At 72.2% G+C, this 55703-nt stretch carries 52 protein-coding genes and 1 riboswitch (1 of these 53 running past the window's edge); of the genes, 16 read left to right on the forward strand and 36 right to left on the reverse strand.

Features of this window, described 5'->3' with window-relative positions:
- Window positions 1-128 precede the first annotated feature (128 nt).
- The gene (locus ACFWRO_RS29345) at window positions 129-1628 is read right to left on the reverse strand and encodes a PLP-dependent aminotransferase family protein (RefSeq protein ID WP_384515204.1); all 1500 of its coding nucleotides are present in this window, start codon (window positions 1626-1628) and stop codon (window positions 129-131) included.
- Window positions 1629-1730: 102 nt separating this feature from the next.
- Between ACFWRO_RS29345 and ACFWRO_RS29350 the strand changes: the two genes are divergently transcribed.
- From ACFWRO_RS29350 to ACFWRO_RS29365, 4 genes are all read left to right on the forward strand, one after another.
- Window positions 1731-2411: a YitT family protein gene (locus ACFWRO_RS29350; protein ID WP_384515207.1), complete on the forward strand. Its 681-nt coding sequence runs from the start codon at window positions 1731-1733 to the stop codon at window positions 2409-2411.
- Window positions 2408-3172: a glycerophosphodiester phosphodiesterase family protein gene (locus ACFWRO_RS29355; protein ID WP_384515210.1), complete on the forward strand. Its 765-nt coding sequence runs from the start codon at window positions 2408-2410 to the stop codon at window positions 3170-3172. Before ACFWRO_RS29350 ends, ACFWRO_RS29355 begins: the two co-directional genes overlap by 4 nt.
- A gap of 41 nt (window positions 3173-3213) precedes the next feature.
- Complete coding sequence (locus ACFWRO_RS29360) at window positions 3214-4578, forward strand: MFS transporter (protein ID WP_384515213.1); 1365 nt, start codon at window positions 3214-3216, stop codon at window positions 4576-4578.
- A gap of 255 nt (window positions 4579-4833) precedes the next feature.
- Window positions 4834-5208 (forward strand): RNA polymerase-binding protein RbpA, encoded by a 375-nt coding sequence (locus ACFWRO_RS29365; RefSeq protein WP_026278069.1) that lies wholly within the window; start codon window positions 4834-4836, stop codon window positions 5206-5208.
- Window positions 5209-5329: 121 nt separating this feature from the next.
- Here the strand turns inward: ACFWRO_RS29365 and fxsA are convergent, their stop codons facing one another.
- The 4 genes from fxsA to ACFWRO_RS29385 all read right to left on the reverse strand — a co-directional run bounded on the left by fxsA (window position 5330) and on the right by ACFWRO_RS29385 (window position 9396).
- The gene (gene fxsA / locus ACFWRO_RS29370; RefSeq protein WP_384515215.1) at window positions 5330-5923 is read right to left on the reverse strand and encodes an FxsA family membrane protein; all 594 of its coding nucleotides are present in this window, start codon (window positions 5921-5923) and stop codon (window positions 5330-5332) included.
- A 79-nt stretch (window positions 5924-6002) separates the two neighbouring features.
- Window positions 6003-6782: a polyprenol monophosphomannose synthase gene (locus ACFWRO_RS29375; protein ID WP_384515217.1), complete on the reverse strand. Its 780-nt coding sequence runs from the start codon at window positions 6780-6782 to the stop codon at window positions 6003-6005.
- A 455-nt stretch (window positions 6783-7237) separates the two neighbouring features.
- On the reverse strand, window positions 7238-8863 hold the full coding sequence (locus ACFWRO_RS29380) for an amidohydrolase (RefSeq protein ID WP_384515219.1): 1626 nt from the start codon (window positions 8861-8863) through the stop codon (window positions 7238-7240).
- A 92-nt stretch (window positions 8864-8955) separates the two neighbouring features.
- On the reverse strand, window positions 8956-9396 hold the full coding sequence (locus ACFWRO_RS29385; RefSeq protein WP_362004979.1) for an Lrp/AsnC family transcriptional regulator: 441 nt from the start codon (window positions 9394-9396) through the stop codon (window positions 8956-8958).
- 247 nt (window positions 9397-9643) lie between these two features.
- Between ACFWRO_RS29385 and ACFWRO_RS29390 the strand changes: the two genes are divergently transcribed.
- Window positions 9644-10012: a hypothetical protein gene (locus tag ACFWRO_RS29390; RefSeq protein WP_384515222.1), complete on the forward strand. Its 369-nt coding sequence runs from the start codon at window positions 9644-9646 to the stop codon at window positions 10010-10012.
- Window positions 10013-10018: 6 nt separating this feature from the next.
- Here the strand turns inward: ACFWRO_RS29390 and ACFWRO_RS29395 are convergent, their stop codons facing one another.
- Both ACFWRO_RS29395 and ACFWRO_RS29400 read right to left on the reverse strand, forming a co-directional pair.
- Window positions 10019-11110, reverse strand: a complete 1092-nt coding sequence (locus ACFWRO_RS29395) for a phosphotransferase family protein (protein ID WP_384515225.1) — start codon at window positions 11108-11110, stop codon at window positions 10019-10021.
- A 38-nt stretch (window positions 11111-11148) separates the two neighbouring features.
- Window positions 11149-12270, reverse strand: a complete 1122-nt coding sequence (locus ACFWRO_RS29400) for a hypothetical protein (protein WP_362004971.1) — start codon at window positions 12268-12270, stop codon at window positions 11149-11151.
- Between the two features lie 179 nt (window positions 12271-12449).
- Between ACFWRO_RS29400 and ACFWRO_RS29405 the strand changes: the two genes are divergently transcribed.
- A complete protein-coding gene (locus tag ACFWRO_RS29405; protein ID WP_384515228.1) occupies window positions 12450-12788 on the forward strand; it encodes a hypothetical protein in 339 nt (112 codons plus the stop codon).
- Here ACFWRO_RS29405 and ACFWRO_RS29410 read toward each other — a convergent pair.
- The 3 genes from ACFWRO_RS29410 to ACFWRO_RS29420 form a co-directional block, all read right to left on the reverse strand.
- Entirely contained in the window at window positions 12751-13923 is a 1173-nt protein-coding gene (locus ACFWRO_RS29410) for an acyl-CoA dehydrogenase family protein (protein ID WP_384515230.1), read from the reverse strand. The genes ACFWRO_RS29405 and ACFWRO_RS29410 overlap by 38 nt on opposite strands.
- Before the next feature lie 188 nt (window positions 13924-14111).
- Complete coding sequence (locus ACFWRO_RS29415; RefSeq protein ID WP_362004964.1) at window positions 14112-14258, reverse strand: SCO1431 family membrane protein; 147 nt, start codon at window positions 14256-14258, stop codon at window positions 14112-14114.
- A 73-nt stretch (window positions 14259-14331) separates the two neighbouring features.
- Window positions 14332-15696 (reverse strand): peptidase C39 family protein, encoded by a 1365-nt coding sequence (locus ACFWRO_RS29420; protein WP_384515233.1) that lies wholly within the window; start codon window positions 15694-15696, stop codon window positions 14332-14334.
- 207 nt (window positions 15697-15903) lie between these two features.
- Here ACFWRO_RS29420 and ACFWRO_RS29425 point away from each other — a divergent pair, with 207 nt between their 5' ends.
- Entirely contained in the window at window positions 15904-16581 is a 678-nt protein-coding gene (locus tag ACFWRO_RS29425; protein WP_384515236.1) for a uridine kinase, read from the forward strand.
- A gap of 365 nt (window positions 16582-16946) precedes the next feature.
- Entirely contained in the window at window positions 16947-18845 is a 1899-nt protein-coding gene (locus ACFWRO_RS29430; protein WP_384515239.1) for an AAA family ATPase, read from the forward strand.
- Window positions 18846-18888: 43 nt separating this feature from the next.
- Here ACFWRO_RS29430 and ACFWRO_RS29435 read toward each other — a convergent pair whose 3' ends face one another.
- From ACFWRO_RS29435 to ribD, 10 genes are all read right to left on the reverse strand, one after another.
- The gene (locus ACFWRO_RS29435) at window positions 18889-19944 is read right to left on the reverse strand and encodes a hemolysin family protein (protein WP_384515241.1); all 1056 of its coding nucleotides are present in this window, start codon (window positions 19942-19944) and stop codon (window positions 18889-18891) included.
- Window positions 19941-21281: a hemolysin family protein gene (locus ACFWRO_RS29440; RefSeq protein WP_384515244.1), complete on the reverse strand. Its 1341-nt coding sequence runs from the start codon at window positions 21279-21281 to the stop codon at window positions 19941-19943. The genes ACFWRO_RS29435 and ACFWRO_RS29440 overlap by 4 nt, the downstream gene beginning before the upstream one ends.
- A gap of 218 nt (window positions 21282-21499) precedes the next feature.
- Window positions 21500-21961: a PH domain-containing protein gene (locus ACFWRO_RS29445; protein ID WP_384515246.1), complete on the reverse strand. Its 462-nt coding sequence runs from the start codon at window positions 21959-21961 to the stop codon at window positions 21500-21502.
- A gap of 35 nt (window positions 21962-21996) precedes the next feature.
- Window positions 21997-22845, reverse strand: a complete 849-nt coding sequence (gene hisG / locus ACFWRO_RS29450) for an ATP phosphoribosyltransferase (protein WP_362004927.1) — start codon at window positions 22843-22845, stop codon at window positions 21997-21999.
- Between the two features lie 82 nt (window positions 22846-22927).
- Window positions 22928-23200 carry a phosphoribosyl-ATP diphosphatase gene (locus tag ACFWRO_RS29455; protein ID WP_053643769.1) on the reverse strand — a complete coding sequence of 91 codons (273 nt, stop codon included), beginning with the start codon at window positions 23198-23200 and terminating at the stop codon, window positions 22928-22930.
- A gap of 35 nt (window positions 23201-23235) precedes the next feature.
- Entirely contained in the window at window positions 23236-23721 is a 486-nt protein-coding gene (gene ribH, locus ACFWRO_RS29460) for a 6,7-dimethyl-8-ribityllumazine synthase (protein ID WP_260231098.1), read from the reverse strand.
- A 47-nt stretch (window positions 23722-23768) separates the two neighbouring features.
- Complete coding sequence (locus ACFWRO_RS29465; protein ID WP_384515249.1) at window positions 23769-25058, reverse strand: bifunctional 3,4-dihydroxy-2-butanone-4-phosphate synthase/GTP cyclohydrolase II; 1290 nt, start codon at window positions 25056-25058, stop codon at window positions 23769-23771.
- A complete protein-coding gene (locus ACFWRO_RS29470; protein ID WP_384515339.1) occupies window positions 25055-25648 on the reverse strand; it encodes a nicotinamide riboside transporter PnuC in 594 nt (197 codons plus the stop codon). The genes ACFWRO_RS29465 and ACFWRO_RS29470 overlap by 4 nt, the downstream gene beginning before the upstream one ends.
- Before the next feature lie 44 nt (window positions 25649-25692).
- Complete coding sequence (locus ACFWRO_RS29475) at window positions 25693-26301, reverse strand: riboflavin synthase (protein WP_384515252.1); 609 nt, start codon at window positions 26299-26301, stop codon at window positions 25693-25695.
- 2 nt (window positions 26302-26303) lie between these two features.
- On the reverse strand, window positions 26304-27392 hold the full coding sequence (gene ribD / locus ACFWRO_RS29480; RefSeq protein ID WP_384515254.1) for a bifunctional diaminohydroxyphosphoribosylaminopyrimidine deaminase/5-amino-6-(5-phosphoribosylamino)uracil reductase RibD: 1089 nt from the start codon (window positions 27390-27392) through the stop codon (window positions 26304-26306).
- A 163-nt stretch (window positions 27393-27555) separates the two neighbouring features.
- Window positions 27556-27685, reverse strand: a riboswitch (FMN riboswitch).
- A 242-nt stretch (window positions 27686-27927) separates the two neighbouring features.
- Here ribD and ACFWRO_RS29485 point away from each other — a divergent pair.
- Together ACFWRO_RS29485 and ACFWRO_RS29490 are read left to right on the forward strand one after the other, a co-directional pair.
- The gene (locus ACFWRO_RS29485; RefSeq protein WP_384515257.1) at window positions 27928-30297 is read left to right on the forward strand and encodes a chitinase C-terminal domain-containing protein; all 2370 of its coding nucleotides are present in this window, start codon (window positions 27928-27930) and stop codon (window positions 30295-30297) included.
- Window positions 30298-30426: 129 nt separating this feature from the next.
- Window positions 30427-31194 carry an SDR family oxidoreductase gene (locus ACFWRO_RS29490; RefSeq protein ID WP_384515260.1) on the forward strand — a complete coding sequence of 256 codons (768 nt, stop codon included), beginning with the start codon at window positions 30427-30429 and terminating at the stop codon, window positions 31192-31194.
- On the opposite strand, the gene ACFWRO_RS29495 is transcribed toward ACFWRO_RS29490, so the two are convergent.
- On the reverse strand, window positions 31191-32330 hold the full coding sequence (locus tag ACFWRO_RS29495; RefSeq protein WP_384515262.1) for an ROK family transcriptional regulator: 1140 nt from the start codon (window positions 32328-32330) through the stop codon (window positions 31191-31193). The genes ACFWRO_RS29490 and ACFWRO_RS29495 overlap by 4 nt on opposite strands.
- 100 nt (window positions 32331-32430) lie before the next feature.
- Here ACFWRO_RS29495 and ACFWRO_RS29500 point away from each other — a divergent pair, with 100 nt between their 5' ends.
- From ACFWRO_RS29500 to ACFWRO_RS29510, 3 genes are all read left to right on the forward strand, one after another.
- The gene (locus ACFWRO_RS29500; RefSeq protein WP_384515265.1) at window positions 32431-33654 is read left to right on the forward strand and encodes an MFS transporter; all 1224 of its coding nucleotides are present in this window, start codon (window positions 32431-32433) and stop codon (window positions 33652-33654) included.
- Window positions 33655-33743: 89 nt separating this feature from the next.
- Window positions 33744-35162 (forward strand): uracil-xanthine permease family protein, encoded by a 1419-nt coding sequence (locus tag ACFWRO_RS29505; protein ID WP_384515268.1) that lies wholly within the window; start codon window positions 33744-33746, stop codon window positions 35160-35162.
- Window positions 35163-35237: 75 nt separating this feature from the next.
- The gene (locus tag ACFWRO_RS29510) at window positions 35238-35936 is read left to right on the forward strand and encodes a DUF5995 family protein (protein ID WP_384515270.1); all 699 of its coding nucleotides are present in this window, start codon (window positions 35238-35240) and stop codon (window positions 35934-35936) included.
- Window positions 35937-35968: 32 nt separating this feature from the next.
- On the opposite strand, the gene ACFWRO_RS29515 is transcribed toward ACFWRO_RS29510, so the two are convergent.
- Window positions 35969-37666, reverse strand: coding sequence for a flavin monoamine oxidase family protein (locus ACFWRO_RS29515; protein ID WP_384515273.1), 1698 nt, complete (start codon window positions 37664-37666; stop codon window positions 35969-35971).
- Between the two features lie 58 nt (window positions 37667-37724).
- Window positions 37725-38531 (reverse strand): carbon-nitrogen hydrolase family protein, encoded by an 807-nt coding sequence (locus ACFWRO_RS29520; protein ID WP_362004900.1) that lies wholly within the window; start codon window positions 38529-38531, stop codon window positions 37725-37727.
- Window positions 38532-38819: 288 nt separating this feature from the next.
- On the opposite strand from ACFWRO_RS29520, the gene ACFWRO_RS29525 reads away from it, so the two are divergent.
- Window positions 38820-39368 carry a Repetin gene (locus ACFWRO_RS29525; protein ID WP_384515276.1) on the forward strand — a complete coding sequence of 183 codons (549 nt, stop codon included), beginning with the start codon at window positions 38820-38822 and terminating at the stop codon, window positions 39366-39368.
- 20 nt (window positions 39369-39388) lie between these two features.
- On the opposite strand, the gene ACFWRO_RS29530 is transcribed toward ACFWRO_RS29525, so the two are convergent.
- Window positions 39389-39844 (reverse strand): Lrp/AsnC family transcriptional regulator, encoded by a 456-nt coding sequence (locus ACFWRO_RS29530; RefSeq protein WP_351787626.1) that lies wholly within the window; start codon window positions 39842-39844, stop codon window positions 39389-39391.
- 10 nt (window positions 39845-39854) lie between these two features.
- Entirely contained in the window at window positions 39855-41336 is a 1482-nt protein-coding gene (locus ACFWRO_RS29535) for an amino acid permease (RefSeq protein WP_384515279.1), read from the reverse strand.
- A 354-nt stretch (window positions 41337-41690) separates the two neighbouring features.
- Between ACFWRO_RS29535 and ACFWRO_RS29540 the strand changes: the two genes are divergently transcribed.
- Entirely contained in the window at window positions 41691-42680 is a 990-nt protein-coding gene (locus tag ACFWRO_RS29540; protein ID WP_384515282.1) for a GDSL-type esterase/lipase family protein, read from the forward strand.
- A gap of 119 nt (window positions 42681-42799) precedes the next feature.
- On the opposite strand, the gene ACFWRO_RS29545 is transcribed toward ACFWRO_RS29540, so the two are convergent.
- The 8 genes from ACFWRO_RS29545 to fmt form a co-directional block, all read right to left on the reverse strand.
- Complete coding sequence (locus ACFWRO_RS29545) at window positions 42800-44242, reverse strand: GuaB1 family IMP dehydrogenase-related protein (protein ID WP_384515285.1); 1443 nt, start codon at window positions 44240-44242, stop codon at window positions 42800-42802.
- A gap of 105 nt (window positions 44243-44347) precedes the next feature.
- The gene (locus ACFWRO_RS29550; RefSeq protein WP_384515288.1) at window positions 44348-44704 is read right to left on the reverse strand and encodes a barstar family protein; all 357 of its coding nucleotides are present in this window, start codon (window positions 44702-44704) and stop codon (window positions 44348-44350) included.
- Window positions 44691-45092 carry a ribonuclease domain-containing protein gene (locus ACFWRO_RS29555; protein ID WP_384515291.1) on the reverse strand — a complete coding sequence of 134 codons (402 nt, stop codon included), beginning with the start codon at window positions 45090-45092 and terminating at the stop codon, window positions 44691-44693. The genes ACFWRO_RS29550 and ACFWRO_RS29555 overlap by 14 nt, the downstream gene beginning before the upstream one ends.
- A gap of 71 nt (window positions 45093-45163) precedes the next feature.
- Window positions 45164-46153, reverse strand: a complete 990-nt coding sequence (locus ACFWRO_RS29560) for a sugar-binding transcriptional regulator (protein WP_384515342.1) — start codon at window positions 46151-46153, stop codon at window positions 45164-45166.
- Window positions 46154-46448: 295 nt separating this feature from the next.
- The gene (gene rpe / locus ACFWRO_RS29565; protein WP_361968619.1) at window positions 46449-47132 is read right to left on the reverse strand and encodes a ribulose-phosphate 3-epimerase; all 684 of its coding nucleotides are present in this window, start codon (window positions 47130-47132) and stop codon (window positions 46449-46451) included.
- Between the two features lie 135 nt (window positions 47133-47267).
- Entirely contained in the window at window positions 47268-48689 is a 1422-nt protein-coding gene (locus ACFWRO_RS29570; RefSeq protein ID WP_384515294.1) for an RsmB/NOP family class I SAM-dependent RNA methyltransferase, read from the reverse strand.
- A gap of 38 nt (window positions 48690-48727) precedes the next feature.
- The gene (locus ACFWRO_RS29575; RefSeq protein ID WP_384515296.1) at window positions 48728-49117 is read right to left on the reverse strand and encodes a hypothetical protein; all 390 of its coding nucleotides are present in this window, start codon (window positions 49115-49117) and stop codon (window positions 48728-48730) included.
- A complete protein-coding gene (gene fmt, locus ACFWRO_RS29580) occupies window positions 49107-50039 on the reverse strand; it encodes a methionyl-tRNA formyltransferase (protein WP_384515299.1) in 933 nt (310 codons plus the stop codon). Before fmt ends, ACFWRO_RS29575 begins: the two co-directional genes overlap by 11 nt.
- Window positions 50040-50247: 208 nt before the next feature.
- Between fmt and ACFWRO_RS29585 the strand changes: the two genes are divergently transcribed.
- Window positions 50248-50766, forward strand: a complete 519-nt coding sequence (locus ACFWRO_RS29585) for a hypothetical protein (RefSeq protein ID WP_384515301.1) — start codon at window positions 50248-50250, stop codon at window positions 50764-50766.
- Window positions 50767-50948: 182 nt separating this feature from the next.
- Here ACFWRO_RS29585 and ACFWRO_RS29590 read toward each other — a convergent pair whose 3' ends face one another.
- The 3 genes from ACFWRO_RS29590 to coaBC form a co-directional block, all read right to left on the reverse strand.
- Window positions 50949-53093, reverse strand: coding sequence for a primosomal protein N' (locus tag ACFWRO_RS29590; RefSeq protein ID WP_384515304.1), 2145 nt, complete (start codon window positions 53091-53093; stop codon window positions 50949-50951).
- Window positions 53094-53201: 108 nt separating this feature from the next.
- Entirely contained in the window at window positions 53202-54410 is a 1209-nt protein-coding gene (gene metK, locus ACFWRO_RS29595; RefSeq protein WP_362004872.1) for a methionine adenosyltransferase, read from the reverse strand.
- 212 nt (window positions 54411-54622) lie between these two features.
- Window positions 54623-55703, reverse strand: partial view of a bifunctional phosphopantothenoylcysteine decarboxylase/phosphopantothenate--cysteine ligase CoaBC gene (gene coaBC / locus ACFWRO_RS29600; RefSeq protein ID WP_384515307.1) — the 3' portion only. 185 nt of this gene lie beyond the right edge of the window; only the last 1081 of its 1266 coding nucleotides appear in the window; its start codon lies off the right edge, out of view — the gene reads right to left on this strand; its stop codon occupies window positions 54623-54625.

Consider the following 55703-nt stretch of genomic DNA (forward strand, 5'->3'; position numbering starts at 1 on the left):
GGCGACCACCTATATAAACACATCAATTCTGGGCGGCTGTTTATGTTTTTTTTAATAGACTGGGGGTTCCCGTCCGACGCGCGACGGGCGCCCCCTACGGGGGGCGCCCTTCGCCATGTCATCGTCGGCTACGCCACGAACGCCCGCGGCTGTTCGTTCCCCGTGCCCGCGCCCGACTCCACCAGGCGGGCCGCCGCCGCGAGCCGGGCGGCGGCTTCCTCCGCGAGCGGGCCGCCGACGGTGAACGGCAGGCGTACGTACCCCTCGAAGGCGCCGTCGACGCCGAAGCGCGGACCCGAGGGCACTCGGACCCCCACCCGCTCGCCGACCTCCGCGATCCGCGAGCCGGAGAGGCCGCCCGTGCGGACCCAGAGCGTCAGGCCGCCCGCCGGGACCTCGAACTCCCACTCCGGCAGCTGCGCCCGCACCGCCGCGACGAGCGCGTCGCGGTTCTCGCGCGCCTGGGCGCGGCGGATGGCGACCGCCTGCTCCCAGCCGCCGGTCCGCATCAGCCAGTTGACACCGAGCTGCTCCAGGACCGGGGTCCCGAGGTCGGCGTAGGCGCGCGCGGCCACCAGCGAGCGGATCACGTCGGGCGAGGCCCGGACCCAGCCGATCCGCAGGCCCGCCCAGAACGCCTTGCTCGCCGAGCCGACCGTGAGGACCGTGGCGCCCGACGGGTCGAAGGCGCAGACCGGCGGAGGCATCTTCAGGCCGTCGTCCAGATGGAGCTCGGACATGGTCTCGTCGACGACGAGCACCGTGCCGGCCGAGCGGGCCGCGTCCACCAGCTGCCGCCGCTGGTCCTCGTCGGCGAGGGCGCCGGTCGGGTTGTGGAAGTCGGCGACGACGTACGCGAGGCGGGGCGCCGCGTCCCGCAGGACCTGGCGCCAGCGGTTCAGGTCCCAGCCGGCGAGCCCCTCGGCCATGGCCACGGACACCAGACGGGCGCCCGCGGCGCGCATGAGCTGGAGGATGTTGGCGTACGAGGGCGACTCGACGGCGATCCGCTCGCCGCGCCCCGCGAAGAGATGGCAGATGGCGTCCATCGCGCCCATGGCGCCGGTGGTGACCATGATCTGCTCGGGCATCGTCGGGATGCCGCGCTCGGTGTACCGGTCGGCGAGCATCTGCCGCAGCGCGGGCAGCCCCGCCGGGTAGTCCCCGTGGGTGTGGGCGTACGGCGGCAGTTCCTCCAGGGCGCCCTGCACGCTCCGGGTCAGCCACGGCTCGGGCGCCGGAAGCGCCGCGCAGCCGAGGTCGATCATCGAGCCGAGGGACTCCGGGGGCAGCGGTTCGAGGCCGCGCGCGGGCAGCGGGTTCCCGGCCGGTACGGCGGTCCAGCTGCCGGCCCCGCGCCGCGACTCCAGGAACCCTTCGGCGCGCAGCGCCTCGTACGCGGCGGCCACGGTCGTCCGGCTCACCGTCAGCGCGACAGCGAGCTCGCGCTCGGCGGGCAGCCGGGCCGCGACCGGCACCCGGCCCTCCAGGACGAGGAGGCGGATCCCGTCGGCGAGCGCGCGGTAGGCGGGCGGCTTGCGCGTGCCGGGCCCGGCGGGGCGGGGCTGCTGCGCCTGGAGCTGCCGGGCGAGCTGAGCCGGCCCGACGGCCGAGGTCCACTGAGCCATAGAATCCAGTCCACCTTCCTCGAATTGGCCATGGTTGGCATCCGATCCCCCGCCACAGAGTGTCATGAGTCAGTCCACTACCACCACACAGGGGGCACCACCTTGTCCATCGCCTCCGGCCTGCGCGGCCGGCTCACCGCTCGCCATCTGCCCCGTCGGCTCGCGCAGCTGTACATCGGCCTCGCGCTGTACGGGATCAGCTCGGCGCTCCTCGTCCGCGGCGGGCTCGGCCTGGAGCCGTGGGGCGTTCTCCACCAGGGTCTCGCCGAGAAGACGGGTCTGACCATCGGAGTCGTCTCGATCATCGTCGGCGCGGCCGTCCTGCTGCTGTGGATCCCCATCCGGCAGAAGCCCGGCCTGGGCACGGTCTCGAACGTCTTCGTCATCGGCGTGGCCATGGACGGGACCCTCGCCCTTGTCCCGGAGGTCCAGGCCCTCGCCGTACGGATCCCCCTCCTCGCCCTCGGCATCGTCCTCAACGGCGTGGCGACCGGCCTCTACATCGCCGCCCGCTTCGGCCCCGGCCCGCGCGACGGCCTGATGACCGGGCTGCACCGGCTCACCGGCCGCTCGATCCGGCTCGTGCGGACGGCGATCGAGGTCGCCGTCGTCGCCACCGGCTTCCTGCTCGGCGGCTCGGTCGGCGTCGGCACGGTCCTGTACGCGCTGGCCATCGGCCCCCTCGCGCAGTTCTTCCTGCGCCGGTTCGCCATCCCCGAGCAGGACACGAGCAGCGCCGTCGTCGCCTCCGGGACACCGGAACAGGCCATACTGCGGCGGTGACTCGCGTACGCCACCCCTATCTCGACCACCCGTCCCCCATCCCGTTCGCCCATCGCGGCGGCGCGGCGGACGGCCTGGAGAACACCGCGGCCGCCTTCCGGCGGGCGACCGAGGCCGGTTACCGGTACTTCGAGACCGATGTGCACACCACCGCGGACGGCGCCCTGGTCGCCTTCCACGACTCCACGCTCGACCGGGTGACCGACACCACCGGCCGGATCCGCGACCTCCCCTGGGACGCGGTCCGTGAGGCGCGAGTGGCGGGCAAGGAGCCGCTGGCGCTCTTCGAGGAGCTGCTCGAAGAGTTCCCCGAGGCCCGCTGGAACGTGGACCTCAAGGCGGAGTCCTCGCTGATCCCGCTGGTCGACCTGGTCCGCAGGACCGGGGCCTGGGACCGGGTCTGCGTCGGCTCGTTCACCGAGAGCCGGGTGGCCCGCGCGCAGCGCCTCGCGGGGCCGCGGCTCGCGACCTCGTACGGCGTGAAGGGCGTCCTCGGGCTGCGGCTGCGCTCGCTCGGCATCCCGGCCGCGATCCGCGCGGGCGCCGTCGCGGCGCAGGTCCCGGAGAGCCAGAGCGGCATCCCGGTCGTGGACCGCCGTTTCGTCCGCGAGGCCCACGCCCGGGGGCTCCAGGTGCACGTGTGGACCGTCAACGATCCGGAGCGGATGAACGCTCTCCTGGATCTCGGGGTGGATGGCATCATGACCGATCATCTGGAGACGCTGCGCACAGTCCTGACCGAGCGGGGCGTGTGGGTCTGAGCGCGCGTCCCGCCACGGGGACGAACGAGGGGGCCGCGGTCTTGACTGCCGACACCACCGAACCGGACCGGCCGGCCGCCGATCCGGCCGATCCCGCCGCTCGCAGACGCGAGCAGCGCGGCTGGTACTTCTACGACTTCGCCTGCTCGGTCTACTCGACGAGCGTGATCACGGTCTTCCTCGGCCCCTATCTGACGTCGGTCGCCGAGGCGGCGGCGGACGCGGAGGGGTTCGTCCACCCCCTGGGCATCCCCGTGCGAGCCGGGTCCCTGTTCGCGTACGCGGTCTCGGCCTCGATCCTGGTGGCGGTGCTCGTGATGCCGCTGGTGGGCGCGGTGGCGGACCGTACGGGCCGCAAGAAGCCGCTCCTCGCCGTCTGCGCCTACATAGGCGCGGCCGCGACCGGAGGCATGTTCTTCCTGAGCGGCGACCGGTATCTGCTGGGCGCGTTCCTGCTCATCGTGGCGAACGCCTCGCTCGCGGTCTCGATGGTGCTCTACAACGCCTATCTGCCGCAGATCGCCGAGCCGAACGAGCGGGACGCGGTCTCCTCGCGCGGCTGGGCGTTCGGCTACACCTCCGGCGCCCTGGTCCTCGTCCTCAACCTGGTCCTGTACTCGGGGCACGACTCCTTCGGGCTCTCCCAGGGCGAGGCGGTGCGGATCTGCCTGGCCTCGGCGGGCCTGTGGTGGGGCGCCTTCACCCTCATACCGCTACGGCGGCTGCGCGACCGGCGGGTCGAGCCGCAGGGCGAGGGCGCGGTCGGCGGTGGCTGGCGGCAACTGGTGGCGACGCTGCGGGACATGCGGCGGTACCCGCTGACGCTCTCGTTCCTGCTCGCGTACCTCGTCTACAACGACGGGGTGCAGACGGTGATCTCGCAGGCGTCGATCTACGGCTCCAAGGAACTGGGGCTCGACCAGACGACGCTGATCACGGCGGTGCTGCTGGTGCAGGTGCTCGCGGTGGCGGGCGCGCTCGGCATGGGGCGGCTCGCGCGTTCGTACGGTGCCAAGCGCACGATCCTGGGGTCGCTGGCGATCTGGACGCTGATCCTGGCCGCCGGGTACTTCCTGCCCGCGGGCGCGCCGGTGGCGTTCTTCTGTCTGGCGGCGGCGATCGGTCTGGTGCTCGGCGGGAGCCAGGCGCTGTCGCGTTCGCTGTTCTCACATCTGGTGCCGCGCGGCAAGGAGGCGGAGTACTTCTCGGCCTACGAGATGAGCGACCGGGGCCTGAGCTGGCTGGGCCCACTGGTGTTCGGTCTCGCGTATCAGCTGACCGGCAGCTATCGGGATGCCATCATCTCCCTGGTGATCTTCTTCGCGGCCGGTTTTCTGCTGCTCGCGCGGGTTCCGGTACGGCGTGCCGTGGCCGCCGCGGGCAACCCGGTTCCGGACCGGATTTAGACGCGGCAGTCAAAGGCCGGTAGTGTACGCCTTTGGCCTGCCAGGCGGACCGTTACTGCGTGCTGCTTTGGTGAAGACGGTGGGTGACATCTGTTGCCAGATGTGACAAACCGGGCACTGGTGGGTAGAACAAGGGGCGGCACGACGGGCGACGCATGACCCGGAACGGGAATCTTTACCGCCGACCGGACGTTGACCGGATGACGACGACAGCGACACCTGTCCTGTGGGCGACAAGCCCGGGAGGCACGATTCATGAGTGAGCGAGCTCTTCGCGGCACGCGCCTCGTGGTGACCAGCTACGAGACCGACCGCGGCATCGATCTGGCCCCGCGCCAGGCCGTGGAGTACGCATGCGAGAAGGGCCATCGTTTTGAGATGCCCTTCTCGGTGGAAGCGGAAATTCCGCCGGAGTGGGAGTGCAAGGTCTGCGGCAGCCAGGCACTCCTGGTGGACGGGGACGGCCCCGAGGAGAAGAAGGGCAAGCCGGCGCGTACGCACTGGGACATGCTGATGGAGCGGCGCACCCGTGAGGAGCTGGAGGAGGTGCTGGCCGAGAGGCTGGCGGTCCTTCGGTCCGGCGCCATGAACATCGCCGTGCATCCGCGCGACAGCCGCAAGTCCGCCTGACGGACGGCACGGCCCGAGCGACGCCGCGGGGCCCGGTACACACATCGTGTACCGGGCCCCGCGGCGTTTCTCGTTTTCTACGTCTCCCGCGTCATGTCTCCCGCGTTCTCCACGTCTCCCGCTACGGCGTCAGCGGCGGGCGGGGGTCCTGGGGCTGCCGCGGGCCCTGAGGGGCGTCCTCGCGGATGACCTCGCCCGGGACGACCTTGCCGTCCGGACGGTGGATGCGGGCCTGCTGGAAGGCGTCCTGGAGGCTGCCGGGCGGTGCCGCGGCCATCCGGCGCTCGGCGGCCTTGTCCGCGTACCGGCCGAGGAGTGAGCGGACGGGCGGTACGAGCAGCAGCAGACCGGCCACGTCGGAGATCAGGCCGGGGATCATGAGGAGCAGACCGCCGAGCATCAGGAAGCCGTTGCGGTCGCGCGCGCCCGCCCGCTCGCCGGCGGTCGGCGGGACTCCGGTCTGCGCGGCCGCCTGGGCCTGCTGGAAGGTCTCGGTGAGGTTCTTGAAGGCGCGGCGCCCGGCGCGCTTGATCACCACGGCGCCGAGGACGGCGCCGCCGACGAGCAGGCCGAAGACCGTCAGGCCGCCAGCCGCGTCCGCCACCGCGATGAGCAGCCAGATCTCCAGGACCATCCAGGCGGCCAGGGCCAGCGGGAGGAACGTACGCGCGCGTGAGCGCTTGGGGGCGAGGGGAGGCGGTGCGCCGGTCGTCATGTCCCCCAGTGTGCCTGGCGCCCCGCCGGAACGTCGTAAAGAACGGATCAGCGCGAACCGTCGGCCGAAACCGACGGCTTCAGCTCCCGGACCTGCGCCCGAGGATCTTGCCGACCTTGTTCGCACGGGCCGTCAGACCCCAGCCGGTGACCCGCCACAGCGCCTCGACGACGATGTTGCGGCTCATCTTGGAGTCGCCGATCTCCCGCTCCACGAAGGTGATCGGGACCTCCACGACGTGGAAGCCGGCGGCGACGGCTCGGCGGGCCAGGTCGACCTGGAAGCAGTAGCCGGCCGAGGCCACGTCCTCCAGGCCCAGGCCCTCCAGGGTCTCCTTGCGGAAGGCCCGGTAGCCGCCGGTGACGTCGCGGATCGGCACGTCGAGCATGACGCGCGAGTAGAGGCTGCCGCCGCGGGAGATCAACTCGCGGGACTTGGGCCAGTTCACGATGCGGCCGCCGGGGACCCAGCGGGAGCCGAGCACGAGGTCGGCGCCCTTGAGGGCGGTCAGCAGCCGGGGCAGCTCCTCGGGCTGGTGCGAGCCGTCGGCGTCCATCTCGACGAGGACGCCGTAGCCGTGCTCGATGCCCCAGCGGAAACCGGCCAGGTAGGCGGCGCCGAGCCCTTCCTTGCCCTTGCGGTGCAGCACGTGGACATGGTCGTCCTCGGCGGCGATCTCGTCGGCGAACTTGCCCGTGCCGTCGGGGCTGTTGTCGTCGGCGACGAGGATGTGCGCCTCCGGTACGGCCTCCCGTACGCGCGAGACGATCGGCTTGATGTTCTCCGCCTCGTTGTAGGTCGGAATGATCACCAAGGCTCTGCCGAGCGGGCCGTAACGCCTCTGGCCACCGTCGTTCACTACTGCCCCTTCGGATACATACGCGAACCCCCACCATAGCGAGCCCGTCTCGCGGCTCGGTCGCGGCGGGGCGCATCGCGTGCCGGGGCGACAGCACGGACGGCCGCACGCGTGGCGTGCGGATCGGGGCCCGGCGCCCTTCGGGCCGACCTGGAACCCGCTGGCTGCGGGTCGACCGAGAGCCGTTGTCTACTGGACGTCCGGGCCCCACCCGGGTCGCACCCTCCGCCGGAAAAAACCTTCCCTCGCCCCCGAGGCACGGGTGCTGGACCTGAGGCTTGAAACCGGTCGGACGTCCCTTGGTGGACGCGGGAGAACCTACCCGCCCCCCGCCGCACACTGTCAACACTCGTTTGACCTGCGGAGATGACCGATACTGCCAGGTCAGTGGGGAGGATCCGCAGGTCGTCGACCGGCCGGTTGATCATCGATCGGCGGTACGAAATGTCCCGACGTCACTCGTTCGGTCGCACGAAGACCGTTTGTCCGAACACCACCGTGCGCAGACAGACCGGCAGCTCGCCGCCGGGGGTCAGATCGGGCAGACCGGGCGTCCCGGAGCGCGGGTCGGTCGACCAGCGGGCCACCCGGTCGTCCGGCGCCTGCACCACGAGCTCCTCGGCGCGCCAGATCGCGTAGTCGGCCGGGGCGCCGGGGACGAGGGTGCCGGCGTCGTCGCGTCCGACGGCCCGCCAGCCGCCCCGCGTGTGGGCGGTGAAGGCGGCGCGGACGGAGATCCGGTGCTCGGGGGTGCGGTGGAAGGCGGCGGCCCTGACGGTGCCCCAGGGGTCGAGCGGGGTGACCGGGCTGTCCGAGCCGAAGGCCAGCGGGACACCGGCGCGGAGCAGGGCGGCGTACGGGTTGAGGGTGCGGGCCCGCTCGCCGCCGAGGCGCTCGGCGTACATGCCGTCCTCGCCGCCCCAGGCCGCGTCGAAGGCGGGCTGGACGGAGGCGGTCAGACCGAGTTCGGCGAAGGCCGCGATCGTCTCGGGGGTGAGCATCTCGGCGTGCTCGACGCGGTGCCGGGCGGCCCGGATCCGGGCGAGGCCGAGCTTCTCGGCGGCGGCCCTGACGCCGTCGACCACGGCGCCCACGGCGGCGTCGCCGATGGCGTGGAAGCCGGCCTGGAGGCCCGCCTCGGTGGCGGCGGCGACATGGGCCGCGACGGTGTCGCCGTCGAGGTGGGCGACCCCGGTGTGGCCCGCGTGGTCGGCGTACGCGTCGTGCAGGCAGGCGGTGTGGGAGCCGAGCGAGCCGTCGGCGAAGAGGTCGCCTGCCGCGCCTACGGCGCCGAGCGCGCGGGCCCGTTCGACGTCGAGGTCGGCCCAGTAGCCGACCACGCGCGGGCCGCGCTCGGTGCGGGCGAGGTCCAGGAGCCCGGTGAAGTCGTCCTCGGAGGAGATCTCGGGGCCGCCGCACTCGTGCAGGGTGCCGATGCCGAGCGAGGCGGCGTGCTGCCGGGCCGCGCGCTGGGCCTCGGTGCGCTGCGCGGGCGAGAGAGCCGCGTAGGCGGCGGCGCGGACGGCGTGGTGGGCGTCGCCGGTCAGCGGCTCGCCGTCGCGGAAGCCGGTGCGGTCGCGGACGCCCGGGACGAGGTCGAGGAGGGCGGTGGTGACGACGGCCGAGTGGACGTCGATCCGGGTGAGGTAGAGCGGGCGGCCGCCGGTGAGTTCGTCCAGTTCCTCGCGGCGCGGGGCGCGCCGCTCGGGCCAGCGCGCCGCGTCCCAGCCGTGGCCGATGAGGATCCGGTCGGCGGGGCGGGACCGGGCGTACGAGCGGATCAGCTCGGCGGCCTCGGCGAGCGAGGCGGCGGCGGACAGGTCGAGCCCGGTGAGCGCGAGACCGGTCGCGGTGGTGTGCACATGGGCGTCGACGAACGCCGGGGTGACGAGCGCGCCTTCGAGGTCGACGACCTCGTCCACGCCCGAGGCGAAGGCGTCGGCGGCCCCCTCCGAGCCCACCCAGGCGACGTGCCCCCGCTCCACCACCATCGCGGTGGCGAAGGGGTCGGCGGGGCTGTGGACTTCTCCACCGCGCAGGAGGACGGTGCGGTGCTCGCTGTCGACAAGGGTCTCGCTCATGGTGACCAGGCTAGAGGCGCGGCAGGGCACGGCCGCACGCCGGGGCCACGACGGGACCGAAGGACGCTAGGGCCTGTCCGGCGGATCAGGGCCTAGACGCGCGGCGGCCTGGCTTCGTACGGGGTCGACAGGACGACCGTCGTACGGCTGGAGACGCCCGCCTGGGTGCGGATCCGGGTGAGCAGGTGCTCCAGTTCCAGCGGGGTCGCGACGCGCACCTTGAGGATGTAGTTCTCCTCGCCCGCGACGCTGTGGCAGGCCTCGATCTCAGGGATGTCGGCGAGCCGGTCGGGGGTGTCGTCCGGGGCGCTGGGGTCGAAGGGTTTGACGGAGATGAAGGCGGTCAGCGGGAGACCCACGGCCTCCGGGTCGACGACGGCGGCGTAGCCGCGGATGACACCGCGCTGCTCCAGTCGGCGGACGCGCTGATGTACGGCCGAGGTGGACAGGCCGGTGGCCTTGCCCAGGTCGGTGTAGCTCATGCGTCCGTCTCTGACGAGCAATTCGACGATCTGACGATCCAGCTCCTCCATGCGGTCAACCTATTGCCCCGGGGTACCTTCAGCACAGCGGGGGTACGGAACCGTTCCGTCACCGCCCCGTCGCTATGGACGGCTATGCGCATCCTCGGGGCACCTGCGAGGGGCATGTGACGAACACCACAGGTTTGCCGGAGGCTCGATCGAGACCTCACGGTTATGCGGCCGACCGTATGGGAATTGCTAGCTGTGGTCGAGGCCATACGTACTTCGGTCGACCCACCCGAGGGGGAGATTCTCCATGCAGGAGCCTGTTGATTCGGTCGAGACGACCGACGAGCTCGACGCGTACGACACGTTCGAGATGTACCGGGTGATCTGCCCGGACTGCGTCCAGCCGATCGCGCTGCTCGCGGACGAGGACACGCTGCCGGAGCACGCACTGTGCCCGTCGCCCTGGAACCCGTTCGTGCTGACGGTCTGCTCCGGCACCGGTCTGGCCGCCGCGGAGGCGCACCCCGCCGACGAGACGCTCGAGGTCCAGGAGCAGGACACCGCGCTGCTGCTGACGCTCCCCCAGGGACTCGACTGGCGGACGCAGCCCTTCTCGCACGTCGGCGGTCCGGGCTCGCGTCCGCTCAAGGTGCCGCAGATGCGGCGCGCGGCGTAACGACGCCTACCAGTAGCTTCCCCGCACCATCGCCGCGAGCGTGGCGTGGTGCAGGATCAGGCCGTCCGGGTTCTCCGGCACCTGGACCTCTCCGAAGTGCGCCTGGCGGTACGCGACTCTGAGCATCACGATCGCGTGCCGCAGCGCCGCGTAGAGGGTGTGGAACTCCATGTCGCGCGGCGTGTGCCCGGTGAGGGCCGCGTACCGCCGCTCGATCGCGTCCCGGCGCAGGAAGCCCGGCAGCCCGGGCTGGCCGAAGCTCACCGTCAGGTCCTGGAAGAAGCGGTGGAGATAGACGGTCCAGCCGAGGTCGACCTCGCGCGGGGCGAAGCCCGCCATCTCCCAGTCGAGGACGGCGGCCGGCCGGAAGCCGTCGTAGACGATGTTCCCGATGCGCGCGTCGCCCCAGTTGAGGACGGCGGGCCCCTCGTCGGCGGGCCAGTGCGACTCCAGCCGGTCGAAGGCCGACTCGATCAGCGGGGACGGCGCGAGGTCCTTCACGACCCAGGCGTAGTAGGCGCGTTGCGCGTCGACATGGCGCCGCAGCGGGCTGCCGGCCCCCTCGGGCAGCAGGAACTCCGCCTCCTTGGTGGGGAACTGGTCGTGCAGCCGGGCCAGCACGGAGACGGACTCGGCCTCCAGAACGGCGCGTTCGGCGTCGGTGGCGGCGTGCAGCCAGTTCCCCTCGTACGTGTAGGGCATGACGTCCGGCGGTACGCGGCCCTCGGCGCGGGCCATCACGAAGAACGGGGCGCCGAGCGGCTCCGGGTCGCTCTCCAGCCAGAGGACGCGCGGGACGGGTATGTCGGTGTGCTCTCCGACCAGGCGCATGACCCGGTGCTGCCGCTCCATGTCGTAGACCGGGAAGATCGTGTACGCGGCGGGGTCGGCGGCGAGGCGAAGTGCGCAGCCGCGCACGGGGGCGTCGGGGTGCTCGATGTCGAAGAGCAGGGTCTCGCTGGACATGCCGTTGGACCCGGGTACGGCGAGCCCGGTGATCCGGGCGCCCGGGAGCCGGGGTTCGAGCCAGTCGCTGAGCCGGCGGCCCAGCTCCTCGGGGTCGCGGGTGCTGGTGCGCGGGCGGGGGGCGGTGGCCATGAGCACTCCTTTGCGTGGGCGGCTCGGTTCGCCTGCGGTCAGTCGGCCGTGGAGGTGTAGTCGGCGAAGCCGCTGGGGTCGTGGCGGCCGAAGGAGCCGTGCTCGAAGATCCCGTAGCCGGTGCGGCCTTCGAGGGTGAAGCGGGCCGCGTGGTCGGTGACGCCGAAGGCGGCCATGGGGTGGGCGGCCGGGTCGGAGAGGTCGTAGACCCTGCGGTCGGTCCACTCGCGGCCCTGCCAGGTGCCGTGCTGCCAGTCCGTGGCGGGCGGGTAGCCCGCGCCGACGGCGAGCGGGGAGGAGGCGAGGATCTCGACCTCGACCTCCAGGGGCTTTCCGGCCGGGTCGGCGAGGTGGACGACGGCCCGTTCGGGGGTGCGGGTGCCCGGGCGGTACGTGATGTCGGTGCGGGGCCAGCCGAGCTGGGCGTCGCGCTGCCCGTTCCGTACCAGCAGGGCCTCGTTGAGGGTGCGGTAGCCGTCGGCGTCCTCCTGGGCGATCACCATCAGGAAGCGGTCGTCGAAACGCATGGGTATCCAGAGCCAGTGGAAGCCCTCGGGCCGGAACTCGTCGGCGCGGCCGGGTTCCTCGCCGGGGATGGGCCGGACGCCCCAACTGCGGTCGCGGGTGCCGGTCCACTCCCCCGCCGTGACGGCGAACTCCTCGCCGCCCGCCCGGACGGTGCCCGTGCAGTGGCCGGCCTGGACGAAGCGGCGGCCCTCCAGGGTGAGCCGGTCGCCACGGCGCTGGGTGTGGTGCGGCTCCCAGACGGGCGGGAAGTCGCCGGTCCAGGTGAGGTCGAAGGAGAGCGCCTCGGGGTCGGCCGGGTCGGGGTCGCAGTGCAGGCTCAGCGTCTTCAGGGGTTCGTCCACCGTGATGCGCAGCGGGCCGACGGCGAGGTTCATCCGGTCGTCACCGAGGGCGTCGGAGGCGCGGACCGCGTGCAGCCGGTCGCCGGTGCGCAGGGTCGCGTAGGCGTCCACGACCCCGGCGTTGGGGTAGACGCCGAGTCCGGCGATGAGCAGGGCGCGGCCCTCGTGGTCGAAGACGTGGAAGATGCACCGGTCGTAGGCGTTGCGGTCGCCGCTGACGTGGTGCTTCATCGAGAGCGGCGCCTGGTGCACGGGGTACTCGTCGAGCGGGACGGGCCGGTCGTCTGACACGTGTGACCTCCTGGTCGACAGCGGGATCTGACGGTAAGTCAGAAACCTGGTCGGAGGCCAGAGCCGTGCGGGACCCGATCACCCGCGCGCTCCGGAGCCTGGGCGTCCGGGTAGCCGTCGAACGCCTCCTCGAATCCGCCCGGCGGTGACCCCGCGGGGCAGGGCGCGTTGGGTACGGCATGACGACGCTGTACACGGCTCCCATCGGCAGCGGGCGGCGGCGCCTCGCCGAGCCCCGCTTTGAAGAATCGGTTCCCCGCCCGCCGGCACCGGCACCGGCACAGGCGCCGCCACCGGCACCGCCGCAGCTCGCGGACCCGCCCATCTACCGGGCGATGCTCAGCCAGTGGGCGAGCCACGGCAGGACCCTGCCGGGCCGGGTCGACCAGGAGTGGAACCGGCTCGCCGCCGCCCCCGTGTGGGCGGACCGGACCGTCCGCGTGAGCGGGGTCAGCGGGACCCTGGTCAGCGGGACCCTGGTCAGCGGGACTCTGGTCCGACCAGGTGGCGCGCGATGACCATCCGCTGGATCTGATTGGTCCCCTCGACGATCTGCAGCACCTTCGCCTCGCGCATGTACCGCTCCACCGGGAAGTCCGCCGTGTAGCCGGAGCCGCCCAGCACCTGCACCGCGTCCGTCGTGACCTGCATCGCCGCGTCCGAGCAGAAGAGCTTCGCCATCGCCGCCGCGCGCCCGAAGGGCCGCCCCTCGTCGCGCAGGCGCGCCGCCTCCAGGTACAGCGCACGGCCCGCCTCGATCCGGGTCGCCATGTCCGCGAGCAGGAACCGGAGCCCCTGGAAGTCGGCGATCGGCCGGCCGAACTGCCGCCGCTCCAGGGCGTACGCCACGGCCACGTCGAGCGCCGCCTGGGCGACGCCCACCGCACACGCCGCGATCCCCAGCCGCCCCGAGTCCAGGGCGGAGAGCGCGATCGCGAACCCCTGCCCCTCGTCGCCGATCCGCCGCGCGTCGGGGACCCGCACCCCGTCGAGGTGGAGCTGGGCCGTGGGCGAACCCTTCATCCCCATCTTCCGCTCGGGCGGGGCCGCGCTCAGCCCCTCCGCGTCCCCCGGGACCAGGAAGGCCGTGATCCCCTTGGGCCCCTCGCCTCCCGTGCGGGCCATGACGGTAAGGAAGTCGGCGACCCCGCCGTGGGTGATCCACGCCTTGGTCCCGGTGAGCACCCACCCGTCGCCGTCCCGTTCCGCCTTCGTCCGCAGCGAGGCCGCGTCCGATCCGGAGGCCGGTTCGGAGAGGCAGTACGCGCCGAGGAGGCCGCCGCCGAGCATCGCCGGGAGATGGGCGGCGCGCTGCTCGTCCGTACCGAAGTTCGCCAGCGCGTGGCAGGAGAGCGAGTGCACGCTGACGCCGAGCCCGACGGTGAGGCGGGCGGCGGCCAGCTCTTCGAGGACCTGGAGGTGGACGGTGTAGGGCTGGTCGCCTCCGCCGTAGGTGGAGTCGTACGGAAGGCCGAGCAGGCCTGAGGAGGAGAGCAGCGCGAACAGCTCGCGCGGGAAGTGGCCCGCGGCCTCCTCCTCGGCGGCGCGGGGCGCGATCTCCCGCTCGGCGATCTCCCGGACCAGGGCGAGCAGCTCCCGGGCCTCCTCGGTCGGCAGCCGGCGTTCCACTCCCTGCGGGGCACGGTCGGGCATGGCGGCGCACTCCTCCCTGTCGGGCGCCGGGGCGTGCGCGCGGATCACGCGAGCCGGCCGGCGCCACCGGTGGTCACTGCTGCGCCGATGCTGCCCCCGGCGGTTCGCGGCGGGGGTCGCCCGGCGCCCGTGGCGCGGGGAGTATGCCCGTTCGGCGGCGCCCGGTCACCCGGCGCGCCGCAGCGGGATCACATCAGGCCGGCCTGCGTGACGAACATGGCGAGGACGACGACGAGGGTCCAGCCGAGGACGTGCTCGAGGATCTTCGGCCCGTCCTCCTTGGGCCCCCCGGTACGGGCACGGGAGCGGGCGGCGGAGTGGGTGGTGGCGGTCATGCCGACCACAGTGCCAGCCGGTGGCGGCCCCGGGGTAGAGACGTCGGTCACGCCCCCGGGGCCCGTACGTCCCTCACCGGCGGATGCCGACGGCCGCCAAGGCCTTGCGCTGCGCGGGTGTCGGACGCTCGGGGAAGTAGAGGTAACAGACCCCTCCTGTGCCGGAGACCACTGCGCCGCTCGCGTTGTACCGCTTCGTACGCAGCCAGATGTTCTCCCACTCGCGCCGCGCGTAGACCCGGCGGACCGCCTCGTTGCTGGGTGAGGCGGGGTCGTTGGCGATCACGTCGCCGGTCTCCGTGAAGCCGATGACGGTCATGAGGTGGCCGGAGGTGCCGTAGCCCGCGCCGGTCAGTTCCTCCTTGCGGAAGGACTGGGACGTTATGGCCGGAATGCCCGCCCGGATCAGGGTCTCCAGGTCCGTGAGCGAGCGCAGCCGGGTCACCACGGCGTTCATGTCGGGGTAGGTGGCGGCGTACGCGGCGTTGAAGGGCCAGTTGCCGCAGCCCTCGTACTGGTGGTCGTAGGTGAAGCGGGCCGCGTGGCAGACCTGGGGGTCGGCGAAGTCCGGGTTCACCCAGGCGAGGTCCTCGGGGCGGGGGCGACGGCCCCAGAACTCGACGATCATCTGCGAGGAGGTCGGGCTGCACCAGGCCTCGCCGCCGTTGTCGTACTCCGGGTACTGGCCGACGTGGGTGTTCTGCGAGTAGCGCGGTACCGCCAGTTCGCGGGCGGGGCCGGGCGTCGAGGCGGGCACGGTGAAGCGGTCCGGGATGTCGGAGGCCATCGCGCCGAGCCGCCGGACGGTGGGCGTGAGCCGGGTGCCGGGGGTCCGGTGGAGGGTCAGCCGCAGCTGGTAGGAGGCCAGCCGGAGCCCGCTCGCGGGGTCGTCCACGGCGAAGGTGTCGGTCCAGACCGAGCTGCGGCCGTCGCTCTGGTCGTCGACCGAGGTGCGCCGGATGTCGCCGTCGCCGGACGCCCAGCGGCCCATCACGTACCAGGGGGTGGTGGTGGCGTCGGTGTAGGTGCCGCGCAGCTCGATCTGGATCCAGGTGCCGGGCGGGGTCGCCGCGTTCCAGGAGGCGATGACCTCGGTGGCCGGAACGGAGGAGGTGTGGACCGGGGAGGTCCAGGTCGCGTACTCCCAGGTGGACGTCGTACCGGTGTGCGGGTCGGGGTAGTCGGTGACCCCGGCGGGCGCGCCGATCACCAGGCCGGGGCGGGTGTCGACGACGAGGCGGGTGCCCTCGCGGGCGCCGGACCACCAGTCGATCCAGGAGACCCAGAAGCGGTTGTCGACGAGCGCGGGTTCCGGGGCGTGGCGGTGGCCGGTGCGGTCGCCCGCGACGGCGGCCGGCGCGGTGGAGGCCACGGCCGTGCCCGCGACGGCGGCGAGGGCTGCGGCGAGGACGGTTCTGCGCGGAGCGGAGTCGGCCATGAGCGGTGACGACCTCCAGTCGGGAGCGACGGACGACGGCGACGGACGGGCTGCGCGAACAGGGGAAGCGTGGACCACTATCGCGGCTCCCGGAGCGCTTCGGCCAGCGATTCGGCACGCGCCGCCGGACCAATATTGGTCTCCACCAGTGGCAGCCCTACGCCCCTGACCTGCGGCGCCTCCGCGCGGAATCGTTACGCTTGCCCCATGACCGACGGGACAGAGCTCGACCCCGACTCCGGCCGCGACCTCGCCCCCGGCCGCGACCTCGACCGGGCCTCCGCCGCGCTGCGCGCACTGTCGCCGTCCTGCGGGCCGGTCCGGCTGATCGCGGTCGACGGCCACGCGGGCTCGGGCAAGTCGACCTTCGCCGCCCGCCTCGCCGCCCGCCTGGACGCGCCCGTCCTCCACCTCGACGACCTCGCGAGCCACGAGGAGCTCTTCGCCTGGACCGGGCGGATACGGGAGCAGGTGCTCCTGCCCCTCTCCCGGGGCGAGGTCGCGCGCTATCACCCGTACGACTGGAATCTGCGGGCCTTCGGGGTGCCCCGGGAGCTGCCCCCGGCTCCGGTCGTCCTGGTCGAGGGTGTCGGCGCGGGGCGGCGGGCGCTGCGCCCCTTCCTCGCGGCGCTGCTCTGGATGGAGCGGGACCCCGAGGAGTCCTGGACGCGCGGCCGGCACAGGGACGGACCTGCGCAGTCGGAGTTCTGGGACGGGTGGACGGTGGCGGAGACTCGCCATTTCTCCGAGGACCCTTCTCGGCCCTTCGCCGACACCCTGGTACGGGAGTGTCCAGGGGGCTACGAACTGCTCGCTGGGTCCCCAGTGACAGCAGGCCCGAACCAGTTCATCACAGAACGTGACAGCGCCCGCACGCGGAAATGAGTAGCCGAAAGTCGACTTCCGCAAGTGCCTCAACTCCGCTTGACCCAAGGGGCGTACAGGTCTTACGTTCTCAATGTGCGGCTTTTCGGAGCCGCCGCGGACACGAAGCCCCCGGTTGTTCCCCCGTGATCGGGGGCTTCGTTCTGCCCCGATCACCCCTTTCTCCGAGCCGTCCGCGACCTTGATGCTCACCCAGGGTCACGGCTACCGGATCATGCGCTTCTCCTTAGTAGCGCCCCCTCTGCGCAGGTACGATGCCCTTCGGTGGGGTCAATTCCCGTCCACGAGAAGGCGGTTCTGTACGGCTTCCGGCGGGCACCCGCCAGCCGGGACAGCAAACGGGGGCACGTTTTGTGGGGGACCCGATGGACATCGGCACGCAGGGCGGACCGGCCCCGGCCGAGCTCGCCTGGCTGCGGGGAGTAGACGCCTACACGATGGGCGCCTATCCGCAGGCGGAGGAAGAGTTCCGGACGGCGGTACGGATCGACCCCGGCATGGCGGACGCCTGGCTCGGGCTGCACGCGCTGCGGGTGGACACCACCACCGCGCTGCTGCGCATGTACCGCAACCGCGACCGGTTCGGCGAGCAGCGCGCACGCCACCGCCGGACCCTGAACTCCTGGTACTGGCTGGGCTGGTGGGTGCAGCCCGTCCTGGAGAGCCCGCGCGACCTGCTCCTCGCGCACGCCTCGCACTGGCTCGACGGCCGCCATGTGCCCGAGCTGGACCGGGCGTTGGCGGGTCTTCCGCCGGTCGACACCGATCCGCAGGTCCGCTTCCTGCACGCCTGCCGGTCCTATCTCGTCAAGGACTGGGACCAGTTGGTCCGGCACACCGAGACCCTGGTGAACGACCCCCTCCTCGGCATCGAGGCCGGCCTCTTCGGCGGGATGGCCCGGGTCCGGCTGGAGATGTACGGCCAGGCCGAGCCGCTGCTCTCGGCGGCCCTGATGCGCTGCCGCAGCGAACAGCCGCAGCGCAAGGAGCTGCGCTACTGGCTGGCCAGGGCCCACGAGGGCACCGGACGGAGCGCCGCCGCGCTCCCCCTCTACCGGGCGGTGCACCGGATCGACCCCGCTTTCATGGACACCGCCGCCCGGCTCGCGGCGATCACCGAGTACGACGGGTTCGAGGGCCCGGACGACACCGCGGGGCTCGCGACCGTCGTCCTCGGCGGGGTCGGGCAGGACACCGCCGCCGAGGCGGCGCAGAGCACCGACCTCGACGGCCCCGCCCCCGACGGTCCGCGGCTCGCTACGGAGCCCCCGGCCCCCGCCCCGCCGGTCCCCGCGGGACCGCCCGAGCCCCCCGACGTCGTACGCCAGAAGGCGTCCTTGCCCGCCCAGCCGGCCCCGCCCCGCTTCCCCGCCAGCCCCACCGACCCCGCCCTGCTCGCCGAGGCGCTCACCGAGCTGGAGCGCATGGTCGGGATGGAGCCGGTGAAACGGCAGGTCAAGGCCTTGTCGGCGCAGCTGGAGATGGCCCGGCTGCGCGCCGGACAGGGCCTGCCCGTCCAGCCGCCGAAACGTCACTTTGTCTTCTCCGGCCCCTCGGGCACCGGGAAGACCACCGTCGCCCGCATCCTCGGCCGGGTCTTCTACGCGCTCGGGCTGCTCGGCGGCGACCATCTGGTCGAGGCCCAACGGGCCGACCTCGTGGGCGAGTTCCTGGGCCAGACCGCCGTCAAGGCGAACGAGCTGATCGACTCGGCCATCGGCGGGGTCCTCTTCGTGGACGAGGCGTACTCGCTCTCCAACACCGGCTACAGCAAGGGCGACGCCTACGGCGACGAGGCGCTCCAGGTCCTCCTCAAGCGCGCCGAGGACAATCGCGACCACCTGGTGGTCATCCTGGCCGGCTACCCCGAGGGCATGGACCGGCTGCTCGCCACCAACCCCGGGCTCTCCTCCCGCTTCACGACCCGGGTCGACTTCCCCTCGTACCGTCCGCTCGAACTCACCGCCATCGGCGAGGTCCTCGCGGCGGCGAACGGGGACGGCTGGGACGAGGAGGCGCTGGACGAGCTGCGCTCGATCAGCGGGCACGTCGTGGACCAGGGCTGGATCGACGAGCTGGGCAACGGCCGCTTCCTGCGCACGCTGTACGAGAAGTCCTGCGCGTACCGCGACCTCCGGCTCGCGGGGTACCCGGGAACGCCGACCCGCGACGACCTCGCGACGCTGCGCCTCGCCGACCTGATGCAGGCGTACGGAGAGGTCCTCTCGGGGCGCCGGGGACCGCAGCAGGACCCGTCGGCGTGACCCGGCGTCGGCCCCTGGCAGGGACCGGCGCCGGAAAGCCGCCTCAGGCCGTCAGCACCTGTTCCGACGGCGCCGGCGCGCGGTGCGCGGGGTCGCGGACCTCGCCCACCAGCATCTCCAGGACGTCCTCCAGGGCGACCAGGCCGAGCACCCGGCCCGACCCGTCCGCCACCTGGGCGAGATGGGTCGCCGCGCGCCGCATCACGGTGAGCGCGTCGTCGAGCGGCAGCTCGGCCCTGACCGTCGCCATGGGCCGCCAGATGTGCTGCGGCACCGCCCGCTCCCGCTCCTCCAGGTCCAGGACGTCCTTGACGTGCACGAAGCCCATGAACGTCCCGCGCCCCTCGGCGCACACCGGGAAGCGCGAGTAGCCCGTACGGACCGTCAGCTCCTCGATCTCCCGGGGCGTGACTGCCGGCGTGACCGTCACAAGCCCCGAAGGGGCGATGAGGACGTCCGTGACCGGGCGGCTGCCCAGCTCCAGGGCGTCCCCGAGACGCTCCTGCTCGACCGGGTCGAGCAGGCCCGCCTGGCCCGCGTCCGCCACGAGCCGGCCGAGCTGGGCGCTGGTGAAGACCGCCTCCACCTCGTCCTTGGTCTCGACGTGGAAGGCCCGCAGCACCAGCCGGGCGCACGCGCCGAGCGCCCGGGTGACCGGCCGGCAGAGCCGGGCGAAACCGACCAGGGCGGGGCCGAGCCAGAGCGCGGTCCGTTCCGGCGCGGCCATCGCGAGGTTCTTCGGCACCATCTCGCCGATGACGAGGTGGAGGAAGACGACCGCCGCGAGCGCCAGGACGTAGCCCAGCGGATGGATGAGCCCGTCCGGCACGCCGACGGCGTGGAAGACCGGTTCGAGGAGGTGCGCCACGGTCGGTTCGGCGACCGCGCCCAGGGTGAGGGAGCAGATCGTGATGCCGAACTGGGCGGCCGCCATCATCCGCGGCAGGTTCTCCAGGCCGTACAGCACCTGGCGGGCCCGTTTGCCGCCGAGCGGCTCGATCTGACTGCGGCGTACGGAGACGAGCGCGAACTCGGCGCCGACGAAGAAGCCGTTGGCCACCACCAGGAGGACGGCGAACAGCAGTTGGAGCAGGCTCATCGGACCGCCTCCGCCGCCGCGGGCAGCTCGGCCGTCCGGACGATCCGCACCCGCTCGGCGCGGTAGCGGTCGACCTGGCGCACCAGGAGCCGCCAGCCGGGGAGTTCGGCCCGGTCGCCGGGGGCCGGGATGCGGCCGAGGAGGTCGGCGACGAGTCCGGCGACCGTCTCGTACGGCCCGTCGGGGACGTCGAGGCCTATCCGGTGCAGGGTGTGGACCCGGCAGGAGCCGTCGGCCTCCCAGGCGGGGTGGCCGTCCTCGGCGGCGACGGCGGCCAGTTCGGGCCGCGCGTCGGCGGCCGTGTCGTGCTCGTCGCGGACCTCGCCGACGAGCTCCTCCACGATGTCCTCCAGGGTGACGACCCCGGCGGTGCCGCCGTACTCGTCGACGACCACGGCGATCGGCTGCTCGCGCCGCAGCCGCTCCAGGAGCGCCTGCGCGGGCAGGGTCTCCGGGACGAGCAGCGGCGGTACGGCGATCCGGCCGACCGTGGTGCGGTGGCGCTCCTCGGGCCGTACGGCGAGGGCGTCCTTGAGGTGGACCATGCCGACGATCTCGTCGATCCGCTCGCGGTAGACGGGGAACCGTGAAAGGCCCGTCGCCCGGGTGAGGTTGAGGACGTCGGCCGCGGTGGCGTCCGACTGGAGGGCGCTCATCTTCACGCGCGGGGTCATCGCCTCCTTGGCGGTCAGTCCGCCGAGCGTGAGGGTGCGTACGAAGAGATCGGCGGTGTCCTGTTCCAGCGTGCCCGCCCGGGCCGAGTGCCGGGCGAGGGCGACCAGCTCGCCGGGGGTGCGGACGGAGTCGAGTTCGTCGGTGGGCTCGACGCCGAACAGCCGGACGAGCCGGTTGGCGACCCGGTTGAGCAGGGCGATGACCGGGCGGAAGACGGACGAGAAGAGGTGCTGCGGCCCGGCGACGAAGCGGGCCACCTGGAGCGGGCGTGAGACCGCCCAGTTCTTCGGGACGAGCTCGCCGACCACCATCTGTACGGCGGAGGCGAGGAGCATCCCGACCGCGACCGCGATCACGGAGACCGCGCCTTCGGGCAGGCCGGTGGCGGTGAGGGGTCCGTCGAGGAGCTGGGCGAGCGCGGGCTCGGCGAGCATGCCGATGACGAGGGAGGTGATCGTGATGCCGAGCTGGGTGCCGGAGAGCTGGAAGGACAGCTCGCCGAGCGACTTGACGACGGTGCCGGCGCGCCGGTCACCGGCGGCCGCGGCCCGTTCGGCCTCGGGGCGATCCACCGTGACGAGGCCGAACTCGGCAGCCACGAAGAAGCCGTTGGCGAGGATCAGGAGGAAGGCTGCGACGAGCAGCAGTAGGGGGACGATCATGCCGCCGCCTCCGTGGAGGGGGCGGCGCAGGTACTACCGGACGATCCGTCCATTGCTGGAGGGAGTCACTCCTTGGGTCGCAGGGTGGCCCCGCGGGCCGCGGGCGGCGGCCTTGCACATGCGAGGCGGTGGTGCCGCTGGGCACCACCGCCTCCAGAGTAGTCACGCGAACCCCGCCGGGGGCAGGGGGTCGGCCCCGTATGGGGGACCTGTCGGGGTCAGCCCGCGTCCGGCCCGGTGCCGCGGCTGTCGGCCAGGGCCCGCAGGGCGCGGGCGTCCCGGATGGCCTGCTCCTTGGCGATGCCGGGCTGGATGCCGAGCGCGGGCATGCTGGTGCCGTCGCTGAGGTCCAGGAAGACCCAGGGGTCGCCGGGGCGCAGGTTGACCTGGAGGATCTCCGCCCAGGCCAGTCGGCGGGTCCGGGTGATGTTGACGACCGTGACTCCGCTGTCGTCGGCGACGACCTTGGGGCGGCTCAGCATCACGAGGACGGCGAGGAACAGCGCGCCGATGAGGATGAAGCTGATCCGCTCACCCGTGTTGAGCCGCTCGAGCATCAGCGTGACGGCGGTGATGACGGCGAACATGACCGTCCCGATCGTCAGCAGGACCGCGCGGGTGCGGCCCGGCCGGAAGGTGACCGGGAGGGCCGGGAGGGTGGGCGTCGGGGCGTCGGACATCGCTGTTCCTCGGTACGTGCGTGGGTGCCGGGCGGTCAGAGACGGCAGGCGTGGATGGCCGTCGTCAGGATGGCGCGGGCGCCCAGTTCGTACAGGTCGTCCATGATCCGCTGCGAGTCCTTGGCCGGGACCATGGCACGGACGGCGACCCAGCCCTCGTTGTGCAGGGGCGAGACGGTCGGCGATTCCAGGCCCGGGGTGAGGGCGACGGCCTGCTCCAGGTGCTCGGCGCGGCAGTCGTAGTCCATCATCACGTAGGTGCGGGCCACCAGGACGCCCTGGAGGCGGCGCAGGAAGGTCTGGACCCGGGCGTCCTCGGTTCCGGCGCCCGCCTGCCGGATCACGACGGCCTCGGAGGTGAGGATCGGGTCGCCGATGACCTCGAGGCCCGCGTTGCGCAGGCTGGTGCCGGTCTCGACGACGTCCGCGATGATCTGGGCGACCCCGAGCTTGATGGCGGTCTCGACGGCGCCGTCGAGGTGGACGACGGAGGCGTCGATCCCCTGGTCGGCGAGGTGCTTGGCGACGATGCCCTCGTAGGAGGTGGCGATCGTCATGCCGTGGAAGTCCTCGGGGCCCTTCGCGGTGCCCGGCCGGGTGGCGTAGCGGAAGGTCGACCGGCCGAAGTTCAGCGGGAGGATCTCCTCCGCGTTGGCGCCGGAGTCGAGCAGCAGGTCACGGCCGGTGATGCCGATGTCCAGCTTGCCGGAGGCCACGTAGATGGCGATGTCTTTCGGGCGCAGGTAGAAGAACTCGACCTCGTTCTCGGGGTCGATGACCACGAGCTCCTTGGACTCCTTGCGCTGCCGGTAGCCGGCCTCATGGAGCATCGCCGACGCAGGTCCGGACAGTGAACCCTTGTTGGGGACGGCGATGCGCAGCATGGGGAGAGCTTCCTTTGCCTGGGAGTTTTCGGGGAGGGGGTGGTACGTACGCTCAGTGGTTCGTGCGCTCAGGGGCGGTGCGTCAGAGGTGGGCGTAGACGTCGTCGAGCGAGATCCCGCGGGCGACCATCATCACCTGGACGTGGTACAGCAGCTGCGAGATCTCCTCGGCGGCGGCTTCCTTGCCCTCGTACTCGGCGGCCATCCAGACCTCGGCGGCCTCCTCGACGACCTTCTTGCCGATGGCATGGACGCCCTTGTCCACCAGTTCCGCGGTGCGGGAGGTGGCCGGGTCGCCGTTCTCGGCCTTGAGCTTGAGCTCGGCGAAGAGCTCTTCGAAGGTTTTGTTCGCCATGATGGTCCTAAGAGTACGGGGTGCCTGACTGCTACCTAGCGCCAGGGTTCGCTGACTGTACGCAGCGTCGTCGCGGTGGCGACGGCGGCGGTGACGGCCTCGTGGCCCTTGTCCTCGCGGGAGCCTTCGAGGCCGGCCCGGTCGAGGGCCTGCTCCTCGTTGTCCACGGTCAGGACGCCGAATCCGACGGGTACGCCGGTGTCGATCGAGACCTGGGTGAGGCCGTGGGTGACGCCCTGGCACACGTACTCGAAGTGCGGCGTTCCGCCGCGGATGACGACGCCGAGCGCCACGATGGCATCGTAACCGCGCCCGGCGAGCACCTTCGCCACCACGGGGAGTTCGAAGCTGCCGGGGACGCGCAGCAGGGTCGGCTCGTCGATGCCCAGCTCGTGCAGGGCGCGGAGCGCGCCGTCGACGAGGCCGTCCATGATCTTCTCGTGCCACTGGGCCGCGATGACGGCCACTCGCAGGTCGCCGCAGTTCTTCACGCTGAGGACGGGTGCGCCCTTGCCGCTCATGTCTCTCCTTGTTCCGTACTGATCGCTGTTCCGTACTGATCGCTGACTTACTGGTTTCCGCAGGTGGACGCGGTGGACGCGTCCAGCCAGGGCAGGTCGTGGCCCATCCGGTCGCGCTTGGTGCGCAGGTAGCGGAGGTTGTGCTCGCCCGCCTGGACCGGCATGGCCTCGCGGCCCTGGACCTTCAGGCCGTGCCGGGTGAGGGCGTCGATCTTGTCGGGGTTGTTGGTCATCAGGCGCAGGCTGCGCACGCCCAGGTCGCCGAGGATCTGGGCGCCGGCCCCGTAGTCGCGGGCGTCGGCGGGCAGGCCGAGCTCCAGGTTGGCGTCGAGGGTGTCGCGGCCGCGCTCCTGGAGCTCGTACGCGCGCAGCTTGGACAGCAGGCCGATGCCGCGGCCCTCGTGGCCGCGGAGGTAGACCACGACACCGCGGCCCGCCTCGGTGATCCGGTCCATGGAGGCCTGCAGCTGGGGGCCGCAGTCGCAGCGCAGCGAGTGGAAGATGTCGCCGGTCAGGCACTCGGAGTGGACCCGGACCAGGACGTCCTCGCCGTCGCCGATCTCGCCGTGGACGAGGGCGACGTGCTCGACGCCGTCGACGGTGGAGCGGTAGCCGTACGCGGTGAAGTCGCCGTGGGCCGTGGGCAGCCGGACCTCGGCCTCGCGGCGGACGGTCGGCTCGGAGGAGCGGCGGTACGCGACGAGGTCCTCGATCGAGATGATCGTGAGGCCGTGCTTGCGGGCGAACGGGACGAGCTCGGGCAGCCGCAGCATGACGCCGTCCTCGCCCGCGATCTCCACGATGGCGCCGGCCGGGCGCAGGCCCGCGAGGCGGGCGAGGTCGACGGCGGCCTCGGTGTGGCCGTTGCGGACCAGGACGCCGCCGGACTTGGCGCGCAGCGGGAAGATGTGGCCGGGGCGGACGAAGTCGCTCGGCTCGTGCGCGCCGCTCGCCAGCATCCGCAGGGTGGTGGCGCGGTCGGCGGCGGAGATGCCGGTGGTGACGCCGTGGGCGGGCGCCGCGTCGACGGAGACGGTGAAGGCCGTCCGCATCGACTCGGTGTTGTGCTCGACCATCTGCGGGAGCTGGAGCCGCTCCAGCTCGTCGCTCTCCATGGGCGCGCAGATCAGGCCGCGGCACTCGCTCATCATGAAGGCGACGACCTCGGGGGTGGCCTTCTCGGCGGCGATGACGAGGTCGCCCTCGTTCTCGCGGTCCTCGTCGTCGACGACGACGACGGGGCGGCCGGCGGCGATGTCGCGGATGGCCTGCTCGACGGGGTCGAGGGAGAGGTCGGTGGCGTCCCAGGGGGGAAGGGCGCTGATCGGGTGGCTCATGCGTGTGCTCCTTCCAGAGCCGAGGGAGCGGTACGCGTCCGGAGCCACCAGTCGCGCATGCCCCAGATGACGAGGGCGAAGTAGATGACGTAGACCAGGCCGGAGAAGGCGAGGCCGCTGTTGAAGGCGAGGGGGACGCCGACGAGGTCGACGAGGAGCCAGGCGAACCAGAACTCGACCAGGCCGCGGGCCTGGGCGACCATCGCGACGAGCGTGCCGACGAAGATGTACGCGTCGGCCCAGGGGCTCCAGGAGAGCGACGGGTAGAGCGTGAAGAGGCCGCCGACCGCGAGGGTGCCGAGGACGGCGCCGCCGATGAGGTAGCCGCGCTCCTTCCAGCTGGCGAAGCGGACGGCGATGGAGCCGTCCTGGGCCTGCCGGCGGCCGCGGTTCCACTGCCACCAGCCCCAGGCGGCGACGCCGATGACGAGGAGCTGCTTGCCGACGCCGCCGCTGAGGTGGGCGGAGGCGTAGGCGCCGACCAGGATCACGCCGGAGAGCAGCTGGGCGGGCCAGGTGAGGATGGAGCGGCGCCAGCCGAGCGCGAGGGCGACCAGACCGATCGTGTTGCCGATCATGTCGGACCACATGATGTGCTGGTCGAGGACGGTGAACGCCTCGGAGTTGAGCCAGTTCACTTGACGTTCTCCCGGGCATTCGGGCCGAGCAGCCGCTCGACGTACTTGGCGATGACGTCCACTTCGAGGTTGACCGGGTCGCCGCTCTTCTTGATGCCGAGCGTGGTCAGCGCGAGCGTGGTGGGGATGAGGCTGATGGTGAACCAGTCCTCGGCGGCCTCGACGACGGTGAGGCTGACGCCGTCGACCGTGATCGAGCCCTTCTCGACGACGTACCGGGAGAGTTGGGCCGGCAGGGCGACCTTGACGATCTCCCAGTTCTCGGACGGGGTCCGGTCGAGGATGCTGCCCGTGCCGTCGACGTGGCCCTGGACGATGTGGCCGCCGAGGCGGTCGCCGACCGCCATGGGGCGCTCCAGGTTGACGCGGGAGCCGACGTCGAGCGCGCCGAGGGAGGAGCGCAGTAGCGTCTCGGCCATCACGTCGGCGGTGAACTCGCCGTCGCCGTGCTCCACGACCGTGAGACAGACACCGTTGACGGCGATGGAGTCACCGTGTTTGGCGCCTTCCGTGACCAGGGGGCCGCGCAGGCGGAAGCGGGAGGCGTCGGCCAGCTTCTCGACGGCGGTGACCTCGCCCAGTTCTTCGACGATTCCGGTGAACACGGTCAGGCTCCCTTGAGGGTCGCGGTGATGCGGAGATCGGGTCCGATGCGCACGGTCTCGGTGATGTCGAGCCGCAACGCTTCGGTGAGGGTGGTGATTCCGGCGTCGGCGAGGGCGTTCGGGCCCGCGCCGAGGAGGACCGGGGCGAGGTAGCCGACGACCTGGTCGACGGCGCCCGCGCGGACGAAGGCCCCGGCCAGGGTCGGCCCGCCTTCGAGGAGGACGGAGCGGACGCCCTGCTGGTGGAGGGCCGCGAGGAGTTCGGGGATGTCGAGGCCGCCGCCGGGTGCGCGGGTCAGCCGCCATGTCTCGCCGAAGTGCATGGTCTCCTCCAGGAGGACGTCCTCGGCGACCGCGATCACGGTGCGCGCCGCGTCGTCCAGGACCCGGGCGCCGGGCTTGACCGCGCTGGCCTCGGTGTCGACGACCACGCGGAGCGGCTGGACGGCGCCTTCGACGCCGCGTACGGCCAGGTGGGGGTCGTCGGCGCGGGCGGTGCCCGAGCCGACGACGACGGCGTCGGCCTCGGCGCGCAGCCGGTGGACGTCGGCGCGGGACTCTGCGGAGGTGATCCAGCGGGAGGTCCCGTCGGCGGCGGCGCTCCGGCCGTCGAGGGTGGCGGCGTACTTCCACCGGACGAAGGGGCGCCCGAGGCGTACGGAGGTGAGCCAGGCGATGTTGCCGGCCTCGGCCTCGTCCGCGAGCAGCCCGCCGACGACCTCGATCCCGGCGGCGCGCAGGGTGTCCGCGCCGCCCGTGGCCTGCGGGTTCGGGTCGCCGACCGCGTACACGACGCGGCTGACGCCGGCCTCGATCAGCGCCTGGGCGCAGGGGCCGGTGCGGCCGGTGTGGTTGCAGGGTTCGAGGGTGACGTAGGCGGTGGCGCCGCGGGCGCGGTCGCCGGCCGCGCGCAGGGCGTGGATCTCGGCGTGCGGGCCGCCGGCCCGCTGGTGGTGGCCCTCGCCGACCGGCTGTCCTGAGGCGTCGAGGAGGACGCAGCCGACGACCGGGTTGGGGCTCGTGGAGCCGAGGCCGCGGGCGGCGAGCGCGATGGCGCGTCGCATGGCGGTGATGTCGGCGTGGTCTGCCACCGGGTCCTCCTGCCTCTTCGGGCACGGACTCCGGGGCCTGTCGATGACGACAGAGAGCGGGTACGACACTTCACGCAGGGGTGCCGGGGCCGGACACACCGGTCGCCGACAAGGGCGACCAGCGGCGATACGGCCGACAGCGCCCCCGGAAAAGGGTCGCCCGCCGCGCACTGCCTCCCATCCGGACTTTCACCGTCGGTCCAGGAGTTTCACCTGGTCAACCGGCCGCTGGCTGCGGACGGGTCGCGGACTATACCGCCGGTTCGGAATTACACCGACCCCGGAGTGCGCTGCTGCTGATACAGGGCCAGTGTGCCACGGCCGGTCGCGGGCCATGCGGGCGATGCCCTGTGGGCTGGCTCACAGGGCATCTTCCTTCCCTTCTTTGGTCCAGACCTATTGACGCACTGGTCTAGTCCTCTTAATCTCCGTGTCACCTCCGAGGTACGGCCCGCCGGTGTGCGCACTCCACGGGCCCAACACGACCCACCCGTTTGTTCGTTGTGTCTGCCGACCTCCCCTGGAGGAACCGATCGTGTTGTCCCCCACGAAGACGAGGGTCTCGCTGCTCGCGTCCGGCGCGGCCGTCGCCGGCCTGCTGATCAGCTCCCTCGCCGGCGGTGTCTCGTACGCCGCCGACAACGAGAGCTGTCGCCCGGACGGGCTGTACAAGACCCCCGGTGTCGACGTCCCGTACTGCTCGGTCTACGACACCGAGGGCCGCGAGAAGATGGGCGCGGACCACCAGCGCCGCGTCATCGGTTACTTCACCGGCTGGCGCACCGGCAAGAACGGCGAGCCCGCCTACCTCGCCAACAACATCCCGTGGGACAAGATCACCCACATCAACTACGCCTTCGGACACGTCGGTTCCGACAACAAACTGTCGGTCGGCGCGGACGGGCCGAACAACGCGGCCACCGGGATGACCTGGCCCGGTGTCGCGGGCGCGGAGATGGACCCGGGCTTCGCCTACAAGGGCCACTTCAACCTGCTGAACAAGTTCAAGAAGCAGCACCCGGACGTCAAGACGCTGATCTCGGTCGGCGGCTGGGCGGAGACCGGCGGCTACTTCGACGACAACGGCACCCGGGTGAACTCCGGCGGCTTCTACTCGATGGCCACCAACGCCGACGGTTCGGTCAACCAGGCCGGGATCGACACGTTCGCGGACTCGGCCGTCTCCTTCATCAAGAAGTACGGATTCAACGGCGTCGACATCGACTACGAGTACCCGACGACGATGAAGGACGCGGGCAACCCGCTCGACTGGCAGCTCGCCAACGCCCGCCGCGCGGGCCTGGTCAAGGGCTACGACGCCCTGATGAAGTCGCTGCGCGAGAAGCTCGACCGGGCCGGCGCCGCCGACGGCAAGCACTACCTGCTGACCGTCGCCGCGCCCTCCTCCGGCTACCTGCTGCGCGGCATGGAGACCTTCCAGATGCAGAAGTATCTGGACTACGTCAACATCATGTCCTACGACCTGCACGGCGCCTGGAACGAGTACGTCGGCCCCAACGCCTCGCTCTTCGACGACGGCAAGGACGGCGAGCTGGCCGCCGCGGGCGTCTACGGCTCCTCCCAGTACGGCGGTGTCGGCTACCTCAACACCGACTGGGCGTACCACTACTTCCGCGGCTCGATGCCGGCCGGCCGGATCAACATCGGCCTGCCGTACTACACCCGCGGCCACAAGAACGTGCAGGGCGGCACCGACGGGCTGTGGGGCAAGGCCACCGCGACCACCTGCCCGGCGGGCGCGGGGCTGACCAAGTGCGGTGACGGCGCCGTCGGCATCGACAACCTGTGGCACGACAAGGACACCAACGGCGCCGAGTCGCCGGCCGGTTCCAACCCGATGTGGCACGCCAAGAACCTGGAGAAGGGGATCGTCGGCGACTACGTCACGCAGTACGGCTTCCCCGCGAACACCACGCTGACCGGCACCTACGCCCGCAAGTACGACTCGACGCTGGTCGCGCCGTGGCTGTGGAACGCGCAGAAGAAGGTCTTCCTCTCCACCGAGGACGAGCAGTCGGTGGCCGCCAAGGCCGACTACGTGGTCAGCAAGGGCATCGGCGGCACGATGGTCTGGGAGATGGCCGGCGACTACGACTGGAACGCCGGCAAGGGCCAGTACGAGATGGGTGACACGCTCACCTCGCTCATGTACGACAAGTTCAAGGCGGCCACCCCGTACGGCGCGAAGAAGTCCAACGCCGCGCTGCCGACCAAGGCCGTGAACGTGGGCGTGGAGTTCACCGAGTTCAAGCTGGGCGACTCCAACTACCCGATCACGCCCAAGCTGAAGATCACCAACAACACGGCGACCACCCTGCCGGGCGGCACCGAGTTCCAGTTCGACTACGCGACCGCGGCCCCGGCCAACGCCTCCGACCAGTCCGGCTTCGGTACGAAGGTGATCAGCAGCGACCACACCGGCAACAACGTGGGCGGCCTGAAGGGCGACTTCCACCGGGTCTCGCTGAAGCTCCCGGCCTGGCAGACGCTGGCCCCCGGTGCCTCGGTGGACCTGGCGTTCAACTACTACCTGCCGGTGTCCACGCCGTCGAACTGGACGGTCAGCATCAGCGGTACGACGTACGCGCTCGCCGGTGACCTGGCGCGCGGGGTGACCGTGGTGGAGCCGGGGACGACCACCCCGCCCACGACGCCGCCGACCACGCCGCCCACCACCCCGCCGACGACTCCCCCGACCACGCCTCCGACGACCCCGCCGGGTGGCACGTGCACCGCTCCGGCGTACGCGGCCGGCACGGTCTACAACGGCGGCACCGAGGTCTCCCACAAGGGCCGCAAGTGGAAGGCCCAGTGGTGGACGCAGAACGAGGAGCCGGGCACGACCGGCGAATGGGGCGTCTGGAAGGACCTCGGCGCCTGCTGATGCCCTGACCTCCTCCCCGTAAGCGCCCGGCGGCGGTTCTCACGGCCCTTGCCGCCGCCGGGTCCTCCCCGGTCTTCGCCGCGGTCCGCAGCACGTGCGGGCCGCGGCGAAGGCGTTCACCCTGGAGGCATGACCACGTTTCTGGTGACCGGAGGTACGGGGACGCTCGGCCACCCCGTCTGCGAACGACTGCGCGCGGCGGGCCACGAGGTCCGCGTCCTGAGCCGGCACGCGCCGCCGTACGCGGTCGACCTGCGCAAGGGCGGACCGCTCCTGGACCGGGCGGTCCGGGGCGTGGACACGATCGTCCACTGCACGAACATCCTGCGGGGCGACGACCAGGCCGTACGCAATCTGCTCGACGCCGCGCGCCGGGCGGAGGTCCGGCACCTGGTCTACATCTCGATCGTCGGCGTGGACCGGGTCCCGCTGCCGTACTACAAGGCCAAGTACGCGGCCGAGCGGCTGATCGAGCAGTCGGGCATCGACTGGACGATCCTGCGGACCACCCAGTACCACGACCTGATCCTGCGGCTCCTGGCCGGTCTGGCGAAGCCGCCGGTGATGCTGATCCCGAAGGACGTGCCGGACCAGCCGATGGAGGTCACCGAGGCCGCCGAGCGCCTGGCGGAGCTGGCGATGGGCGAGCCTGCGGGCCGGGCGGAGGACATGGGCGGCCCCGAGGTCCGTACGTTCGCCGAGTTGGCGGCCGCGTATCTGGCGGCGACCGGCACGGAGCGCCGGGTCGTGGAGGTCCCGCTCGCGGGCAAGGTCTACCAGGGGCTGCGCGACGGCGGCCACCTCGCCCCCGAGCAGGCGGTGGGGCGGGTGACCTTCGAGGAGTTCCTGAAGAGCCGGTTCGGGGCGGAGGCGGACTCGAAGCCCACCGGCTCCTAAGGGCTCGGCTCCTGAGGGAAGAGCGCGGTCTGGGCCGCGTCGCGGGCCGCCAGAAGGGCGCCGCGCAGGACCGCCGTGTCGCCGAGGGCGGTGGCGCGGACCTCTGTACGAAGCGGGGAGAGCACCGCGAGCTCGGCCTCCACGCGGGCGGCGAGCCCCGGGCCGCCCAGGTGGCCGGTCCGGCCGCCGAGGACCACGCAGCCGGGATCCAGGACCGAGGCGACGGCCGCCGCGCCGACCGCGAGGCGGCGGGCGAGGGCGTCCAGGAACGGTCCGTGCCCGGAGCCGAGCGCGCCCGCCGGGTCGAGGCCGTGCTGCACGGCGAGGGCCTCCACCGCCGCCGCGCAGGCCAGCTCGTGGAAGCCGCCGTCGCAGCCGGTGGCCGAGGGAAGCCCGGAGGTGCCGGGCACCGGCAGGAAGCCGAGTTCGCCCGCACCGCCCGAGGCCCCTCGGCGCAGCCGGCCGTCGAGGACGACGGCCGCGCCGACGCCCTGGCCGAGCCAGAGCAGTACGAAAGTGTCACGGTCGCGGGCGGCGCCGACCCGCTGCTCCGCGACGGCCGCGAGGTTGGTCTCGTTCTCGACGAGCACGTTCGCGGGCAGGCGTTCCTGGAGCGCGGCCATCAGCCGCCGGTGCCACTCGGGCAGCCCCGACGAGTCGCGCAGCTCCCCCGTCGCCGGGTCGATCAGTCCGGGCGCGCCGACCACGACGCTGTGCAGCTGCTCCACGCCCGCCGATTTCGCGGTCCGCTCCAGGAGCGAGACGGCCTTCTCGACGGCGGGTCCGGTCCCGTCCTCCCCGCCCATCGGGGCCGAGGCCTCGGCGAGCGTGGTGCCGAGCAGGTCGGCGACGGTGAGGGCCACGGAGTCGGTGCGGACGTCGAGCGCGGCGAGGTGGGCGCGGTCGGCTGCGATCCCGTACAGCTTGGCGTTGGGTCCGCGCCGCTCCGCGCCGGACTCCCCCACGACCCGGACGAGTCCGGAGCCCCGGAGCCGCTCGACGAGGTCGGCGACGGTGGGGCGGGACAGTCCGGTCAGGGTCTTGAGCTGAGTCGCCGTCAACGGGCCCTCGTCCTGGAGCAGTCGCAGGGCGAGCCGGTCGTTGATGGCTCGGGCGGTGCTCGGGGATGCGGCCATGCCGGGATCCTCTCAGACGCGTACGCGTGCTCTCCGCCTGCCCACTATTTATCAGGCAGGGTTCCTGATAGTTTACCGCCCACCAACCGAGGGAGGGCACATGGCGGGCGAGACCGTCTTCAGTACCGAGCGACTGCGGCGGGCCCGGTTCGCCGTCGCCGCCGTCTTCTGCGTCCACGGCGCGGTCACCGGCAGCTTCGCCACCCGTATCCCGTGGATCCAGGACCACGCGGGCGTCAGCGCGGGCCAGCTCGGCCTCGCCCTGGCCTTCCCCGCGATCGGCGCCTCGCTCGCCATGCCGCTGGCCGGCGCGATCAGCCACCGCTTCGGGGCCCGTACGGCGCTGCGCGGCCTCCTTGCGCTCTGGACGATGGCCCTCACGCTGCCGTCCCTCGCCCCCGACATCTACGGGCTCTGCGCGGTGCTCTTCGTCTACGGCGCCACGGCCGGCATGTCCGACGTGGCGATGAACGCCCTCGGTGTCGAGACCGAGAACCGCCTGGGCAAGTCGATCATGTCCAGCCTGCACGGCATGTGGAGCGTGGGCGCGCTGATCGGCTCCGCGGCAGGCACCGTCGCCGCCCACCTCGGCGGGGACGCCCGGCTGCACCACCTCGTCGCGGCTCTCGTCCTGACCGCGCTCGGCCTGTACTTCTGCCAGGGCGTCCTCGACCTGCAGAGCACCCCGGAGGAGGAGGCGCCGCCGCGCTTCTCGCTGCCCCCGAAGTCCGCCCTGATCATCGGCGCGATCGGGTTCTGCGCGGTGTTCGCCGAGGGCGCCAGCCTGGACTGGTCCGCGGTCTACCTGCGGGACGAGCTCGGCTCCTCGGCCGGTGTAGCGGCGGCCTCCACGACCGCCTTCGCGCTGACGATGGCCATCGCCCGGCTCGTCGGCGACCGGGTGGTGGACCGGTTCGGCGCCGTGCGGACGGTACGGGTCGGCGGCGTCGCCGCGACCGCCGGCGGCCTGCTCGTGGTCCTCGCCCCGCACGCCGTCCTGGCGATGGCCGGTTTCGGACTCATCGGCCTCGGTGTCGCCGTCGTCGTACCGCTGGCGTTCGCGGCGGCCGGGCGGAGCGGCCCGAACCCCAGCCAGGCCATCGCGGGCGTGGCCACCATCACGTACACCTCCGGCCTCATCGCCCCCTCGGCCATCGGCGGCATCGCCGACGCGACCTCGCTGACGTTCTCCTTCGGCCTGGTCACGCTGCTCGCCTTCGGCCTGGTCCTCGGCGCGGGGGTGCTCCGCCCGGGGGCCCGGGCCACGACCGCCGCGGCGACAAGCGGCGGAAAGGGCGCCGACCTCGCGTCGGGACCCCGGTGACCTGCGGCGCACTACCATGTGTCTGATCTTTTTCGGCTGAGTCTCGCGCGGCGAACCGGCCGCCGTCACCGGAGAACTGGAGCGACCACATGAACCTCGGCGTGCGCTGGACCCTGCACGGCGACGGGCGAACACCCGCTCCAGGAGCCGTCGTCCGGCCCGACGAGCGGCTCTCCTGGCCCCGTACGGCCGGCCTCGGCGCGCAGCACGTGGTCGCGATGTTCGGCGCGTCCTTCGTGGCGCCCGTCCTGATGGGGCTCGACCCGAACCTCGCCATCATGATGTCCGGCGTCGCGACGGTGATCTTCCTGCTCGCGACGCGCGGCACGGTCCCCAGCTACCTGGGCTGCTCGCTCTCGTTCGTCGGTGTCGCCGCGGCCATCCGGGCCTCCGGCGGCACCAGCGCGACCGTCACCGGCGCGGTGTTCGTCGTCGGCGGCGTGCTGTTCCTGGCGGGTCTGGCGGTACGGAAGTTCGGCGCGCGGATCATCCACGCGGCGATGCCCCCGATCGTCACGGGCGCGGTCGTGATGCTGATCGGCTTCAACCTCGCCCCGGTGACCGCCGCCACCTACTGGCCGCAGGACCAGTGGACGGCGCTGCTCGTCATGCTCTTCACCGGGCTCGCCGTGGTCTGTCTGCGCGGTTTCTGGTCGCGGATCGCGATCTTCCTCGGCCTGATCTTCGGCTACGCCATCTCCTGGGTCTTCGACCTGGTCTTCGGCAAGATCAACTCGTTGGGGCCGAGCGGTGAGGTCACCGACCACTGGCGGCTCGACCTCTCCGGCGTCTCGCAGGCCGACTGGATCGGCCTGCCGACCTTCCACGGCCCGAGCTTCGAGTGGTCGGCGATCCTCGTCGCGCTGCCGGTCGTCATCGCCCTGATCGCCGAGAACGCCGGTCACGTCAAGGCCGTCGGCGAGATGACCGGCGACTCGCTCGACGACAAGCTCGGCACCGCCATCGCGGCCGACGGCGCCGCCTCGATGCTGTCGACCGCCGTGGGCGGCCCGCCGAACACCACGTACTCCGAGAACATCGGCGTCATGGCGGCCACCCGCGTCTACTCCACCGCCGCCTACTGGGCCGCGGCCGGTTTCGCGCTGCTCTTCGGCCTCTGCCCCAAGTTCGGCGCGGTCGTGGCGGCCATCCCGGGCGGTGTGCTCGGCGGCATCACGGTGATCCTCTACGGCATGATCGGCCTGCTCGGCGCCCAGATCTGGATCAACGCCAAGGTGGACCTCCGTAACCCGCTCAACCTGGTGCCGGCCGCGGCGGGCATCATCATCGGCGTCGGCGGGGTCAAGCTGACCTTCACCGACACCTTCGAGCTCGGCGGCATCGCGCTCGGCACGATCGTCGTGATCACCGGCTACCACGTGCTGCGGGCCTTCGCCCCGGCGCACCTGAAGCAGCAGGAGCCGCTGCTCGACTCCGGTACCAGCTCCTACGAGGGCAAGGGCCCGGACACGGACACCAAGGACGACGAGCCCACCACCAAGTCGTAGGCACATTCGCCCGTTCTGGGGAAGCCGGGCCTGGGGAGTTCCCTCCCGGGCCCGGCTGCTGCGACGCTGCTCCCCATGGCGCAGACCACGCAGATCGGGCAGTTCACCGCCGTCGACCCGGTGGTGGAGCGGATGCGATCCATCCGCTCGGCCTGGCATCCCGCCGACGGCGTCGGCGTCTTCAACCGGGTCTATCTGACCGTGACGGAGGAGATCGGCCGGGCCATCGACTCCGGTACGTTCGCCGACCGCCGGGCGGCCGCGACCCTGGACGTGCGCTTCGCCGAGCGCTATCTCGCGGTCGTCGACGCCGTCTCCACCGGCGGCCCCGCCCCGGCCTGCTGGCGCCCGCTCTTCCACTACCGGCGCCATCCCGGCGTACGGCCGCTGCAGTTCGCGCTCGCCGGGATCAACGCGCACATCGGGCACGACCTGGCGCTCGCCGTGGTCGACACCTGCCGGGCGCTCGACTGCGCTCCGCGCGACCTGGAGGACGAGTTCGACCGGGTCGGCGACATCCTCGTCCTGCTCGAAGAGCGCATCCGCGAGGAAGTGATGCCGGGCCCGGACCTCCTGGAGATCACGGACCCGCTGACGCATCTGCTCGGCTGCTGGAGCCTGGACCGGGCCCGCGACGGGGCCTGGCTCGCGGCCCGCTCGCTCTGGCAGCTGCGCGAACTGCCCGACCTGGCCGAGGAGTTCACCGAACGCCTCGACCGGTCGGTGGGCCTGGTGGGGCGGATGCTGCTCACCCCGCTGGACCCGCGCGGCTGAGGACGCTCGGCCCTCAGCCGCGATGAGGATGGTCAGTCCTCGGGGAGCTCGACCGGGGCGATCTCGTCGTAGACGTCGCCCGGGCCCGGGTTGGTCGCGTCGGTCGCGCCACCGAAGTGGTGCATGACGCCCCACACGGCGTTGAGCGCGGTCTGCACGGCGCCCTCGGCCCAGCCGGCCGTCCAGGAGATGTCGTCGCCCGCGAGGAAGATGCCCCGCTTGTCCTGCGGCAGCCGGTCCTGCATGAAGTGCGTGAACAGGCGGCGCTGGTAGCGGTAGTGGCCCGGCAGGTTCGCCTTGAAGGCGCCCATGAAGTAGGGCTCGTTCTCCCAGGAGACCGTCACCGGGTTGCCGATGATGTGCTTCCGGATGTCGACCTTCGGGTAGATCTCGCCGAGCGACTTCAGCATGACCTCCATCCGCTCGTTCGCGGACAGCGGCAGCCACTTCAGGCTGTCGTCGCACCAGGTGTACGAGAGGCAGATCGTGGCCGGCTTGTCCGGGCCGTCGTCCAGGAGGTACGTGCCGCGGGTCATCCGGTCGGTCAGCGTCATCGACATGACGTCCCGGCCGGTCTCCTCGTCCTTGTCCAGCCAGAACGGCCGGTCGACGGGCACGAAGAGCTTCGAGGACTCCATGTAGTGGGTGCGCTCGATCGCCGTCCAGTGGTCGATCGGGAAGAGCGAGTCGTCGCAGGCGATCTTGGAGAGCAGCATCCACGACTGGGCGGTGAAGATCGCCGCCTGGAAGGTACGGATGTCGCCGGAGGCGTCCGTGACGGTGATCCGGTTGCCCGCGGTGCGGTTCAGCCGGGTGACGGCCGGCTTCGGCTCGCCCTCGTGCAAGGACCGCAGGGAGGTGCCCTGCGCCCAGTGGACGATCTTCTCCGGCTCGCGCTCCCACAGGCGCAGCGGCAGCTGCTGCGAGCCGCCCACGATGCCGCGGTGGTGGTCGTCGGCCTCGGTGTAGACGACCCGGAGGATCTCCAGGATGGAGTTGGGGAAATCGGTGTCCCAGCCGCCGGTGCCGAAGCCGACCTGGCCGAAGATCTCGCGGTGCCGGAAGGACTTGAAGGACTCGGACTCGCAGAGGAAGCCGTAGAAGGTCTGGTTGTCGAGCTTCTCGACGAGCTTCGACCAGATCTCACGGATGCGCGGGACGTCCCGCTCGCGCATCGCCTGGTTCATGTCGGAGAAGTCGGCGCCCTCGTCCAGGCAGGCGTTCCACGCGTTCATCACGTCGCGGTAGACCTGCGGCAGGTCGTCGACGGTCTGGGCGTAGTGCGACTCGCCCTTGAGGTCGACGACGGTCGACGGGGTGGACTCGGCGAGCGGGTTCGGGAACGCCTCCGTCTCCAGGCCCACCAGGTCGATGTAGTGCTGGAAGGCGGTCGAGGAGGGCGGGAAGCGCATGGCGCCCATCTCCGCCGTCAGGCCCTCGGTGCCGGTGCCCTCGAAGCCGACGGTCCGCAGCCGGCCGCCGATCTGGTCGGCCTCGTAGACGACGGGCTTGAGGCCCATCTTCATCAGCTCGTACGCGGCGATGATGCCCGACAGACCGCCGCCGATGACGGCGACCTCGGTGCCGTGCTCGGTCGCGGGTATCTGGCCGAGCCCGGCCGGGTGGGCCAGGAAGTCGTCGTAGGCGTACGGGAAGTCCGGACCGAACATGGTGATCGGCGGCTGGCCGTCGCTGTGCGGGACGGCGGTCGTGGGCACCGTGGACGTCATGGGGTACGGACTCCTTGCGGGGAAAGCGGGGAAGTGCGGGAAGAGTGAGGGGGACGGCTCAGACGAGGGAGCCGTAGAGGCCGGGGCGCCGGTCGCGGAGGTAGGGGTTGTCCTTGCGCGAGGCGGCCAGCAGGGCGGGGTCCACGTCGCCGATCACGAGGTCCTCGCCGCGGCCGGCCCGGACCCGGGCGGTGCCGTCAGGGGCGGCGAGCGTGGACAGGCCCACGAACTCGAAGTCGCCCTCGGGGCCGGTCCGGTTGGCGTACGCGATGTAGAGCTGGTTCTCGAAGGCGCGCACGGGGACGACGGACTCGGGCACGACCTCGGCGGGGTGCATGAGCGCGGTCGGTACGAGCAGGAGGTCGGTGCCGGCCAGGGCCTGCGCCCGTACGTTCTCCGGGAACTCGACGTCGTAGCAGATCATCATCCCGACCGTGAGGCCGCCGAGCTCCGTCTGGACCACGGCCTCCTCGCCGGGCGTGAACCAGTGGGCTTCGAAGTCGCCGAAGAGGTGGGTCTTGCGGTAGCGCAGGAGCGTGGCTCCGTCGGCGCCGATGAGCTGGGCCGCGTTGTACAGGACGCCGTGCTGCTCGGTGTCGCGCTCCGGGTAGCCGTAGCCGATGGCCAGGCCGTGGCGGGCGGCGAGGGCGGCGACGGCGCGCGCGGAGGGGCCGTCGGCCGGTTCGGCAAGGCGTGCCATGTCGGCGCCGATGGCGTAGCCGGTGAGGAAGAGCTCGGGCGCGAGGAGCAGATCGGCACCGGCGGCGGCCGCGCGGGCGGCGGCCTCGTCGAGGACCTTGAGGTTCGCGGCCACGTCACCGAGCTCGCCGGAACTCTGGAGCAGGGCGGTGCGCAGCGGCGGCATCGGCAGGGTCCTTCGCTGGTGCGGGAGGGAAGAGTGAGGCGTCAGAGCGACGTCAAAAACGGTACGGTTCCGGGCCGCATCGGGACAAGGCGCGACCGTTGCGGACCGACCGTCGAACCGTTGCGCGATGCGTGGACGTCACGGCGATTCGTTGCGCGCGCCCTCGTACTCGGGTCGTAGCGCTCCCCCGCCGTGCGGCGGAGACCGGACCGTTCCCTGGCCCGACGCCCCGGGGCGGGCCGCGCGGAAGAGTGGTGGCTGTCCGGTTGACCTGCTGAAAGGACCACCATGAACCGCCGTACGAAGATCGTCGCCCTGGCCGCCGCCGCACTGATCACCGCCGGCGCCGCGGGCTCCGCCGTCGCCTCGGGGGACGGCCGCGGCGGCAGCCGCGAGGCGGCCGCGCTGACCGGGACAGCGAAGCTCTACCGGCCGGCCGGTGACGACATCACGTTCACCTTCGACGCGCACCTGGCGGCGAAGGACCGGCGGGACCCGAAGGCCGCCACCGGCACGTTCAGCTTCAGCCACTACATCGGGGACTTCGGCGGGTCGGCCGATGTGAAGGTCGACTGCCTGTCGACGGGCGGCAAGGTCGCGGTGGTGACGGGTGTGATCACCCGGTCGGACGGCGTACTGGCACCGTCGCTGGGCAAGCGGGTCGGCATCTCGGTGCATGACCTGGGGAAGCACGACCGCCTGGGGTACAGCTGGATGGCCTCCAACGACCCGACGAAGGACGAGGTGCCGAAGTGCACCAGCGGCGCGCCCTTCGAGAAGACGAAGGCCGGCACGGGCGACTTCGAGGTCCTGCCCTGGCAGGTCCCGTACAACTAGGACGGGACCACCAGGACGGGTTACGCGGGCGAGCCCGAGGAGAAGCGCCGCAGCAGCGGCGAGAGCACCAGGACGGACTTGGTGCGCTCCACGAACGGCTCGCCCGCGATGCGCTCCAGGACGCGCTCGAAGTGGCGCATGTCCGAGGTGAAGACCTGGACGACGGCGTCCGCGTCGCCGGTGACGGTCGACGCGGACACCACCTCGGGGTACCGCTCCAGACCTCGCCGGATGTCGTCCGGCGAGGTGTTGTGGCGACAGTAGATCTCGACGAACCCCTCGGTCTCCCAGCCGAGCGCCGCCGGGTCCACCCGTACGGTGAATCCGGTGATGGCGCCCTCGGCTCGCAGCCGGTCCACGCGCCGTTTGACGGCGGGCGCGGACAGGCCGACGAGCGAGCCGATGTCGGCGTACGAGCGGCGGGCGTCCTCCGCGAGGGCGTGGACGATGCGTTCGTCGAGGTCGTTGAGTCGCACTACGGGTGGATCACTTTTCTGCGTGGACGGCCCCGGCTTCGGTGGCCAGGCGGGAGCGGCGCATGCCGTACAGGAAGTAGAACACGAGGCCCGCGGCCATCCAGCAACCGAAGACCACCCAGGTGACCGAGTCGAGGCTGAACATGTTGTAGACGCAGAACAGGAAGCCGAGGATCGGGAAGGTCCAGCCGAGCGGGACGCGGAAGGTGCGGTCCATGTCCGGGCGGTTGCGGCGCAGCACGATCACCGCGATGTTGACCAGGGCGAAGGCGAAGAGCGTGCCGATGCTGGTGGCGTCGACGAGCTTGCCCAGCGGGATGACGGAGGCGAGGGCGCCGCAGAACAGCGACACGATGATCGTGTTGACGCGCGGGGTGCCGGTCTTGCCGCTGACCTTGCCGAAGACCTTGGGCACGAGGCCGTCGCGGGACATCGCGAAGAGGACTCGGGTCTGACCGTAGAGGACGGTGAGCACGACGCTGGCGATCGAGATGACGGCGCCGGCGGCGAGCAGCGTGCCCCAGAAGGCCTGGCCGCTGACGTCGGTCATGATCGCGGCGAGCGAGGCCTCGGAGCCCTCGAAGGCCTTCCAGTTCCACGCGCCGACGGCGACGGCCGCGACCAGGACGTAGAGGACGGTGACGATGAGCAGCGAGAGCATGATCGCGCGGGGCAGGTCGCGCTTCGGGTCCTTCGCCTCCTCACCGGCGGTGGAGGCGGCGTCGAAGCCGATGTACGAGAAGAAGAGGCTCGCACCGGCGGCGCTGACGCCGGCCATGCCGAGCGGCATGAAGTCGGCGTAGTTGCCGGACTTGAAGCCCATGAAGCCGATGGCGCAGAAGAGCACCAGCGCGGCGATCTTCACGAACACCATGACGGTGTTGACGAGGGCCGACTCGCGGGCGCCGCCGAGCAGGAAGACCATCGCGAGCAGGACGACGATCAGACCCGGCAGGTTGATGATGCCGCCCTCACCCGGTGCCGAGGAGAGCACGTCGGGGATGGTGACGCCGATCGTGCCGTCGAGCAGCTCGTTGAGGTACTCGCCCCAGCCGACCGCCACGGCGGCGACGGAGACGCCGTACTCCAGGACCAGGCACCAGCCACAGACCCAGGCGACGAGTTCACCCATCGTTGCGTACGCATACGAGTAGGAGGAACCCGCGACCGGTATGGAGCCGGCCAGCTCGGCGTACGAGAGGGCCGAGAAGAGCGCCGTGAGTCCGGCGATGACGAAGGCGATCGTGACCGCGGGGCCGGCCTTCGGGACGGCGTCGCCGAGGACGACGAAGATACCGGTGCCGAGCGTGGCACCGATGCTGATCATGGTGAGCTGCCACATCGACAGCGAGCGGCGGAGCGAGCCGCCCTCGCCCTGGCCACCCTCGGCGACCAGGCGTTCTACCGGCTTGCGCCGGGTCAGGGCGGAGAGCCCGGAGGTCTTGGGGACGGTCGGCTCGGTGGCCGGTGATGCTGTGCCTTGATCCAGCACTGCGAAGGCTCCTTGATCGCTGCCTGTCGAAATGCGACGACCACGGCGGTACGCGGGCATCACGAAAGAGCCCGCGAGGGAAGGGGGAACCGCCGAGAAGGCGGTCGCCGCCACTCCTGGTACGAGGCATGAGCCTAAGCCCCGCGCTTCGCGCTCGTAATGCAGGGTTGTTGCGCACCCGCAGATGATCATTGCGCGCTCGGGGCCCAGACGGGGAAACATTGCGCCCCACCGCATGAATCGGCACATTGGGGCCCGAACGGGGGTGTGAAGCGACCCTCGCGTGCGCATTGACTCCTCGTGCCCGATGAACGACTCTGCGAGGCCCTTGCGTCCCCTCGATCGGAGGCTTCGGTGGGCTGGCTGGAACCCGCTCCCTACCTGCGCGGCACGGCCTGGCTCGACGGCGGCCGGGCCGTCCGCGCCGACCCCGCCGATCTGGACCGGCTGCCCCTGGACACCGCCGAGCGGGCGGCGCTGCCGATCGGCGTACGGGTGGAGTTCACGGCCACGCCCGGCACGCGCGCGGTCGAGCTGCGCTACCGCGCGGCCGTCCCCGGCCCGGGGGACGCGCTCCGGGCTCTGCGGCACTGCTTCGCGCTCTGGCGGGACGGGCTGTGCGTGGGCGAGAGCTTCACGGCCCCGGCGGAGGAGGCCACGATCGCGCTCGAACTCCCGCCCGGAGGAGGGACGTTCGCGATCCATCTGCCGGAGAGCCAGGCGCCGGTGGTGCTCGGGCTGCGGGCGCGCGAGGGCGCGCTCTCCCCCGCCCCGACGCGGCCGCGCTGGCTGGTGCACGGGGACTCGATCACCGAGGGCTGGTGGTCGACCCGGCCCGCGCACTCCTGGCCGGCGACGGCGGGGCGGGCGCTCGGCCTGGACACGGTCAACCTCGGCTTCGCGGGCGGGGCGCGCGGCGAGCTGCCCCTGGCCGAGCAGCTCGCGAGCCTCCCGGGCGCGCTGGTCACCCTCGCGTTCGGCACCAACTGCTGGTCCAGGGCGCCCAGTTCGGCCGGCTGGCTGTACGAGACGGTACGGGCGTACGTGGGCCTGGTGCGCCGGGGCCACCCGGACGCCCCGCTGCTGATCCTCTCCCCCGTGCTCCGCCCCGAGGCCGAGGACGCCCCCAACGCCCTGGGCGCCTCGCTGGCGGAGCTGCGCACGGCCATGGAGGCCGCGGGCCGGGACCTCGCGGCGGAGGGCGACGGGCGCCTCCTGGTGCTCTCAGGGCGCCCCCTGCTCGACCCGGAGGACCTGGCGGACGGCCTGCACCCCAACGACCGGGGCCACGCCCGGATCGCGGCGGCGGTCGCGGAGGCGCTGGGGCCGTACGTACGCGGGTAGAGCGTGGCTGGACGTACGCGGGTAGAGCCAGGGCCCTACCGAGGCGGGCGGGCGGACACGCCGAGAGCCCCCGCGAGTCGTGACTCACGGGGGCTCTCGGCGTAAGGACGGGACTGCGACTAGCTCCAGCTGGCGTGCAGCGGCTTGCCCTCGGCGTAACCGGCGGCGCTCTGGATGCCGACCGTCGCCTTCTCCTCGAACTCGGCCAGCGAGGCCGCGCCCGCGTAGGTGCAGGAGGAGCGGACACCGGCGATGATCGAGTCGATCAGGTCCTCGACGCCCGGGCGGGTCGGGTCGAGGAACATCCGCGAGGTGGAGATGCCCTCCTCGAAGAGCGCCTTGCGGGCCCGGTCGTACGCGGACTCCTCGCTCGTGCGGTTGCGCACGGCGCGGGCGGAGGCCATGCCGAACGACTCCTTGTAGAGCCGGCCGTTGGCGTCCTGCTGGAGGTCGCCCGGGGACTCGTAGGTCCCGGCGAACCAGGAACCGATCATCACGTTGGACGCACCGGCGGCGAGCGCCATGGCGACGTCGCGCGGGTGCCGGACACCGCCGTCGGCCCAGACGTGCTTGCCGTACTTCTTCGCCTCGGCGGCGCACTCCAGGACGGCGGAGAACTGCGGGCGGCCGACACCGGTCATCATGCGCGTGGTGCACATGGCGCCGGGACCCACGCCGACCTTGATGATGTCCGCGCCGGCGTCGATGAGGTCCTTGACGCCCTCGGCGGCGACGATGTTGCCGGCGACGATCGGAACCTGCGGGTCGAGGGCGCGCACGGCCTTGATCGCGGTGATCATCGACTCCTGGTGGCCGTGGGCCGTGTCGATGACGAGCGTGTCGACGCCCGCGTCGAGGAGCTGCTTGGCCTTGCCCACGAAGTCGCCGTTGATGCCGACGGCGGCGGCGATGCGCAGCTTGCCGTTCGCGTCGGTGGCCGGCGTGTACAGGGTCGCGCGCAGGGCGCCCCTGCGGGTCAGGATGCCGACGAGACGGCCGTCCTTGTCCACGGCCGGGGCGTAGCGGCGGTTGGCGTGGTCGAGCGTGTTGAACGCGTCGCGCGGCTCTATGTCGGCGTCGAGGAGCAGCAGGTCCTTCGACATGACCTCGGAGAGCTGCGTGAAGCGGTCCACACCGGACAGGTCCGCGTCGGTGACGACACCGACCGGACGGCGGTCCTCGTCCACGACGACACCGGCGTCGTGCGCGCGCTTGGGCAGCAGCGAGAGCGCGTCGGCGACGGTCTGGTGGGGCTCGAGGACGATCGGGGTGTCCAGGACGTGGTGGCGGCTCTTGACCCACGAGATGACGTCGGTGACGACCTCGATGGGGATGTCCTGGGGAATGACGACCAGGCCGCCACGGCGGGCGACGGTCTCGGCCATGCGGCGGCCGGCGATCGCGGTCATGTTGGCGACGACCAGCGGGATCGTCGTACCGGTACCGTCCGGCGAGGAGAGGTCCACGGCCTGGCGGGAACCCACCGCCGAGCGGCTCGGCACCATGAACACATCGTCGTACGTCAGGTCGTAGGGCGGCTTGACGTCATTGAGGAAACGCACGTGCTGACATCCCAGTCGTTCGGATCGGCCCCTAGGCATTTCAGCCAGGGGAAAAAGCACGTAGTTCATTGTCCCACGCCGGTGGGTGTACCCGGCCCGGGCGTTTCATCCGAGGCTTGCCGGACCCTCGTCGTCCGATCCTCCAAGGGCGTTCCCCTGCGGGGTCCCCAGGGCGAGCAGGACGGTGAGGCCCGTGGTGCTGGTGTCGGCGGCCGTGGCGAAGACGTCCTGGGCGGTCTCCCAGTCGCTCGGCCGGGCCGTGGCATAAGCCTGCCAGCCGGTGACGACGAGGGCCACCGGGCGGGGCAGATCGGTCAGACAGTCGGCGAGGGCGTCCCAGTTCCGGCCGAACCAGCGCGGCAGCGCGAGGGCGCCGGCGCAGCGGTCCATGAAGGCGGCCTTGTCCACGACCCCGCGCAGATCGAGGACGACGGGGTCGCGCAGGGCCTCAGCGAGCTTCATCGGGCAGGACCTCCCGGAAGGTCTCGTAGTGGTCGTCCGTGTAGTAGACCTCGCCGCCCCGCCCGGTGACGAGACGCCGGGCGCCCCGGTCGCGTTCGCCGGGGGTGCGGACGGTGTACTCGCGGTAGTGGCCGCGCTCGCGCCGGGGCAGGATCCGCTCGAAGTTGGAGAAGGTCGCGCCGTCCTTGGCGTACGGGAAGGGCCCGCCGCGCTCGATGAGCCGGAGGGTCGCCCGCGCCTCGTCCGGGAGGTCCGCGACGCGGACGGTCTCCAGGCCGGAGGAGCCGGTGGGGGCGGGACCGGCATCGCTTTCGGCGGTGGAGCAGCCGACGAGCACGCCGACGCAGAGGAAGAGCCCGAGAAGGGCGCGCAGGGGCCGCAGCAGCATGCCCCGACGCTACGACGAGCCTGGATGCCCCGCCCGCCGTGTAGGCGGACGGGGGGGGTGGGACGGGCGTCTCAGACGCCGTCGGGGTCGGCGCGCTCCAGCGCGGGGCGCGGGCCCGGGACGGACTCGGTGAGGAGGAAGTCGGCCGCGGCCCGGTCGGTCACGAGGCTGGTGACGAGCCCGGAGCGCAGGACCGCCCCGATCGCCGCCGCCTTGCGCTGGCCGCCCGCGATCGCGACGACCTCGGGGATCCGGCGCAGCCGGTCGGCCTCGACCGTGATGCAGCGCTCGCCCAGGTCGCGACCGACCCGGCGCCCCTCGGAGTCGAAGAGGTGCGCGGACATCTCGGCGGCGACGCCGAGGGAGGCGTAGTGGGCGCGCTCCTCGTCGGTGAGCATGTCGTGCACGGTCGAGATGCCCGGCTCCCAGGAGCCGATGGAGACACAGGCGACGGTGACCTTGTCGAAGTACTCGAAGGCGCGGGCGATGCCCGTCTGGTTGCGCAGCGCGGCCGCCGTGGCGGGGTCGGGCAGCAGCATCGGCGCGTAGATGGGGTGCGCCTCGCCGCCGGAGACCTGGGCGGCCCGCCGTACCGCCTCGACCGAGCCGCGCTCGGCGGTCCCGGCGTCGTACACGCCGGTGAGCTGGACGACCGTGCACGGGGGCAGCCGGTCGAGGGCGGCGGCCATGTGGATGGTCGAGCGGCCCCAGGCCAGGCCCAGGACGTCGCCCTCGTTGACCAGCTCGCCGAGCAGGTCGGCGGCGACCTCGCCGAGGTTCTCCGGGTCGGGCGACTCGTCCTCGCCCTCCGCCGGGGACTCGACGACGACGGCGTGGCGGAGCCCGTAGCGGGCGCGGAGCGCGTCGGAGCGCTCGGCGTCCAGCTCGGCCGGGACGCGGATCTCGATCCGTACGAGGTCGCGTTCGAGCGCGGTCTCCAGGACCCGGGCCACCTTGAAGCGGCTCACGCCGAACTCCTCGGCGATCTGGATCTTGGACTTGCCCTCGAGGTAGAAGCGACGCGCCATGGCCGCCGCCTGCACCAGCTCCGCGGGTCCCATCCGCAGGGCTGACCGTCCCGCCGAGATTCCCGCCACCGCGATCTCCTTAGCTCTGTTTCACGTACCGCTGCTCACGCGCCGCGTCGTGGTGCTGGTCGCACTGCTGTCTTGCTGCTTGTCGTGCTGCTGTCGTGCTGCTTGTCGAACCGCTGTCGTGCTGTCTGTATTACTGCTTGTCTTGATGCTGTCTTGCCGCGCCGTTCACACTCTGGACCCGCTGTTCATCCTGTCAGATCCGGCGGGTCCCGATCGGTCCTGTCGGCGCTCCGACGGACCGCGTTCATCTGCCGGAGGTTCAGTGGCCACACGCCCACGCCGCCGTGGCGGTCGCGGCGTCGGCCTTGGCACGGAGGGAGCGGACGGCCTCGGCCGGGTCCTGGGCGCCGTAGACCGCCGATCCGGCGACGAAGACGTCGGCGCCGGCCTCGGCGCACCGCTCGATGGTCGACTCGGCCACGCCGCCGTCGACCTGGAGCCACAGCTCCAGACCGTGCTTGGAGATCAGCTCACGGGTGCGGCGGATCTTGGGCAGCATGATGTCGAGGAAGGCCTGGCCGCCGAAGCCGGGCTCGACGGTCATGATCAGCAGCATGTCGAGCTCGGGGAGCAGGTCCTCGTACGGCTCGATGGGCGTCGCGGGCTTGAGCGCCATCGAGGCCCGCGCCCCCTTCGCCCGGATCTCGCGCGCGAGCCGCACCGGGGCGGCGGCCGCCTCGACGTGGAAGGTGACGGACCCGGCGCCGGCCTCCACGTACTGCGGGGCCCAGCGGTCCGGGTCCTCGATCATGAGGTGGCAGTCCAGCGGGGTGTCCGTGGCCCGGGCCAGCGACTCGACGATCGGCACGCCGAGGGTCAGGTTGGGCACGAAGTGGTTGTCCATGACATCGACGTGCAGCCAGTCGGCTCCGTCGACGGCCTTCGCCTCCTCGGCGAGGCGGGCGAAGTCTGCGGACAGGATGCTGGGGTTGATCTGCGCCATGTGCCAAGCCTGCCATGTTCTTGGGCACTTCTTTGCCGCGAAGCGGTTTCGGGCTCGGATCCGGGCGCCTTCGGACCCGATTCCGGCCCGGAAGGGCGAGACGTAACCGACGTTTCAGCCCCTTCCGGGCAACTCTCAGGCGGTACGACGCAGCAAGGCCAGGTACATCGCGTCCGTGCCGTGGAGGTGCGGCCAGAGCTGGACGTCCGGGCCTTGGCCGAGTGCGGGGACGCCGGGCATCAGCGGGCGGACGTCGATCCACTCCGCCTCGTACGCCGGGCCGCCGCGCCCCTTGAGGACGTCCTCGACGACGATCCGGGTCTCGGCCAGGTGGGGCGAGCAGGTCGCGTACCCGACGACGCCGCCGACGCGGACCGCCGAGAGCGCTTCGCGCAGCAGCCCGCGCTGGAGCGGGGCGAAGCCGTCCAGGTCCTCCGGGCGGCGGCGCCAGCGGGCCTCGGGGCGGCGGCGCAGGGCGCCGAGGCCCGAGCAGGGCACGTCCATGAGGACCCGGTCGAAGGAGCCGGGCCGCCACGGCGGGCGGGTGCCGTCGGCGGCGATGACCTGGTACGGGCCGGGGTTGCCGGCGAGGGCGCGCTCGACGAGGCGGGCGCGGTGGGGCTGCTTCTCGGAGGCGAGGAGGGTGGCGCCGCGCTGGGCGGCCAGGGCCCCGAGGAGGGCCGCCTTGCCGCCGGGGCCCGCGCAGCCGTCGAGCCAGCGCTCGTCGCGACCCTCCAGGGGCGCGTTGGCGAGCGCGATGGCGACCAGCTGGCTGCCCTCGTCCTGGACTCCGGCCCGCCCGTCCTTGACGGCCTCGATGGCACCGGGCTCGCCGCCCTCGGCCATCCGCACCGCGTACGGCGACCAGCGCCCGGGCAGCGTGTCCTCGCCGGTCAGCTCCTCGGTGGTGGCCCGCCCGGGCCGGGCGACGAGGGTGACCTCGGGCCGCTCGTTGTCGGCCTCCAGGAGGTCCTCGATGCCGGCCCGGCCGCCGCCGAGGGCGTCCCAGAGCGCCGAGACGACCCAGCGGGGGTGCGAGTGGACGACCGCGAGATGGTCCTCGGCGTCGGCCTCGTAGGGCGGGGCGACCTGCTCGATCCAGGCGTCGAGGTCGTGCTGCGAGATCTTCCGCAGCACGGCGTTCACGAACTTGGCCCGCCCGTCCCCGAGCACCACCCGCGCGAGCTCCACACTGGCGGAGACGGCGGCGTGCGTAGGAATCCGCGTACCGAGCAACTGATGCGCACCGAGCGACAGCACATCGAGCACGGGCGGATCGACCTCGCGAAGCGGCCGGTCGACACACGCCGACACGATCGCGTCGTACGTCCCCTGCCGCCGCAGCGTCCCGTAGACCAGCTCGGTCGCGAGCGCCGCGTCCCGCCCGTCGAAGTCACCCTTCTCCCGGGCCTTCTTCAACAGCGGCGGCAACACGAGATTCGCGTAGGCGTCCCGCTCGTCGACCGCCCGCAACGCCTCGAAGGCCAGAATCCGCACGGGATCCTTCTGGGGACGCCGATACGGCTTGGGGGGACGGCGACGTGCCTGCTCGCTCAAAAGGTGCTCCGCATGAGAAATGACTAGGTCGAACGCTCTCAGCCTACGTCCGAGGCCCCCGCACGCGGAAAATGCCCCGTGACCACGTCCACGGCGTCGGCTGCGATCAGGCACGGCGTGGGCCGGCCGGAACCAGCGTCCGCCTCGAAGGCGACGAGGACGGGAGGCTCCTCACCGAGCAGGCGCGCGGCCTCCGCGACCTCCTCCCGCGTCGGCGCGCGAAACTCGGCGTCCGTGAACATCGTGGGACAGCGGAGGTACGACACGTCCGTGAAGACCACCTCAAGGAGGTGGTGGTACGTGAGGTCGTGCCCGGCCCCCAGGCGGAGCCGGGAGCCGTTGTAGTCGACGACCTCCCAGTCCCACCAGGAACCCTCGGGCAGCCGGAGCACGCCGTGCTCGTCGACCCCGACGCCGTCAGAGGCCAACGCGCTCGCCGGGGGCGATCCGTACGCCGCGGGCCCAGTCGGCGGCCTTCATCGGCTTCTTGCCCTGGGGCTGGACCCAGAGGAGTTCGACGGCGTGCGAGCCGGTGCCGACGTACACGTTGTTCTTGCCCGCGGCGAGCTCGCCGGGCGTGAGGTCCGTGCGGTCGGGGAGCAGAGCCGTCTGGATCAGCTTGAGGCGCTCGCCGCGGAACACCGTCCAGGCTCCCGGCGCGGGCGTGCAGCCGCGCACGACGCGGTCCACGCGGAGCGCCGGGGCCTTCCAGTCCACGTGGGCGTCCTCGACCTGGATCTTGGGCGCGAGCGTGATGCCCTCGGCCGGCTGCGGCACGGCCTGGAGCGTGCCGTCCTCGATGCCGTCCATCGTCGCGGCGAGCAGCCCCGCGCCCGCGAAGGCGAGCCGGGTGAGCAGGTCACCGCTGGTGTCGGTGGGGCGGACGTCCTCGGTGATCACGCCGTAGACCGGGCCGGAGTCGAGCCCCTCCTCGATCTGGAACGTCGACGCGCCCGTCACCTCGTCGCCCGCCATCACCGCGTGCTGGACCGGCGCCGCGCCACGCCACGCGGGCAGCAGCGAGAAGTGCAGGTTGACCCAGCCCCGCGCGGGGATGTCGAGGGCGACCTTGGGGAGCAGCGCGCCGTACGCGACGACCGGGCAGCAGTCCGGGGCGATCTCGCGCAGCCGCGCGAGGAACGCCTCGTCGCGCGGCCTCGCCGGCTTGAGGATCTCGATCCCGGCCTCCTCCGCCCGCTCGGCGACCGGGCTCGCCACCAGGCGCCGGCCACGGCCTGCGGGGGCGTCGGGGCGGGTGACGACGGCGGCCACCTCGTGCCGGCCGGAGGCGAGCAGGGCGTCCAGGGCGGGCACGGCGACCTCGGGGGTGCCTGCGAAGACCAGCTTCACTCGGAAAAACCTCGCATGTCGGGGCGGTGGAGGGCAGCGCACCAGTCTAGGGGGCGTACGTGACGACGAGCGCCCCGCGCATATGCGTGTACGCCCCCGCAGCGTGACCCCAACCACGGGTGGCGCGTTGGTCAAGAGAGATTGACCGAAACGGGCCCGCCCTTGTCGTGGCCCGACCCTTTTCCACGCCGGTTCGAGAGGCTTTCACATGGCCGACCACGCAACCCACGACGCCCAAGCCCGGGCAAGTCTGCACCTGTTGGTGCGGGACATCGAGCGGGTCCGGCGGCAGGTCGACGCACTGCGCACGCTCACGGCCCAGTTGGGCAATGTCTACCGCCCGCGCCGCTCCGGCCCGTCGACGGGCTTCGTCGTCTACGGGCGGGCGCCCGCCCCGACCGTCCGGCTGGCCCAGGAGCTGCGCGACAGTGTCGAGACCCTGGTGACGGCGGCCGTCGACTTCGACCGCTCGCTCGGGTTCTCGTGGGACGCGGTCGGCTCGGCGCTCGGGGTCACGAAGCAGGCCGTCCACCGCCGCTACGGCGCGCGGCGCGCGCCCCAGCCGGGGCTCGTCGTGGACCAGGAGCTCGCGCCGGAGCCGGGCACGACGCGCACGATGCCGGTGGTACCCCCGGCCCGCACGATGCCGCCCCAGCCGACCCCGGTGACCCCGTCCCTCCGCGAGGACCCCCGCCCCTCGGCCTTCCCGGGCCCCCGCAACGGCTGACGCCACCCTGCGAACTGCGAGCCGGGTCAACGTCCACCCGCCCCCACCGCGTTCCACACGGCGGCCTTCGCGCCGCGCCCGCACGCGGGTTGTGGGCAGTCGTTCCGCAGGACGGAACGTCGGTGGAGGGGCGAGTAGGCGCCGCCCGCGCAGGGCAGCCCCCGCCCCCGTGCAAGCGGCCGCTACCCGATGTCCGGGGGGTCCACCCTGACCCGTACCGGGTCGCCGCCGCCACGCGACAAGCGCGCCGCGCGGGCGTGTTTCAGGGCGGTCGCAAGTGACGCGCCCGTGCCCGGTGGGACGCGGATCAGGGCGCGGTCCCAGTGTTCGCCCGGTGGCGGGTCACCCGGGCGGCGCTGGCCGCCGGGGCGGACGACCGGGAGCGGGACCGGGCCCAGGATCTCCGCGTCGCCCGGGAGGTCCGCGCCGGACAGGAACGCCTCGACCGCCTCCGGCGGGCCGGAGACCGCGGCCATCCGGGACACCGGCGGGAAGCCGAGCTCCGCCCGCTCCGCCAGCTCCCGCTGCGCGTGGCCCACCGGATCCCACCGCACCAGCGCCTGCACCGGCCGCAGCGTCGGCTCGGCGACGACCACGACCGTGCCGCCCTCCCCCTGGCCCCGCACCAGCGAGGCCGCGTCGATCCAGCGCCGTAGCGCCTCCTCGCCCGCACGCAGGTCGGGGCGGCCGAGCATCGCCCAGCCGTCGAGGAGCAGCGCCGCCGCGTAGCCGCCCTCGGCGACCGGTTCCGCCCCCGGGGTGGAGACCACCAGCGCGGGCCGCCCCGGCACGGTGTCCAGGACGTGGTCCCGCCCCGACGTCCGTACCGGCACCGCCGGGAACGCCCGGCCCAGCTCCTCCGCCGTCCGCCGCGCGCCCACGATCTGGGCCCGCAGCCGCGTCGAGCCGCACTCCACGCAGTGCCAGTCCGGCGCGCCCCGCCCGCACCAGCCGCACCGCAGCTCCGCCTGCTCGGGCGCCTCCAGCGGGCCCGCGCAGTGCCGGCAGCGGGCGGGCGTCCGGCAGCGCTCGCACGCCAGCCTCGGTACGTAACCCCGGCGCGGCACCTGTACGAGCACCGGGCCGGTCTTCAGGCCCTCCCGTACCGCCTGCCACGCCAGCGAGGGCAGCCTCGCGGCGCGCGCGGCCTCGTCGCGGGCCAGCTCGCCGTCCCCCACGGTCCGTACGAGCGGCGCGGCCAGCCGCACCTGATCCCGTCCGGCGACCAGCGGAGCGGCCCAGCCGGACTCCGCGAGCTGGGCGGCCTCGACCGTGCAGCTGGTGGAGCCGAGCAGGAAGGCGCACCGGCCGTGGGCGGCGCGCAGCAGCAGGACATCGCGCGCGTGGGGCTGCGGGGCGTGCGGCTCGCTGTGGCTGCCGTCCCCGTCGTCCCAGATGGCGACGAGCCCGAGATCCCGTACCGGCGCGAACATCGCCGCGCGCGTGCCGACGACCGCCCGCACGGAGCCCCGCCGTACCGCGAGCCACTGGGCGTACCGCTTCTCCGGGCCGGCTTCGGCGGTGAGCAGAGCGTGCCGCCCGGGGCCCAGGAGCGCCGTCAACGCCTCGTCGACGCGCGACGCCGCCCGTCCGTCGGGTACGACGAGGAGCGCGCCGCGCCCGGAGGCCAGCGTGGCGCCGACCGCCCGGGCCAGCTCCTCGGCCCAGTGGGGGCCCGGGAGCGCGTTCCAGACCGCCCGTGGGGCCGCGCCGCGCGCGAGGGCGTCCAGGAAGCCGGGACCGCGCTCGTACCGCGTCCAGGTGCCCGCCTCGGGCGCCTCGGGCGGCGGCAACGGGTCCGGGGAGCTCTTCCCTTCGGCCCGCGCGCTCCGGGGCGGCACGGCCAGCTGGAGGACGTCCGCGAGGCTTCCCGCGTACCGGTCGGCGACCGCCCGCGCCAGCCCCAGGAGCTCGTCGCCGAGCACCGGCTCGGGCGACACGACGTCCGCGAGCGCGGCCAGGGCACCCTTGTAGTCCGACTCGGCGCGCCGTTCCACGAGGAAGCCGTCGATCAGCCGCCCGCCCTCGCGCCGCCCGTCCCTGACCTGGTGCGCGCCGGCCCCGAACCGCACCCGCACCCGCACCCCCGGCTGCGCGACGGCGTCGAGCTCCTCGGGCACGGCGTAGTCGAAGAACTGGTCGAGGTGCAGCACGCCCTTGTTGACCACCACCCGCGCCACGGGCAGCTCCTTGGCCAGCGCCGCCCCGCGCCAGGTCCGCGGCTTGGCCTTGGGCACCTTGGCCTGGCGCACGGTCTCCCGAATGAGCGCGAGTTGCTCGTGCGGCTCACCGGCCGCACCCTCGGGCGTCTCGTTCTCGCTGCTCACAGCCTCATACCTACCAGAACGCACTGACAGCCGTCCTCGGCCGGGCATGCGGAAGCCCGGCTCCCCCTAGGGGGGCCGGGCTTTCCACCGGATCGAGCGGGCGGGACCTTAGAGGCCCGCCGCCTTCTTCAGCGCGTCCACGCGGTCCGTGCGCTCCCACGTGAAGTCGGGAAGCTCGCGGCCGAAGTGGCCGTACGCCGCGGTCTGGGCGTAGATCGGGCGGAGCAGGTCGAGGTCGCGGATGATCGCGGCCGGGCGGAGGTCGAAGACCTCGCCGATGGCGTGCTCGATCTTCTCGGTCTCGACCGTGTTCGTGCCGAAGGTCTCGACGAAGAGTCCGACGGGCTCGGCCTTGCCGATCGCGTACGCGACCTGGACCTCGCAGCGCGAGGCGAGGCCCGCGGCCACGACGTTCTTGGCGACCCAGCGCATGGCGTAGGCGGCCGAGCGGTCGACCTTCGACGGGTCCTTGCCGGAGAAGGCGCCGCCACCGTGGCGGGCCATGCCGCCGTACGTGTCGATGATGATCTTGCGGCCGGTGAGGCCGGCGTCGCCCATCGGGCCGCCGATCTCGAAGCGTCCGGTCGGGTTGACCAGCAGGCGGTAGCCGTCGGTGTCCAGCTTGATGCCGTCCTCGACGAGCTGCTTCAGGACGTGCTCGACGACGAACTCGCGGATGTCGGGCGCGAGCAGCGACTCCAGGTCGATGTCCGAGGCGTGCTGCGAGGAGACCACGACCGTGTCGAGGCGGACGGCCTTGTCGCCGTCGTACTCGATGGTGACCTGGGTCTTGCCGTCGGGGCGCAGGTACGGGATGGTCCCGTTCTTGCGGACCTCGGTCAGCCGGCGGGAGAGCCGGTGGGCCAGGTAGATCGGGAGCGGCATGAGCTCCGGGGTCTCGTCCGACGCGTAGCCGAACATCAGGCCCTGGTCGCCGGCGCCCTGCTTGTCGAGCTCGTCCTCGTCGCCCTCGACGCGCTTCTCGTACGCCGTGTCGACGCCCTGCGCGATGTCCGGGGACTGCGACCCGATGGAGACCGAGACGCCGCAGGACGCGCCGTCGAAGCCCTTCTTCGAGGAGTCGTACCCGATCTCGAGGATCTTGTTCCGTACGAGGGTGGGGATGTCGGCCCACGCCTTCGTGGTGACCTCACCGGCGACGTGCACGAGGCCGGTGGTGATCAGCGTCTCGACGGCGACGCGGGACGTGGGGTCCTCGCGCAGCAGCGCGTCGAGAATGGTGTCGCTGATCTGGTCAGCGATCTTGTCGGGGTGACCTTCGGTCACGGACTCCGAAGTGAACAGACGACGGGACACAATGCTCCCTGGGGTTGCAGCGGCTGCTGGCTGAACAATGTCGGACGGCAGGGGGCTGCGCCCCGCGTCGTACCAAGAACAGTCTATCGGGCGTCATCGAGCATTGGGGCAGGTGTCTCGCAAGGTGGGAGGCCTGAGCTCGCCGAATCCGGTCCCATGCACCTCACGCACGCCCATTCCCCTCGCCCGCCAGGACGGGAATCCCGGGGGATTCACTCGGCCGGGACGGTGAAATCCGGCCGGGGGTGAGATTTCCCCGAATTCTCCGCGGGAAGGGATCGCAGACGGGGCGCGACGAGGTCCCAGACCGTCTCGGCGAGGGCTTCCTTCGGCCCGTACGGTACGGGCGTGTCGGAGCCGTCGGCGGCGAGGACGACGGCCTCGTTCTCCTCGGAGCCGAAGGTCTTGCGCTCCCCCACCTCGTTGACCACGAGCAGGTCACAGCCCTTGCGGCGGAGCTTCTCGCGGCCGTTGGCGAGCACGTCGTCGGTCTCGGCGGCGAAGCCGACGACCACCTGGCCCGGCAGGGCCCGGTCGGCGGAGATCTCGGCGAGGATGTCGGGGTTGCGGACCAGCTCCACGACCGGGGCCTCCACCCCGTCCTGCTTCTTGATCTTGCCGGGGGCGTAGACGGCCGGGCGGAAGTCCGCCACGGCGGCGGCCATGACCACGGCGTCGGCGTCGGCGGCGGCCTTGAGCACGGCCTCGCGCAGCTGGATCGCGGTGCCGACGTGGACGACGTCGACCCCGGCCGGGTCGGGGATGCCGGTGTTCGCCTCGACGAGCGTGACCCGGGCGCCCCGGGCCGCGGCGGCCTTGGCCAGGGCGTAGCCCTGCTTGCCGGAGGAGCGGTTGCCCAGGTAGCGGACCGGGTCGAGGGGCTCGCGGGTGCCGCCCGCGCTGACCACGACGTGGCGGCCGACGAGGTCGGGCGCGGCCACGCCACGGGCGAGGATCCGGCGGCAGACCTCGAAGATCTCGCCGGGGTCCGGCAGCCGGCCCTTGCCGGTGTCGACGCCGGTCAGGCGGCCGACGGCGGGCTCGATGACGACCGCGCCGCGACGGCGCAGGGTGGCGACGTTCTCCTGGGTGGCGGGGTGCTCCCACATCTCGGTGTGCATCGCGGGGGCGAAGACGACCGGACAGCGGGCCGTGAGCAGGGTGTTCGTCAGAAGGTCGTCGGCGAGCCCGTGGGCGGCCTTGGCGAGCATGTCGGCGGTGGCGGGCGCCACGACGACGAGGTCGGCGCCCTGCCCGATCCGTACGTGCGGGACCTCGTGGACGGAGTCCCAC

Origin of the sequence: Streptomyces sp. NPDC058579, from assembly GCF_042718575.1 — a bacterium.
In the GTDB taxonomy this organism is placed as follows: domain Bacteria; phylum Actinomycetota; class Actinomycetes; order Streptomycetales; family Streptomycetaceae; genus Streptomyces.

Coding starts and splice junctions, on each gene's coding strand:
- ACFWRO_RS29585 (WP_384515301.1), top strand. CDS start 50,248: ATGGCCGACCACGCAACCCACGACGCCCAAGCCCGGGCAAGTCTGCAC.
- ACFWRO_RS29510 (WP_384515270.1), top strand. CDS start 35,238: ATGGCGCAGACCACGCAGATCGGGCAGTTCACCGCCGTCGACCCGGTG.
- ACFWRO_RS29425 (WP_384515236.1), top strand. CDS start 15,904: ATGACCGACGGGACAGAGCTCGACCCCGACTCCGGCCGCGACCTCGCC.
- ACFWRO_RS29520 (WP_362004900.1), bottom strand. CDS start 38,531: ATGCCGCCGCTGCGCACCGCCCTGCTCCAGAGTTCCGGCGAGCTCGGT.
- ACFWRO_RS29440 (WP_384515244.1), bottom strand. CDS start 21,281: ATGATCGTCCCCCTACTGCTGCTCGTCGCAGCCTTCCTCCTGATCCTC.
- ACFWRO_RS29515 (WP_384515273.1), bottom strand. CDS start 37,666: ATGACGTCCACGGTGCCCACGACCGCCGTCCCGCACAGCGACGGCCAG.
- ACFWRO_RS29445 (WP_384515246.1), bottom strand. CDS start 21,961: ATGTCCGACGCCCCGACGCCCACCCTCCCGGCCCTCCCGGTCACCTTC.
- ribH (WP_260231098.1), bottom strand. CDS start 23,721: ATGAGCGGCAAGGGCGCACCCGTCCTCAGCGTGAAGAACTGCGGCGAC.
- ACFWRO_RS29435 (WP_384515241.1), bottom strand. CDS start 19,944: ATGAGCCTGCTCCAACTGCTGTTCGCCGTCCTCCTGGTGGTGGCCAAC.
- ACFWRO_RS29490 (WP_384515260.1), top strand. CDS start 30,427: ATGACCACGTTTCTGGTGACCGGAGGTACGGGGACGCTCGGCCACCCC.
- ACFWRO_RS29470 (WP_384515339.1), bottom strand. CDS start 25,648: ATGTGGTCCGACATGATCGGCAACACGATCGGTCTGGTCGCCCTCGCG.
- ACFWRO_RS29505 (WP_384515268.1), top strand. CDS start 33,744: ATGAACCTCGGCGTGCGCTGGACCCTGCACGGCGACGGGCGAACACCC.
- ACFWRO_RS29430 (WP_384515239.1), top strand. CDS start 16,947: ATGGACATCGGCACGCAGGGCGGACCGGCCCCGGCCGAGCTCGCCTGG.
- rpe (WP_361968619.1), bottom strand. CDS start 47,132: ATGGCGCAGATCAACCCCAGCATCCTGTCCGCAGACTTCGCCCGCCTC.
- hisG (WP_362004927.1), bottom strand. CDS start 22,845: ATGCTGCGCATCGCCGTCCCCAACAAGGGTTCACTGTCCGGACCTGCG.
- ACFWRO_RS29365 (WP_026278069.1), top strand. CDS start 4,834: ATGAGTGAGCGAGCTCTTCGCGGCACGCGCCTCGTGGTGACCAGCTAC.
- fxsA (WP_384515215.1), bottom strand. CDS start 5,923: ATGACGACCGGCGCACCGCCTCCCCTCGCCCCCAAGCGCTCACGCGCG.
- ACFWRO_RS29345 (WP_384515204.1), bottom strand. CDS start 1,628: ATGGCTCAGTGGACCTCGGCCGTCGGGCCGGCTCAGCTCGCCCGGCAG.
- ACFWRO_RS29525 (WP_384515276.1), top strand. CDS start 38,820: ATGAACCGCCGTACGAAGATCGTCGCCCTGGCCGCCGCCGCACTGATC.
- ACFWRO_RS29455 (WP_053643769.1), bottom strand. CDS start 23,200: ATGGCGAACAAAACCTTCGAAGAGCTCTTCGCCGAGCTCAAGCTCAAG.
- ACFWRO_RS29560 (WP_384515342.1), bottom strand. CDS start 46,153: ATGGGACCCGCGGAGCTGGTGCAGGCGGCGGCCATGGCGCGTCGCTTC.
- ACFWRO_RS29420 (WP_384515233.1), bottom strand. CDS start 15,696: ATGGCCGACTCCGCTCCGCGCAGAACCGTCCTCGCCGCAGCCCTCGCC.
- ACFWRO_RS29415 (WP_362004964.1), bottom strand. CDS start 14,258: ATGACCGCCACCACCCACTCCGCCGCCCGCTCCCGTGCCCGTACCGGG.
- ACFWRO_RS29500 (WP_384515265.1), top strand. CDS start 32,431: ATGGCGGGCGAGACCGTCTTCAGTACCGAGCGACTGCGGCGGGCCCGG.
- ACFWRO_RS29390 (WP_384515222.1), top strand. CDS start 9,644: ATGCAGGAGCCTGTTGATTCGGTCGAGACGACCGACGAGCTCGACGCG.
- ACFWRO_RS29395 (WP_384515225.1), bottom strand. CDS start 11,110: ATGGCCACCGCCCCCCGCCCGCGCACCAGCACCCGCGACCCCGAGGAG.
- ACFWRO_RS29410 (WP_384515230.1), bottom strand. CDS start 13,923: ATGCCCGACCGTGCCCCGCAGGGAGTGGAACGCCGGCTGCCGACCGAG.
- ACFWRO_RS29465 (WP_384515249.1), bottom strand. CDS start 25,058: ATGAGCCACCCGATCAGCGCCCTTCCCCCCTGGGACGCCACCGACCTC.
- ACFWRO_RS29550 (WP_384515288.1), bottom strand. CDS start 44,704: ATGAAGCTCGCTGAGGCCCTGCGCGACCCCGTCGTCCTCGATCTGCGC.
- ACFWRO_RS29495 (WP_384515262.1), bottom strand. CDS start 32,330: ATGGCCGCATCCCCGAGCACCGCCCGAGCCATCAACGACCGGCTCGCC.
- ACFWRO_RS29405 (WP_384515228.1), top strand. CDS start 12,450: ATGACGACGCTGTACACGGCTCCCATCGGCAGCGGGCGGCGGCGCCTC.
- ACFWRO_RS29380 (WP_384515219.1), bottom strand. CDS start 8,863: ATGAGCGAGACCCTTGTCGACAGCGAGCACCGCACCGTCCTCCTGCGC.
- ACFWRO_RS29555 (WP_384515291.1), bottom strand. CDS start 45,092: ATGCTGCTGCGGCCCCTGCGCGCCCTTCTCGGGCTCTTCCTCTGCGTC.
- ACFWRO_RS29385 (WP_362004979.1), bottom strand. CDS start 9,396: ATGGAGGAGCTGGATCGTCAGATCGTCGAATTGCTCGTCAGAGACGGA.